The following is a 57,671-nucleotide window of genomic DNA, read 5'->3' on the forward strand; positions in this document are numbered from 1 at the left end:
CCCCGGCCCCGCCCCGGCGGGGGGGGTCCCCCGGGCCCACCCCGCCCCCGCCCCCCACCCCCGGGGGGGGGCGGGGCCGGGGGTGGCGTGGGACCGTGGCGGTGTGTCCACTCCCTCCGGGAAGCCGCACCCGGCCGTGGCCGAGGTGCGTCGGGCCGTGCGGTCCGCGCTCGGCGGACGGGCCGCGCACGCCGGACACACCACACCCACCGGACGGGCCACGGTGCCGGTGCTGGTCGCCTGCTCCGGCGGCGCCGACTCCCTCGCCCTCGCCGCGGCCGCGCTGTCGGTGTGCCCTGAGGTGCACGTGGCGGTCGTCGACCACGGCCTCCAGGACGGCTCCGCGGCCCGCGCCGCCGCCACCGCCGAGTTGCTGACCGGGCTCGGGGCGACCGCCGCCGCCCACCGCGTCGAGGTCTCCGGCCCGGGCGGGATCGAGGCCGCGGCCCGGCGCGCACGCTACGCCGCCCTGCGCACCGCGCGCCCGCACCCGCAGTCTCCGGTGCTGCTCGGCCACACCCTCGACGACCAGGCCGAGACGGTGCTGCTCGGGCTGGGCCGGGGGTCGGGGCCGCGGTCGATCCACGGCATGCGCACCTGGGACGATCCCTGGCTGCGGCCGCTGCTGCGGACCCGCCGGGCCACCACCCGCGCCGCGTGCACGGCGCTGGGCCTGCCCGTCTGGGACGACCCGCACAACACCGAGCCCCGATTCACCCGTGTGCGACTGCGCCACGAGGTGCTGCCGCTGCTGGAGGACGTGCTCGGCGGGGGGGTGGCACCCGCGCTGGCCCGCACGGCAGCGCAGCTGCACGAGGACGGTGAGGCCCTCGACACGCTCGCGGCGGACGTGCTCGCCCGGGCCGTCACCGACGACGGGCTGCTGCTCGACGCACTCGCACCCGCACCGGCCGCCCTGCGCAGGCGGGTGCTGCGTTCCTGGATGCACGGGGCGTCGGTCACCGGTCTCACCGACGCCCACCTGCGTGCCGCCGACGAGCTCGCCGCGCGGGGGCCCGATCGAACGGGTGTCGCCGTACCCGGTGGGTTGGAGCTGGTCCGCGCGCGTGGCAGGCTCAGCCTGCGCCCCAGCCGATTCCCCCACATCCAGGAGGACGCCCGCCGTGTACGACGGTGACATCGCATCCACGCTGGTCACCGAGCAGGCCATCCGCGAGAAGACCGCGGAGCTGGCCGAGCTCATCGGCAGGGACTACGCGGAGGTCTGCGCGGACCAGCTCAAGGGTGCCTCCAATGCAGGCGGACACGGCGATCTGCTGCTCATCGGGGTGCTCAAGGGCGCCGTGATGTTCATGACGGATCTGGCGCGCGCCCTGCCGCTGCCCGTCCAGCTCGAGTTCATGGCGGTCAGCTCCTACGGCTCGTCGACGTCGTCCTCGGGCGTGGTCCGGATCCTCAAGGACCTCGACCGCGACATCGCGAACCGCCACGTGCTCATCGTCGAGGACATCATCGACTCCGGGCTCACCCTGTCCTGGCTGCTCAAGAACCTGGAGTCCCGGGGCCCGGCCTCGCTGCAGGTGTGCACGCTGCTGCGCAAGCCCGACGCGGTGAAGGTCGAGGTCCCGGTGCGGTACGTGGGCTTCGACATCCCCAACGAGTTCGTCGTCGGCTACGGACTCGACTACGCCGAGCGCTACCGCGACCTGCCCTACATCGGCACGCTCGACCCGTCGGTCTACGCCTGAGCGCTCGTGGGTGGCGGCGTCAGCCGCCGATCGGCGGGCCCGCCGGCGTGGGCAGGGTGGCGGCGGGCGAGGCGGTGAACGCCTCGGTGCCCGGCACCAGCTCGATCTCGCCGAGACCACCGTTGGCGTTGGCGTAGGCCAGCGCCATCGCCAGGTCGCTCAGCCCGTTGCTCAGCGGCAGCGGCGCGAGGTTCAGCGTGGAGAGCAGGCCGATCGCCTCGCCGTCGGCGTCGAGGTAGGCGCTGCCCGAGTCGCCGGGCACACCCGGGGTGAGGGTGTAGACCTCGTGGCCGAAGCCGCCGCCGACGTCGCCCGCGCTGACGCCGACCTTCGGGCTGAGCTCGGAGATGCCCAGCCGCAGCGGCGAGTTGCCGTAGCTGTAGACCTGCTCGCCGGCCGGCACTCCGTCGGAGTCGACGCCGGTCGGACCGCCGAAGAACGGAACGGTCGGGTTGACGTCCGCGACGTCCTCGGGCGCGATCTCGACGAGGGCGAAATCGTTGAACTGGCAGACGTCCAGGTCGGTCTCGCCGTTCTCCTGCATCGCGACCCACGAGCTGTACGCGAGCGTGCCCGTGCGCTGGGTGCCGTCGGCGGCCTGGATCGCCACCTCGGTGCCCAGCGGGCCGGTACCCGAGTCGCAGCCGTTGGTCTCCGTGGCCTCGCCGGTACCCGCGCAGTGCGCGGCCTGCCCGATGAAGGTGCGGCCGCCCGCGGTGAAGACGAAGTTGGTGGTGCACGCGCCGCCGCCGACGGTCTCGGTGACCACACCGGGACGGATCGCCGCGGTGTCCGCCGGGGCGAAGTCGGCGGGGTCGGACTGCGCGGCCGGCAGGACCAGAACGGGTGCGGCGGTGGCGGTCGGGGCGACCACCACACCGACGACGACCACCCCGGCGGCAGCGGCGGCCGCCGCGATCCGGGGCCTACCCGTACCGAGCCCGATGTGTCCGAGCCTCATGTGCACTGCCCCCGTCGCCGCCGATGATCGCGGAAGGTCAACGAGCGGGACCACTACCTGGATACCCCCCGTTGTGGTGATGTCCGTGGGGGGAACACCGACCGCGTCCCGCTCGTTGAGCGTGACGTAACCGAACCGGTGGTACGCCCGTCGCCCGCAGCGACGCAGTCCGGGCCCACGACCGCTACCCTGGACGGATCGGGGGCCGGTCGCGCCGCGGCAGGTCGCCGCCGGTGTGCTCGAAAGCCGGGATCGTCGCACCAGAGAGGGTGAAGGCCGCCACAGGCCGAAGCTGCATGGACCGCAAGCGCCTGCTCCGCAACCCGTTGATCTGGATCCTCGTCGCGGTCCTGGTCTACTTCTCCTTCAGCCTGCTCTTCGACGACACCCGCGGCTACACCCGGGTCGACACGTCGGTGGCGCTCGCGCAGATCCAGTCCGGCAACGTCACCGAGGCGCTGGTCGAGGACCGCGAGCAGCGCCTGCGGCTCACCCTCGACCAGCCGGTCGAGGGCAGCACCGAGATCCTCACGCAGTACCCCCAGCAGACCAGCGACCGGATCGTGCAGGCCCTGCAGGACGCCCCCGACAGCCCGCCGTTCGACGTGGCCGTGCGCCAGGACTCGTTCCTGACCACGATGCTGATCTACCTGATCCCGCTGGGCCTGGTGCTGCTCGTCCTGTTCTGGATGATGAACAACGCCCAGGGCGGCGGCAACCGGGTGATGTCGTTCGGCAAGTCGAAGGCCAAGCAGCTCAACAAGGACATGCCCAAGACCACCTTCTCCGACGTCGCGGGCGCCGATGAGGCCGTCGAGGAGCTGTACGAGATCAAGGACTTCCTGCAGAGCCCGCAGCGCTACCAGGCGCTGGGCGCGAAGATCCCGAAGGGTGTGCTGCTCTACGGCCCGCCCGGCACCGGCAAGACGCTGCTGGCCCGCGCGGTCGCAGGCGAGGCGGGCGTGCCGTTCTACACGATCTCCGGCTCCGACTTCGTCGAGATGTTCGTCGGTGTCGGCGCGTCCCGGGTCCGCGACCTGTTCGAGCAGGCCAAGCAGAACAGCCCGTGCATCATCTTCGTCGACGAGATCGACGCGGTCGGCCGCCAGCGCGGCGCCGGACTCGGCGGCGGCCACGACGAACGCGAGCAGACCCTCAACCAGCTGCTCGTCGAGATGGACGGCTTCGACGCCCGCGGCGGCATCATCCTCATCGCCGCCACCAACCGCCCGGACATCCTCGATCCCGCCCTGCTGCGGCCGGGCCGCTTCGACCGGCAGATCCCGGTGAGCGCCCCCGACATGGCGGGACGGCGCTCCATCCTGCAGGTGCACTCGAAGGGCAAGCCGTTCGCGCCCGACGTCGACTTCGAGGCGCTGGCCAAGCGCACCGTCGGCATGTCCGGCGCCGACCTGGCCAACGTCATCAACGAGGCCGCGCTGCTCACCGCCCGCGAGAACGCCACCCTGATCAACGGGGCGGCGCTGGAGGAGTCGGTCGACCGCGTCGTCGGCGGCCCCCGCCGCAAGGGGAAGATCATCTCCGAGCAGGAGAAGAAGATCACCGCCTACCACGAGGGCGGGCACGCGCTCGCCGCGTGGGCCATGCCCGACCTGGAGCCGGTGTACAAGCTCACCATCCTGCCGCGCGGGCGCACCGGTGGGCACGCCCTCGTCGTCCCCGAGGACGACAAGGGGCTGATGACGCGCTCGGAGATGATCGGACGCCTGGTGTTCGCGATGGGGGGCCGCTCGGCCGAGGAGCTCGTGTTCCACGAGCCCACCACCGGGGCGTCCTCCGACATCGACCAGGCCACCAAGATCGCGCGCGCGATGGTCACCGAGTACGGCATGAGCGCCCGCCTGGGCGCCGTCCGCTACGGCCAGGAGCAGGGTGACCCGTTCCTGGGCCGCTCGATGGGCAACAAGGCCGACTACTCCCTCGAGGTCGCCCACGAGATCGACGAGGAGGTGCGCAAGCTCATCGAGGCCGCGCACACCGAGGCGTGGGACATCCTCAACACCTACCGCGACGTCCTCGACGAGCTGGTGTTCGAGCTCCTGGAGAAGGAGACGCTCACCCGCAAGGACCTGGAACGGATCTTCGACCGGGTGCAGAAGCGGCCGCGGATCACCGCGTTCAACGACTTCGGCGGACGCACCCCGTCGGACAAGCCGCCGATCCAGACGCCGGGCGAGCTGGCCAAGGAGCGCGGCGAGCCGTGGCCGCCGTCGCCACCCGAGCCCACCCCCCGCGAGCCGACGCCGGTCGGGTCCTACCCCGGGGGCGCGGTCCCGGTCCCCACGCCCGGGCCACAGGCCGGCTACCCCGGCGCCGTCCCGGCCCAACCCACCTGGGGCGTGCCGGCGCCGCAGGGGCAGCCGAACTCGGTCCCGCACAACTACGGGGCACCGCCCGGCTGGCGTCCGGCCACCACACCGTCGGGCCAGACCTGGCCGCCCGCCGGGCAGTGGCAGCCCCCGCAGCAGCCCCCGCCGCAGCCGTGGACCCAGCCCGCGCCGTCGCCCACCGGGAACGGGAACGGGAACGGTCACCACACGCCGCCCGCCGAGCAGCCGGGCGACGGTGACGACCCGGGCGGGTCACGCTGAGCACCGGAGTCCCCGAAGGTCTCACGGCCGGGGTGGCGCTGACCGACGGCCGCCCCACCATGGACCGTGCCCGGGCCGAGGCCGCGATCCGCGAGCTGCTGCTCGCCGTGGGCGAGGACCCCGACCGGGAGGGCCTGCGCGAGACCCCGGCCCGGGTGGCCCGCGCCTACGAGGAGATCTTCGCCGGGCTCTACACCGAGCCGGACTCGGCGCTGGACAAGACGTTCGACGAGTCGCACCGGGAGCTGATCCTGGTGAAGGACATCCCGATGTTCTCCACCTGCGAGCACCACCTCGTCCCGTTCCACGGGATGGCCCACGTCGGGTACATCCCGGGGGCGGACGGTCGGGTCACCGGGCTGTCGAAGATCGCACGGGTGGTCGACCTGTACGCGCGGCGACCGCAGGTGCAGGAGCGGCTCACCGGGCAGGTCGCCGACGCGCTGGTGCGCAAGCTCGAACCGCGCGGCGTCATCGTCGTGATGGAGGCCGAGCACCTGTGCATGGGGATGCGCGGCATCCGCAAGCCGGGGTCGCGCACGATGACCTCGGCCGTGCGCGGGCTGTTCCAGACCTCGCCGTCGTCGCGCGCCGAGGCCTACTCGCTCATCCGGAGCGGATGATGGTGGTGCTGCCCCGGCCCGGGCGGTGCGCGGTGCTCGGCGTCCTCAACGTCACCCCCGACTCGTTCTCCGACGGCGGGCGCTACGTCGATCTCGGCCACGCCGTCGCCCACGGCGTGGCGATGCGGGACGCCGGCGCCGACCTGGTCGACGTGGGCGGCGAGTCCACCCGCCCGGGAGCGGGGCGCGTCGACGCGGACGTGGAGGCCGGGCGCGTGCTCCCGGTGGTCCGCGAGCTCGTGAGCGAGGGGGTGCGGGTCAGCATCGACACCACCCGCGCCGCCGTCGCCGAGGCGGCGGTGGACGTGGGTGCATCCGTCGTCAACGACGTGTCGGGCGGGCTGGCCGACCGGCGCATGGCCGCGGTGGTCGCCGCGGCGCGGGTGCCGTGGATCCTCATGCACTGGCGTGGGCACAGCGACCGGATGAACGAGCTGGCTTCCTACGAGGACGTGATCGGTGAGGTGCGGGCCGAGCTGGTGGCCCGGGCCGACGCGGCCGTGCTCGCCGGGGTCGATCCCGGACTGCTGGTGCTCGACCCGGGGCTCGGGTTCGCCAAGACCGCGGCGCACAACTGGGCGCTGCTGCGCAGGCTCGACGTGCTGGTCGCGCTCGGCTTCCCGGTGCTGGTGGGGGCGTCGCGCAAGCGGTTCCTCGGCGAGCTGCTGGCCGACGCCGACGGCATTCCACGGCCGCTGCCCGCCCGCGACGGCGCCACGGCCGCGGTCACCGCGCTGGCCGCGCACGCCGGGGCCTGGGGCGTGCGGGTCCACGACGTCGAGTCGAGCATGGACGCGGTGGCGGTCGCGGCGGCCTGGCAGCTCGGCGCCTCCCGCGCCCGATCGGGCCCACCGCGCCCATGACCCGCCGGTCGCACACACCTGGGGTGGGCCGCACCCCGGGCCGGAGCGGTGTGCGGGCCCCGCCTCCGGTGTGCGAGCACCTCGGGAGGTGACATGACGGATCGGATCGAGCTGCGGGGGCTGCGGGTGCGCGGGCACCACGGCGTGTTGGCGCACGAGCGCCGCGACGGGCAGGACTTCGTCGTCGACATCACGGTGTGGATGGACCTGGCGCCCGCCGCCGCCTCCGACGACCTCGCCGACACGCTGCACTACGGCGAGCTCGCCGAACGGGCGGCCGCCATCGTCGCCGGCGAGCCGTGCGACCTGATCGAGACGGTGGCCGGGCGGATCGCCAACGACGTCATGACCGACGCCCGGTGCCACGCCGTGGAGGTGGTGCTGCACAAGCCGCAGGCGCCGATCCCGCTGGAGTTCGCCGACGTCGCGGTGGTGGCGAGGCGCTCCCGCAAGGACACCCGCGGCCGGATCGTGCCCGCATGACCTCCCGCGAGTCGGGCCCTGCGGGCGCGCGAGTCGGGGTGCCCGTGCGCACGAGTCGGGCCCTGCGTGCGCGCGAGTCGGGGTGCCCGTGCGCGCGAGTCGGGCCCTGCGTGCGGGTGCGCCGGGTCGGCGTGAGGAGTCATCGATGACGCGCGCCGTGCTGTCGCTGGGCTCCAACCTCGGCGACCGGCTCGCGCACCTGCGCGCCGCCGTCACCGGGTTCGCCGACGTGCTGGTGGCCGTGTCCCCGGTGTACGAGACGGCGCCGTGGGGCGGGGTGGAGCAGGACGACTTCCTCAACGCCGTGATCGTCGTCGACGACGCGGGCGCCGACGCGTGGGCGTGGCTGCGGCGCGGGCAGGCGCTGGAGGACGCGTCGGGGCGGGTGCGGGAGGTGCGCTGGGGGCCGCGGACGCTCGACGTCGACGTCGTGACGGTGACCGGCGACGACGGACCCGTCCACAGCGACCATCCCGACCTGCAGCTGCCACACCCGGGCACGCCGGCGCGGGCCACCGTGCTGCGTCCGTGGCTCGACGTCGACCCCGCGGCGGTGCTCCCCGGGCACGGGCCGGTCGCCGACCTGCTCGCCGGGCTCGGACCCGACGCCGAGACCGGCATGCGGCCGGGGCCGGAGCTGTGATCACCGCGACCCGGCCGCGGGACCTGCTGGTCGCCGGGCTGGTGACCGCGGTCGTCGTGCACCTGCTGGTCCGCCTGACCTACGGCGGGCTCCCGGCGATCCCGGCCCCGGCGGGTGTCACCCTGGGCGTCCTCGGGCTGGCCGAGGCCGTCACCGGCTCGCTGCTGCGCGCCCGCATCAGGCGCAGGCCGGGGACCACTCCGGTCGAGCCGCTGGTCGCGGCGCGGGCCGTGCTCGTCGCGAAGGCGTCCTCGCTGTCGGGGGCCATCGTCGCAGGGGCCTGGCTCGGGTTGCTGGCGTACGTGCTGCCCCGCAGCACGGACATCGTGGCGGCGGCGGAGGACTCGGTCGGCGCCGCCGTCGGACTGGTCTGCGCCCTGGGGCTGGTGGCCGGTGCGCTGTGGCTGGAACGCTGCTGTCGCGCCCCCGACGACGCGGAGTCCGACAGCGCACGGTGATCCACCGCGGCCCGTAGGGTGTGGCGGCATGGCGCAGCTCACGGGTGGATGGGGGGCGCCGGCGCCGCTGCCGACGCCGGGCCGGCAACGCCGGTGGGTGCTCGGGCCGGTCGTCGGGCTGGTGGCGCTGGCGATCTGCGGGCTGATCGTGCTCGGCCTGGTCGGGGGCACCGTCGGGGCGGGCGGAGTGATCGTCGGCGCGCTGTGCGCGCTGCTGCCGGTCGGCCCGGTGGTGGCCACGTTCCTGTGGATCGACCGCTGGGAGCCCGAGCCACCTCGGTTGCTGCTGTTCGCGTTCCTGTGGGGCGCCTGTTTCGCGACGCTGACCGCGCTGCTCATCAACTCCGGTGCCGCGCTGGCCATCGAGCAGGTGATGACCGGCGCGGGGGACGTCTACGGCGCGGTCGTGGTGGCCCCGATCGTCGAGGAGGCGGTGAAGGGCGCGTTCCTCGTCGGCCTGCTGGTCTTCCGCTACCGCGAGTTCGACGGCGTGATCGACGGCATCGTCTACGCCGGTCTGGTCGCCGCCGGGTTCGCGTTCACCGAGAACATCCTCTACATCGGGCGCGCCTTCGCCGAGGACGCGATGGGGCAGGGCGGTGCCGTGCTGGGCGTGCTGCTCGTGCGCGGGGTGCTCTCCCCGTTCGCGCACCCGCTGTTCACCGCGATGATCGGGATCGGTGCCGGGATCGCCGCGACGTCGCGCAGCACGGGGGTGCGGGTGGTCGCCGTCGCCGTCGGGTACCTGCTGGCCGTCGCGCTGCACGCGCTGTGGAACGGCTCGGCCACGCTGCTCGGCGGCACGGCGTTCCTCGGTGTCTACGCGTTCGTGATGGTGCCGCTGTTCCTGGCCATGGCCGGCGTCGTCGTGTGGCAGCGGCGCCGTGAGCAGCGCACCGTGGCCGACCAGCTCCCGCTGTTCGCACAGGCCGGGTGGATCGCGCCGAGCGAGATCAGCCTGCTGTCCAGCCTGGCCGGGAGGCGCGGCTGGCAGGCCGCGGTCCGCAGGCGGTCCGGGCGGGCCACCGCGCGGGCCGTGGTCGAGTACCAGGCGGCGGTCACCGAGCTCGCCTTCCTGCGGGCGCGGATCGCCCGCGGCACCGTGGGTTCGTCGGCGCCGCTGTGGCACGACCAGGCGCTGGCGGCGCTCGTCCGGGCCCGGGTGGCCGCCGTCGGCCATCCCGAGGCGCTGACCGTCGCGATGCAGCATCGCGGCCCGCAGAACTGGACCCCGCCTCCGCCCGGTCCGCCGCCGGTGACCGCACACGGTCCGCAGTCGTGGCCGCCGCCGCCCGGCCCCCATGGGGGCCGGGGTCCGTCCGGGGTCCCCCCGCGCCCGCCGCGGCCCGGCCCGCCGCACTGATGGCGAATGTGCTTCGTTCCTGCAAATGTTTCAGGCGACGCCGGACCTTGCACTCTGGCAACGTTTTCACCCGTTCGGCCCGAAATTCGGTGCGCGCGGCCCCATTCCTGGCCCGCGATCACCTGAACAGCACCGGTGGCGCCACGCAGGGGCCTGACCACAGGCTTGCGACTCGTCTTTCCGAGTGTTCTACCCGGTGAAAATGCTCACGAGAACAGACCAGCGCAATTGAGACCTTGGTCATTCATCTCGCAGTGATCTGTTCGTAATCTCGACGGCGGCCTCGCGAGACCACCGCTCACCCGGAGCGGAGGGCGCGGGGTCACCGTCTGGACGGACGGGAACGGCGCCACCGCGCACGACCGGCGGCCACGCGACCGCGATCCCCGTTCGACCGCCGCGCGCTCCCCTGCTCGCGATCGCCGTCCGACGGTGCTCACCTCGAGGACCCCATCCGTGCCGATCCACCCCGTGTCGAACCCCGCGCCGACCAGCACGTCGCCGGCCCCCTCGACGCAGCCCCACCTGCGCGCCTACGCCACCCGTGCCGCGGTCGTGGCCACCACCGCCGCGGCTGCCGCACTGCTGACCGTGCTGCCGGCGACCGGCGCCGCCGCCGCTCCCGCGACGTCGGCCGCTGCGGCCGCCTCGCTGCAGGCGGCGCCCGTCGTCCGCACGCCGGTCGCGCCGGTGGCCGCCGCCGCCCCCACCGCCGCCCTCAGCGCCCGCACCACCGCGGTGCGGTTGGCCCTGAGCAAGATCGGCTCCCCGTACCGCTGGGGCGGCACCGGGCCGTCGTCGTTCGACTGCTCCGGCCTGGTCACGTGGGCCTTCGCCCAGGCCGGCGTCGACGTGCCCCGTACCTCGCGCGCCCAGTCGCGGGCCGGGACGCCGGTGTCGCGGGCCGACCTGCAGCCCGGCGACCTGGTGTTCTTCTACTCCCCGGTCCGCCACGTCGGCATCTACATCGGCAACGGGCAGATGGTCCACTCCAGCCGGGCCGGCAAGCCGGTCGCGATCGCATCGCTCGACGGGCGCCCGTTCCACTCGGCCCGCCGCGTCTGAATCGACCCCGGGCGTCGACGTGGGGCATGATCCGCACATGAAGCCCGTCGCCCTCGTCACCGGAGCGTCCCGGGGCATCGGTGCCGCGGTCGCGCGCGCACTCGCCCCGGGGCACGACCTCCTGCTGGGAGGACGCGATGCGGCCGCGCTCTCCGCACTGGCCGCGGAGCTGCCCGGTTCGCGTCCGTGGCCGGTGGAGCTCACCGACGGCGCGGCGCTGGCCGAGGCCACCGCCGGGATCGACCGGCTCGACGTGCTGGTGCACTCCGCAGGCACCGGGTTGCTCGGGACCGTGGCCGACACCCCGGCCTCGGTGTGGCGACAGCAGTTCGAGGTCAACGTCGTCGCCGTCGCCGAGCTGACCCGGCTGCTGCTACCGGCCCTTCGGGCGGCCCGAGGCCGGGTCGTGCTGCTCAACTCCGGTGCCGGGCTCGCCGCCCGACCCGGGTGGGCGTCCTACGCGGCCAGCAAGTTCGCACTGCGCGCGTTCGCGGACGCGTTGCGCGCCGAGGAGGCGGACTCGGGGGTGCGTGTCACGTCGGTGCACCCCGGGCGCGTCGACACCGACATGCAGCGCGCCGTCGTCGAGCACGAGGGCGGCACGTACGACCCCTCCGCGTTCCTGCGTCCGGAGTCGGTGGCGGGTGCGGTCCTGCTGGCGGTGACGGCTCCCGCGGACGCGGCGCTGACCGAGCTGGTCCTGCGCCCGACCGGCGCCTGAGCCCGTTCAGCGCCTGAGTCCGTTCAGCGCCTGAGTCCGTTCAGCGGATGTGCTGCTGACAGTTGTCACCATCCGCCGTGCGATCGATGCGCGGACCCCTCGGGCGCGCCTACCCTGGGCTCCGTGAGCGGGGACATCGAACACCGGGGCGGCCACGGCTACATGCGCGCGTCGGACGCCGACCGCAACGCCGTGGCGCAGCGGCTGCAGGCCGCCGTCGACGAGGGCCGCCTCGACCTCTCCGACTACGACGAGCGGCTCCAGCATGCCTACGCGGCACGCACCTACGCCGAACTCGAGCGCGTCACCGCCGACCTGCCCGCTCCCGTGCCCGACCGGAAGGTGGTGGCCAAGGAGAAGGCCGCGGTGGAACGCGCGCAGTGGTGGGACGAGTGGCGTTCGTGGCTGGGCGGCGCCATCATCATGATCGGGATCTGGGGCGCGACGTCGCTCGCGTCGGGCCAGTTCAACGCGTTCTGGCCGGCGATCCCGCTCGGCATCTGGGCCGCGGTCCTGCTCGCCTCCGCCGTGGGCGGCACGTCGCGTCGCCCCGACTGACGCCCACGACGGGTACGGTCGCACCATGCTCGATCCGGAGGCCGTGGATCTCGACGGGCTCTGCGCCGCCCTCGACGACCACACACCGGGAGTCACCTGGTGGCTCGATCCCGACACCGGCGAGATCCGGTCCCACCTCGCCGATGTCGGCGGTCCGCGGCCCACGGGAAGGCGGATCCGCCGGACCGAGTCGCACGAGAGCTATCAGGACATGGCGCAGTTCGTGGCCGCCGTGCACCACCGCCGGGCCGCCGACCTGCTCGATCGCGCGATCAGCGGCCGTGGCGCGTTCCGCCGCTTCAAGGACACGCTGGTCGAGTTCCCGGACCTGCGCGACCAGTGGTTCCGCTACCGCGACGCCCGGGCACGCAGACGGGCACTGCGCTGGCTCGCCGACGAGGGCCTGGTGGACCGCGCCGTCGCCGAACGGCTTGCGGCCGCCCACCCCGACCCGACCGCGGGCGAGGAGGACCTCCCGGCCGCGGTCGCGGTCGACCTGGGCATGCTCTACGGCGACCGGCTCCGGCAGGTGCTCGTGTTCGGTTCCTGGGTGCGCGGTGACGGTCCGGGGGAGTTCGACCTGCAGCTGATCGTGGTGCTCGACGAGCTGCGGTCGATCTGGGAGGAGCTGCACCGGATGGACGACGTGCTGTGGCGGCACACCGAGCGCTCCGGGTTGGCGGTCACCGCGGTCCCGGTGGACGCCACCCAGCTGCGCTCGCCCGGCACCCCGATGCTGGCCCGTGCCGTGGCCGAGGCCCGGGTGGTCGCATGACCCCGGACCCACGTATCGGGGTCCCGCGCGCCCGCGAGGAACTGTTCGCCGCCCACCTGCTCGCGACCACCGGGTTCGCCGCCCAGACGGTCGCGCTCGCGTTCCGGGCGGCGCTCGCCGCCGCCGAGTCGGTCCTGCTCGAGCTGGGGCGACCACCGGAGCCCGAGCCGGGCGCGGTCGTGGCGGCGTTCGTCCGGCACGTGGTGCTCGAACGCGGGCTGGATCCCGACACCGGGCGGCTGCTGCGCTCGCTGTACAACCGGGCCGAGCTCGCCCACGCCGACGGCGCCGTGCCGCCGGGGGAGGGCCCGGCCGCGATCAGCGACGCCACCACGGTGGTGGACGTCGTCGACGAGTGGCTCAAGCACTCCGACTACGTGGCCATCGCCCGCGGGGAGGGCACCCCGACCCGCCCCCGCCCGCCTCGACGCCGGCGCTGACGCGACGACCCGTCCGCAGTCCGCCCCCGGCGTGCGGTAGCCCGGCCCGTCGCGGGCACATTGGCCGGCCCGCCCCTCGTCGCGGTGCCGGAGCCGTTGGTGCCTCCTCCCGTGATCGGCGGGATGGAACCGGGGGACGTGTCCCGCCCGCCTGTCGGTTCCGAGCCGGCGGGCGCCGGGGGCCGGGGGCCGCCCGGCGGTGCACCGCGCTCACCGGTGCCGCGCGTGGCGCCCGACCCGTGATGTGCCGCGCCGGAACCGGTGAGCGGGCCCGGCCGTCAGCGGACCACGTTCACCAGGCGGCCCGGCACCACGATCACCTTGCGGGGGGCCGCGCCGTCCAGCGCGGCCACCACCTTCGGATCGGCCAGTGCCGCCGCCTCGACGTCGCCGGCCGAGGCGTCCGCCGGGACCGTGACGCGCGAGCGGACCTTGCCGTTGACCTGGATCGGGTACTCCACCGTGTCCGCCACCAGGTACCGCTCGTCCGCCACCGGGAACGGGGCGTAGGCCAGCGAGTCACCGTGGCCCAGGCGCGACCACAGCTCCTCCGCGATGTGCGGGGTCAGCGGGGCCATCATCAGCACCAGCTGCTCTGCCACCGACCGCGGTACGGGGGCGCCGCGCTTCGTCAGGTGGTTGTTGAGCTCGATCAGCTTGGCCGCTGCCGTGTTGTAGTGCAGGGCCCGGTAGTCGACGTGCACCCCGGCGATCGCCCGGTGCAGCGCGCGCAGCGTCTCGACGTCGGGCTCGTCGTCGGTGACGCGCACGGCCCCGGTCTGCTCGTCGACCAGGTTGCGCCAGACCCGCTGCAGGAACCGCTGCGAGCCGACGACGTCGCGGGTGGACCACGGGCGTGACACGTCCATCGGGCCGGTCGACATCTCGTACAGCCGGAAGGTGTCGGCGCCGTAGCGCTCGCACATCTCGTCGGGCGTCACGACGTTGCGCAGCGACTTGCCCATCTTCCCGTACTCGCGCTGCACCGGCTCGCCGTTCCACGTGAAACCACCGTCGGGCGACTCCACGACCTCCTCGGCCGGGACGTAGGTGCCGCGGGCGTCGGTGTAGGCGAACGCCTGGATGTAGCCCTGGTTGAACAGCCTGCGGAACGGCTCCTCGGAGCTCAGGTGCCCCAGGTCGTAGAGCACCTTGTGCCAGAAGCGGGCGTACAGCAGGTGCAGCACGGCGTGCTCGACGCCGCCGACGTACAGGTCGACGCCGCCCGGGTCCCCCGGTGTCGCCGGGTCCGGGCCCAGCCAGTACCGCTCGACCTCCGGGTCGACGAAGCGCTCGTGGTTGTCCGGGTCCAGGTAGCGCAGGTGGTACCAGCAGGACCCGGCCCACTGCGGCATCGTGTTCGTCTCGCGCCGGTAGGACGCCGCGCCGCCTCCCAGGTCCAGCTCGGCGATGACCCAGTCCTCGTTGCGTGACAGCGGCGGCTCCGGCTCGGTGTCGGCCGCGTCGGGGGCGTAGGTCTTGGGCGAGTAGTCGTCGATCTCGGGCAGCTCGACAGGCAGCTCGGAGTCGGGCAGCCCGACCGGCAGGCCGTCGGCGTCCCACACCACGGGGAACGGCTCGCCCCAGTAGCGCTGGCGGGAGAACAGCCAGTCGCGCAGCTTGTACTGGGTGACCGCCTCGCCGTCGCCGCGGGCGACCAGCCAGTCGGTGATCGCGCGCTTGGCCTCGGCGACGCCCAGCCCGTCCAGGCTGATCTCCTCGTTGGCCGAGTTGACGGCCGGGCCGTCCCCGGTGAAGGCCTCACCGTCCCACTCGCCCGGGTCGACCGTGCGGACGATCGGCAGCCCGAACGCGGTGGCGAAGTCCCAGTCACGCTGGTCCTGACCGGGCACCGCCATGATCGCGCCGGTGCCGTACCCCATCAGGACGTAGTCGGCGACGAACACCGGGATCCGCTCGCCGTTGACCGGGTTGACCGCGTGCGCGCCGGTGAAGACGCCGGTCTTGTCCCGGTTCTCCTGGCGGTCCAGGTCGGTCTTGCGACCGGCCCGGAACCGGTAGTCCTCGACGGCCAGCGCCGGCGTGCCCGCGCCCCCGGTCCAGCGCTCGTCGGTGCCCTCGGGCCACTCCAGCGGCGTCAGGCTCGTCACCAGCGGGTGCTCGGGGGCCAGCACCATGTACGTCGCGCCGAACAGGGTGTCGGGGCGGGTCGTGAAGACCTCGATGTCGGCGGGCGCGCCGGTGCCGGTGGCCGTGCCGAACCGGACGACCGCGCCCTCGGAACGGCCGATCCAGTTGCGCTGCATCGCCTTGACCGAGTCGGGCCAGTCCAGGCGGTCCAGGTCGGCGACCAGGCGGTCGGAGTACGCGGTGATCCGCATCATCCACTGCTTCAGGCTGCGCCGGAACACCGGGAAGTTGCCGCGCTCGCTGCGGCCGTCGGCGGTGACCTCCTCGTTGGCCAGCACCGTGCCCAGACCGGGGCACCAGTTCACCGGCGCCTCGGAGATGTAGGCCAGGCGGTGGCCGTCGATCACCCTGCGCTGCTCGACGCGGGACAACTCGTCCCACGGACCGCGGGTGCCGGCGGCGTACTCGGCCTCCAGCTCCGCGATCGGGCGGGCCTTGCGCTGCTCGGGGTCGTACCAGGCGTTGTAGATCTGCAGGAAGATCCACTGCGTCCAGCGGTAGAACTCGACGTCGGTGGTGGCCACCGAGCGGCGGTCGTCGTGGGCCAGGCCCAGCTGGCGCAGCTGCTCCTTGTAACGACGGATGTTGGCCTCGGTGGTGGTGCGCGGGTGCGTGCCCGTCTGCACCGCGTACTGCTCGGCGGGCAGGCCGAAGGAGTCGAAACCCATCGTGTGCAGCACCGTGCGGCCGTTCATCCGCAGGTAACGGCCGAGCACGTCGGTGCCGATGAAGCCCAGCGGATGCCCGACGTGCAGGCCCGACCCGGACGGGTACGGGAACATGTCCATCAGGTAGACCTTCGCCCCGGCGTCGGGTCCCGGGCGGCTGGGCGTCTGGAACGTGCCCTCGCGCTCCCAGCGGTCCTGCCAACGGCGCTCGATCTCGGTGGCCAGCGCGGCACCGTAGCGGAAGGGCGGCGCATCCGCGACGGGGTCGACGGCGGTGCTGGTGTCGGTGCTCATGTCCATCCCGATGGGTTCGTGGCGGGGCCCGGAAAGCACGAAACCCCTCCGCCACGAGGCGTGAGGGGTTGCCGCGCCGGGGTCGGTCAGACCGGCGCGGCGCCGAGAAGAAGTCGTCGGGCCACGTCACCAGGGTAGACCCGGGGCCGGTCGGGGTGCGATCGGGTTGACCTACCCTGGTCACCGTGCCCCTCGTGCCGCGCCTGATCCTCGGTTCCCTGCTGGCGCTGGCCGGGCTGTTGCTGCTGGCGGTGGCCGTGCTCGGGGCGCGGGGGCGCCTGCCGCGCAACCGCTGGGCGGGGGTGCGCACCGTCGAGACGCTGCGCTCCGACGCCGCCTTCCTGCTCGCCAACCGGGTGGCCGCGGCGCCGATCGGGGCGGCGGGCGCCGTCGCCGTCGCAGGTGGGCTCGTCACGCTCGCCGGACCGTCCGGGGCCGTGTCGGTCGCCGTGGTGGCGGTGGCGGTGGCGGGTACCGCGGTGCTCGGCGCGTTCGGCGGAATGATGGGTCAGCGGGCGGCGGCGACGGTGCCGGACCCGGTGGTGCCGTCGGCCTGCGCCGGAACCTGTGCGGGATGCGATCTGGTGGCGGGATGCGGCGACGGCGCCGGCGCCGACCCGGCGGGAGCCGAACGCAAGGCCGCCGAGCAGCCGTCCCGCGACGCCGGCCGAGCATGACGGGACGGCGCGTCGCAGACCCTTCGGGCCCTCGCACATGCTGCAGCCCGTGCGACGGACGACGGCCTCTGCGACGACGGTACGGATTCACCAGCCCCAGGATCCCTCGCCGCCCTTGAACGGTCCGACCACCTCCGGGGTCACCCAGCCGCCGTAGAAGCCGCCGGGCTGCGGCTCGACGCGCACCCCGTCGAGCGTGATCTCGTCGAACGGCCCGGCGTAGACGGCCACCCGGTCGTGCAGGTCCGGATAGCGCCGATCCGGCTCCGGGTACCACCAGCCCACCTCGCGCAGCGGAGCCGCGCCGCGTACCCCCACGTCGACGTAGCGCGCGACGCCCTTCCACTCGCAGAACGTGGTCCTCTCCACCGGCGTCAGGTACGTCCCGAACGCGGAGCGCGGCAGGTAGAACGTGGGTGGATGGCTGGTCTCCAGCACGCGGACCAGGTCGGTCGTGTCGGCGACGACCACGCCGCCGTGGCGCAGCACCGCGCGGCGCCGGTCGCGCTCGGCGCGAGGTGGGCGCGGGTAGTCCCAGACGGACTCCTGGCCGGGACCTGCGGGTTCGGGGCGGGGGCGGGGCATGGCCCCATCCTGGCGCGGCCGAGCGCCCGGCGCGCGCCGGTCCGGGTGCCGAGGCGACCGCGGGCCGGTGCTCGGCACCCCCGGCGGCGCGGCTCAGTTCAGCTTCACGTCGTCGGGGAACGTGGCCAGCAACGCGACCGGCATGCCCTGGCGCCGCAGCACCCGGGCCCACAGCTCCGGGCCGTTGCCCGCGACCACGTCGTCGGGCAGGGCCGGCACCACGATCCAGTCACCGCGGGCGATCTCACCGGCGAGCTGGCGCGCGTCCCAGCCGGAGTAGCCGGCGAACACCCGCAGCCCGCGCAGCCGAGGAGCGAGGTCGGCGGGGTCGCCGTCGAGGTCGACGAGCGCCACCGGACCGCGTACCGAGATCAGCCCGTCGACGCCCTCGGGGTCCTGGCCGGTGCGCAGCGCGGCAAGGCACAGGGCCGTCTCGGTCTCGACCGGCCCGCCGACGAACACCGCGGACGGCCGCGACGACAGCGGCGCCCACATCGGTAACACATCCTGCACCGGCACCTCGCTGGGACGGTTGAGGACCACGCCGAGGCTGCCCTGCGGGCGGTGCTCGATCATGTAGACGACCGTGCGCCGGAAGTTCGGGTCGGTGAGTCCCGGGGCGGCAACGAGCAACGCACCGGGGGCCACTCCGGACCGATCCGGCGCGGGACTGTCGACCACGGCCCCATCGTTGCACCTCCGCTGCACGCGTAGCCTTCCCCCGTGCCGACGCCGCCCGAGCCCGGTCCGCGCGAGGGCGGCACCGCCGATCCCGGCGTCCGGCTGGGGGTAGCCCGGCTCGCCAGGACGCCTGGCTACCGCAGGCTGCTGGGTGTCCGGTTCGCCGCGCAGTGGGGCGACGGGATGTTCCAGGCCGCGCTCGGCGGGGCGGTGCTGTTCAACCCGGAACGGCAGGCGGACCCGCTGGCCGTCGCCGCCGGTCTCGCGGTGCTGCTGCTGCCGTACTCGATCATCGGGCCGTTCGCCGGTGCGCTGCTGGACCGGTGGGACCGCCGCCGGGTGCTGCTGTTCGCCAACCTGCTGCGCGCCGGGCTCGTCGCCGTCGTCGCGGCGGCGGTGTACGCGGGGGTGGCCGGGCCGCCGCTGTTCGTCGCGGCGCTGGCGGTGGCCGGGGTGAGCCGGTTCCTGCTGGCCGGACTGTCGACGGCGCTGCCGCACGTCGTGCCGCGACGGCACCTCGTCGAGGCCAACACGCTCGCGGTCACCGCCGGTGCCGCGCTGGCGGCGCTGGGCGGGGCGAGCGCGATCGGGCTGCGGGAGCTACTGGGCGCGGGGGACGCCGGATCGGCCGGGGTCACGCTCGCGGCGGGGATCGGCTCGCTGCTCTCGGCACTGCTCGCCGCCGGCTTCCGGGCGCACCGGCTCGGACCGGACGGCGCCGACGAGCGCCCCGCGGTACGGGCGGTCGCGCGCGGCTTCGCCGACGGGGCCCGGGCCACGGCGGCGGCCCCGACGGTGGCCGCGTCCTTCCTGGCGCTCGCCGCGCACCGTCTCGCGTTCGGCGTCACCACGCTCGTGACGCTGCTGCTGTTCCGCTACACCTTCACCGACCAGGGCGTGCTGCGCGCCGGGTTCGCGGGCCTGGGGGAGGCGGTGGTGCTGGCCGCGGCCGGGCTGGGCACCGCCGCGCTGGCGACGCCGTGGCTGGTGCGGCGGATCGGCCGCGCGCGCACGGTGCGGATCGCGCTCGCCGTCGCCGCCCTCACCCAGCTCGGTCTGGCCGCGCTGCTGAGCCTGCCCGCGGTGATGGTGGCCGCGTTCGTGATCGGGCTGGCCGGGCAGGTGGTGAAGCTGTGCACCGACGCCGCCGTACAGGGTGAGGCGGGCGACGGGGTGCTGGGCCGGGTGTTCGCGCTCTACGACATCGTGTTCAACGTCGGCTACGTGTTGGCCGTGGCCGCCGCGGCGTTCCTCAGCCCCCCCGACGGCGACGCCCCGGGGCTGCTGGCGGCGGCCGCGGCGCTCTACGTGCTGGGCCTGCTGGGCCACGACCAGCAACTGCGCCGCCGGACCCCTCGCCCCTCGTTGCAGTAAGGCCACCTTCACGCAACGAGATTGCGTGAAGGTGGCCTTGCTGCAATCCGGGCGGGCTCAGTCGCCGCTCTGCGCCGCCCAGCGCAGCAGCTCGGCCTCCGCCTCCTCGCGGGTCAGGGGACCCTGCTCCATGCGCACGGCCAGGAGGTGCTTGTAGGCCCTCCCCACCTGTGGGCCCGCGGGGATGCCGAGGATCTCCATGATCGCGTTGCCGTCGAGGTCGGGGCGGATGGAGTCGAGCTCCTCCTGCTTGCGCAGCTCCGCGATCCGCTCCTCCAGGCCGTCGTAGCTGCGCTGCAGGGCGGCGGCGCGGCGGCGGTTGCGGGTGGTGCAGTCGCTGCGCACGAGTCGGTGCAGCCGATCCAGCAGCGGGCCGGCGTCGGTGACGTAGCGGCGCACCGCGGAGTCGGTCCACGTCCCGCCCGAGTAGCCGTGGAAGCGCAGGTGCAGGAACACCAGCTGCGACACCTCGTCGATCACCGACTTCGGGTAGCGCAGCTCGCGCAGCCGCCTCCGCGTCATCTTCGCGCCGACGACCTCGTGGTGGTGGAAGCTGACGCGCCCGTCGGGCTCCTTGCGCCGGGTGTCGGGCTTGCCGATGTCGTGCAGCAGCGCGGCGAGGCGCAGCACGAGGTCGGGACCGTCGGTCTCGCGCTCGATGGCCTGCTCCATGACGACCAGCGAGTGCACGTAGACGTCCTTGTGCTGCATGTGCTCGTCGACGGCCAGCCGCATCGCCGGCACCTCGGGGAGCACGTGCCCGGCCACGCCGGTGTCGACCATCAGCTCGATCGCCCGCCGCGGGTGCGCGCCGAGGATCAGCTTCGACAGCTCGGCCTGCACCCGCTCGCGGGTGATCCGCGACAGCTCGCCGGCCATCGCCGTCATCGCCTCGACGACGCGCGGGGCCGGGGTGAGCCCGAGCTGGGAGACGAACCGGGCGGCGCGCAGCATCCGCAGCGGGTCGTCGGCGAAGGACTCCTCGGGCGTGGCCGGCGTGTCGAGGACGCCGGCGTGCAGCGCCGCGAGCCCACCGTGCGGGTCGACGAAGGTGCGGCCGGGCGCAGGCTCGCCGGAGCCCGCATCGACTCCGCCGGTGAGCTCCACCGCCATCGCGTTGACGGTGAAGTCGCGGCGCACGAGGTCGTCGGAGATCGTCTCGCCGAAGGCGACCACCGGGTTGCGGGTGACGCGGTCGTAGCTGTCGGCGCGGAACGTCGTGATCTCGACGGTGGTGCCGTGGCGGCGCGCGCCGACGGTGCCGAACGCGATCCCGGTGTCCCACACCGCGTCGGCCCAGCCGCTGAGGGCGGCGAGCACAGCCTCCGGGCGGGCGTCGGTGGTGAAGTCCAGATCGCTGACCCCACGGCCCAGCAGCGCGTCGCGCACGCTGCCGCCCACGAGGTAGAGCCGGTGCCCGGCCGCGGCGAACCGCGCGGCCAGATCGTCTGCCACCGGCGGGATCGGCACGAGTTCCACGAGCGCATTGTGCTGGGCGTGCACGAGATCGGAGGCGGAGGCGGTGGGCACGACGGGTCAGTCTAGTGTCCGCCGGAGCCGGGTCGTCGGACGGCCGCTCACGGCGGCCGGCGGACCGGGGGGCGCGACGCGGGTGCACAGCCCGCGCGTCCGGGGTGTGATCTCGGCCGTCTCGTTACCATCGGGCCATGTCCACATCGCGCGGTCGCGCCGGGGGGCGCCGCGCGGGTGGCTCCCCGGACCGCAGGAGACGGCTCCGCACCGTCGACGAGACCTCCGCGGGCGGCCTGGTCGTCGACCACGCCTCGGGCACCGCGGCCGTCATCGGACGGCTCGACCGGCGCGGCCGGCTGCTGTGGTCGCTACCGAAGGGCCACATCGAGGCCGGCGAGACCGCGGAACAGGCGGCGGTGCGCGAGGTCGAGGAGGAGACCGGCATCATCGGCGCCGTGGTCGCACCGCTGGGCACGATCGACTTCTGGTTCGTCGCCGAGGACCGCCGCGTCCACAAGACGGTGCACCATTTCCTGCTGCGCGCGCTGGGCGGCGAGCTGTCCGACTCCGACGTCGAGGTCTCCGAGGTGGCGTGGGTGCCGCTCGCCGAGCTGGAGGCGCGGCTGGCCTACGCCGACGAGCGCCGGCTGATCCGGCGCGCCACCGAGATGCTGGAGGACTCGGCGTGACCGAGCCTGCGCGGCCACCCTCCGGCACGGCACCCGGGGGCGCGACACCCGGGGGCGCGGCCGGGGCGGGCGCCCGCGAGGCGGCGGAGTGAAGCCGGTCGCGGCCCTGGTCGCGATCGTCGTGCTGCTGTTCACGGGCCCGCTCACCGGTGCGGCCCTCGGGCAGCCCTCCCACCAGCCCACCGGGGACGCCACCGGCCCGCTGAGCCTCGTCCTCGACGAGCTCGCCCCCCGCGTCGTCACCGCGGACGGGCCCGTCGTCCTGACGGTGACCGGCACCCTCACCAACACCGGCGACACACCCGTCGGCGAGATCGGCGTCCGGCTGCAGCGTGGGCAACCACTGACCACCGAGGGCGCGGTCCGTGACGCACTGGCCGGTGACGCCCCGACCGACGCGATCGTGCCGCAGTTCCAGGAGCTGCCCGACGTGCTCGGCGTCGGCGAGCAGGTGCCGATCCGGTTGACGGTGTCGCTGCGCGGCGCACCGGAGACCGGCCTGGCCCTCTCCGCCCCGGGGGTGTACGAGCTGCTGGTCAACGTGAACGGCGTGCCCGACGGCGGCGACCGGGCGCGGCTCGCGGCGGTGCGCACGATGCTCCCGGTGATCGGCCTGCCACCGGGACCGGACGGTTCGGATGCCGTACCGGACACCGCAGCTCCCGGGCTCGGGGCCGCCCCGGTGACGCTGCTGTACCCCGTCGTCGACCAACCGCGGCGGCTGTCCACGGTGCCGGGGGAGACCACCCTGCTCACCGACGACACCCTCGCCGACTCGCTGGCACCCGACGGGCGGCTCGGTGGGCTCGTCGCCGCGCTGTCGGAGTCCGCGCCGGTCGGGTCGGCCGTGCGCGACGCGACCTGCGTCGTGGTGGATCCCGACCTGGTGCAGACCGCGTCCGCGATGGGCGCGGGCTACCAGGTGCTCGACGCCGGTGGCGGACGCGTTCCGGGCCGGGGCGCGGACGTGGCGTCGGCCTGGCTGGCCTCCTTCGCCGCCGCGGCCCGCGGCGGTTGCGTGCTCGCGCTGCCCTTCGCCGACACCGACGTCGTGGCCCTGACCAGGGGCGGGCTCGGCGACATCGCCGTCGACGCCGTCACCCGCGGCCGGGAGATCGTCGCCGAACTCCTCGGCACCCCGGTGCTGCCGAGCACGGCCTGGCCTGCCGACGGGCTCGTCGACGAGCCGACGCTGGGCACGCTCGCCGACGCGGGGGTCCGCTCGGTCGTGCTGTCCGCCGACGGACTCGACCGGCCCGCCGGCGCCGATCCGGCCGGGGTCGTGCCGATCGCCGGCGGGCCGGCCACGGTCGGGGTGATCGCCGATCCATTGCTCACCCTCGCGGCGGGGGGCACGGTCGCGGAACGGGTCGTCGCGGAGACGTCCGGCGCGGCGGCGGGCGCGCGCACGGCGGGCGGCGCGCTGGCCACCCAGGACCTGCTGGGCGCGCTCGCGTTCCGGGTCACGCGCGACGTCCCGGACACCGGGCCGGTGGTGGTGGCCCCGCCGCACCGCTGGGCCGCGGACGGGCCCGCGGCCCGCGCGCTGCTCGACGGGATCGACCGGCTGGTCGCCGCCGGACTGGTCGGCCCCCGGTCCCTCGGGGACGTCGTCACTGGGGGGGCTCCGGCCGACGTCGACGCCGCGGCGCTGGTCTACCCGCTCAGCGCCGGGGCCCGGGAGATCCCGGGCACCACGGTCGCCTCGATCGGGGAGGTGCTCGACGGGATCGCCGACCTCGCCTCGTCGGTCGTCGACGACGACCTCGGCGTCGACCCGGACGACGTGTTCGATCCCCTGCTGACGGGAGCCGTCCGACCGGCGTCCACGGCGTGGCGGGGAGCGCCGCAGCAGTCCGCGGCGAGCGCCGTCGCCGGGGCGGAGCGCCTGGCCGACATCCGCGGCACCGTCACGGTCCTGGAACCCCCGAGCCCCTTCTCGTTGGCCACGTCGGACTCGCCGCTGCTGCTCACGGTGTCCAACGGCCTGCCCGTGACGATGAGCGTGCGCGTCGAGCTGGCCAGCACGGCGGGACTGCGCGTGGCACCGATCCCGATCGTGGAGGTACCGCCGCTGGGCAGGCGCCAGATCCAGGCGAGTGCCGAGGTGCTGCGATCGGGCGTGTTCACGGTGGACGCCGCCGTGCTCACCCGCGACGGCGGCCGGCTCGGACCACCCAGCCGGTTGGAGGTCCGGTCCACCGTCTACGGCACCATCACACTGTGGCTGACGGGGACCGCGGCGGTGCTGCTCGTAGTGCTGGCGGGCCGTCGGATCCTTCGCAGGATCCGCACGGAGCCCGACCGGCACCCGGCGAGCGCGCCACGCCCGGGGGTTCCGGAGTCGATCCCGGACACGGCCCCGACGCCGCGGATCCCCCTGCCGGACGGGAGCGGCCCGTCGAGCGGACCGACCCGGGCTGGCCCCCCCACTGGCCGGAACCGACCCGTGCCGTCGGAGCCACGGATCGCGGGCGGCCCCCCGGTGCGGTACCCGCTCCCGGTGCCGCCGGGTCGCCGCCCGCCGGCCGGCCCGGCGTACCGGGCCGTCCCCGGCACGGCGCACCCCCCGCCCGGCGCCCGCACCCCGGGCCCCCGCCCGCCCGTCCGGCCACCGGGCCAGGAACCGGGGCCCCGGTAACCCCCCCGCGGGGCCCGGCGGACCCGAACCCGCCTCGTGATCCCCGAACCGGTCGCCCCGTGGCCCCCCCGCAGGGTGGCCGCCCGCTGCCACCGCGCCGGCCGGTGCCGCCGGGCCAGGGCCCGCCCGCACCCGCGCCGGGCGCCCCGTCGGGTCCGCCCGTCCCACCACCGCCGCCCGGCCGGGGGGATGTGCCGCCGACCGGGCCCCGGCTCCCCCCACCTCCCCGTCCGCCCGCAGGCCTGCCCGGACATCCCGACCATCGGCCGCCCGCCCATCCCCCGTTCGACCAGCGCGGGCCCCGCCCCGGCGGCCCGATCGGGCCCCGCCCGGGATCGCCGGGGCCTCCGCCGCACCCACAGGGCCCCCGCCGACCCGCTGCGGGGCCGACCCGGCCGCGCTCCGATGCCGCGGTACCCCCGCCCTGGTCCGACTCCCGGCGCCCGGGCGGTGCGACGTCGCGCCCGGCGCCCGCGACCCGCCGCTCGTACGAGCCGCCACCGGGCGCGGACGACGCCACCCAGATCTTCTCGCCGGTCGTCGACGCCGAACCCGCACGGCCGTCGCTGGGCCGCTCGAGCAGCCGGATCGCGCTGGCCAGCCTGGTCAGCCGCCTGACCGGTTTCCTGCGGCAGATCGCGATCGTCGCCGTCCTGTCGATCGGCGCGGTCAGCGACTCCTACACGGTGGCGAACACCCTCCCGGTGATCGTCTACCAGCTGCTCATCGGCGGGGTGCTGAGCAGCGTCCTGGTCCCCGTACTGGTGCGCGCCCAGGTGGAGGACGACGACGAGGGCGAGGCGTACACCCGCCGCCTGCTCACCCTCGCCGGGCTGGCGCTGCTCGTGGCCACCGTGCTGGCGGTGCTCGCCGCGCCGCTGCTCAGCGCCCTCTACACCAGCGGCGCTGGCGAGGGGGCGACCCCGGAGCTGACCACCGCGTTCCTGTACCTGCTGCTGCCCCAGATCTTCTTCTTCGGCATCGGGGCCCTGTTCGGGGCGATCCTCAACAGCCGTGGCGTGTTCGGACCGTTCGCCTGGGCGCCGGTGCTCAACAACGTGGTGGTGCTGGTCGTGCTCGGCGTGTTCACGCTGGTGCCGGGGGAGATCAGCGTCGACCCGGTGCGGATGGGCGAGCCGAAGCTGCTGGTGCTCGGCATCGGGGTCACGATGGGGATCGTCGTGCAGGCACTCGTGCTGATCCCCGCGCTACGCCGCCTCGGGGTCCGCTACCGGCCGGTCTGGGGCATCGACGCCCGGCTGAAGGAGACCGTCGGGCTCGCCGCGTGGGTGCTGCTCTACGTCGCGATCGGCCAGCTCGGGTACCTCGTCATGACCCGGGTGACCTACTCCGCGGCTCCCGGGTCCCTCACCGCGTACTCGAACACCTGGCTGCTGCTCCAGGTGCCATACGGCATCCTCGGGGTGTCGCTGTTGACCGCCCTGATGCCACGGATGAGCCGCGCCGCGGCCGAGGGCCGTCCCGATGACGTCGTCTCCGACCTGTCGCTGGGGGCCCGGCTCTCGGCCGTGTTCCTGATCCCGATCTCGGCACTGATCACCGTGTTCGGCACGCCGGTGGCGCTCGCGCTGTTCGGGCTGCGGTCGGGCAACATCGAGGGCGCACAGGTGATCGGCACCGCGCTCACCGTATCGGCCTTCGGGCTGCTGCCCTACGCGATCACGATGCTGCAGCTGCGGGTGTTCTACGCCATGTCCGACAGCCGCACGCCCACCCTGCTGCAGACCGCCACCATCGGCTTCCAGATCCCGGTGTTCCTGGCGCTCGGGGCGCTGCTGCCGCCCGAGAGCGTCGTACTGGGGCTGGCGGCGGCCAACGGGGTGTCGTACGTGTTCGCCGCGGTGCTCGGCCAGATCGTGCTGCGGCGACGGCTCGGCACGCTGCCCACCTCCGACGCGCTCGGAACCATGGCGTCCACCACGGTGGCCGCGCTGCTCGGCACGTTCGTGGCGTTCGGCGCCACCACCCTCCTGCCGATCCCGGACAGCTGGCCTCCGGCGGCGGGTGCCTGGGTCACCCTGGTCTTCGCGCTCATCGTCGCCGCACCCGCCGTGCTGCTGGCGATGCGGCTGCTGCGGGTGCGCGAGGTCGACCCTCTGGTCGACCGGATCGTGCGGCTCGCCGGGCGGCGGATTCCTGGGCGCCGCCCCCGCCGCTGACGTAGGCTGGCCGACGGGGATCGGGGAACAGGTTCCTCCTGGGGGAGGTGCGCGGTGAGCGAGCTGGCGAGCCGTCCCTCCCTGCCCGCAGCCGATCTCGACCCGGCGACCGAGCTGGTCCCGGCCCAGTCCAGCACGACCGAGCGGCAGGCCGCCGTCGCCCCCGGGGCCCTGATCAGCGGCCGGTACCGCCTCCGAATCCGCGTCGGCGCCGATCTCGCCGCAGGCGCGGAGTTCTGGTGCGCCGAGGACACCGTCCTGCGTCGCGATGTGGCCGTCACCCTCCTGCGCCTGCTGGCCCGCGAGCAGGGTGCCATCGGCGGTGACGAGGACCCCACCGGGTCCAGCCGGGCCGGCGAGATGATCGTGCGGGCGCTGCGTTCGGGTTCGTTCGACCATCCCGGGTGCGCCCGGCTGCTCGACGTGCTGGCCCCGGACGCCACCGGCCTGCCCGACGATGTCCTCGGCGCGGCGGTCACCGAATGGGTCAACGGCCGCAGCCTCGCCGAGGCCGTCGCCGGAGGAATGATCAAACCGCTGGCCGCGGCACGCGCCGTCGCCCCGCTCGCCGGAGCCGCGGCCGAGGCGCACCGGCACGGCTTCGTGCTCGGCTGCGACCACCCTGCGCGCGTCCGGATCACCCCCGACGGGCGGGCCCGGCTCTGCTTCGCGCTGCCCCGCCCCGACCTGCGGCCCGCCGACGACGTCCGCGGCCTCGGCGCAGTCCTGTTCGCCCTGCTCACGACCCGCTGGCCGCTCTCGGGTGCCGACGCCGCCCGCGCCGGCCTGGCCGTCGCCGACCGCACCTCAGCCGGTGCCCTGGACCCACCGTCGGCACTTCGGCCGGGCGTGCCGATGGAGCTGGACGCCGTGGTGAACGGCACGCTCGGCCCGGCGAACGCCCCCGGGCACGTGCACACGGCCGCGGCCGTGCTCCAGGTGCTCGACGACGTCGTCGCGGAGGACGACCGGATCGCCCTGTTCCCGCCCGATCACGACGGGGTGCCGTCCGCGCCGGACGACGTCTGGCAGGACGCCGACCGGGTCACCGCCGACCCGGATCCACGGCGCCGGCGCAACCTGCGGATCGGGATCGGCGCGCTCGCCGTGGCCGTTCTGGTGGTGCTCGGGTACGTCGGGGTCCAGCTCACGTCGATGTTCTCCGACCCGTCCGGACCGGCGATCATCGTCGCCGCGCCGCCGGGGGGCGGCGAGGAGCCTCCGCCCGAGGACGGGGCACCCGCGGTCGGGGGCGCGGCCGGGATCGCCGCCGTCCGCGTCGTCGACGAAGCCGGTGACCGCGACAACGCCAACCGGGTCACCCGCGTCATCGACGGCGACCCGTCGTCGGCGTGGAACACCGTCACCTACTACCAGCAGTTCCCCGCGCTCAAGCCGGGCATCGGAATCATGGCGTCCTTCGCGTCGGCCGTGCAGCTCGCCGAGCTCACCGTCACCTCCACCAGCCCCGGTACCCGGGTCGAGGTGCGCTCCGCGCCGTCGGCGGACGCCGGGGTGGACGGCACCGAGCTGATCACCGAAGCCACCCTCGCCGAGGGAGCCACCACGATCCCGCTCGACGGCAGCCAGCCCGTGGAGCACGTGCTGATCTGGATCGTCGAGCTGAGCGGCGGCGGCGACGCCTTCTCCTCGGACATCGGCGAGATCGAGTTCCGACGCGCGGGCTGAGCCGGTCCTGCCCAGCCGTCCCCCACAGGATTTCTCGAACGCCCACGGACGGGCCGGGTACCGGCCTACCCTCCCGCCGTGCTCCCGCCCCGGACCGACGCCGAGCTGCTCTCGGCGCACCGGGCCGGGGACGCTACGGCCTTCGCCGAGCTGGTCGGGCGGCACGCCGATCGGATGTGGGGGGTGGCCGTGCGCACCCTGGGTGATGCCGACGACGCCGCGGACGCGGTGCAGGAGGCGCTGCTGGCCGCCCACCGCGCCGCCCACCGGTTCCGGGGCGACTCGTCGGTGCGCACCTGGCTGCACCGGATCCTCGTCAACGCCTGCATCGACCGGATCCGTCACGAGCGCGCCCGACCCGCGGCCGCGCCCTGGCCCCGGGGTGACGTCCCGGGCCGTCGGGACGTGGCCGGGGAGCTCGACACTCGGCTGGCCGTCGAGGACGCCCTCGCCGAGCTCCCCGCCCACCAGCGGGTGGCGATCGTGCTCGTCGACGTGCAGGGTTTCGGCATGCACGAGGTGGCGCAGATCCTCGATCTCCCCGTCGGCACGGTGAAGAGCCGCTGCGCCCGCGGCCGCACCCGGCTCGCCGGGCTGCTCGGCCACCTGCGGGAGGAGGGATGGTGACGCCCCTGGGCTCGGCCGGCATCGGGCACCCCACCGCCGGGCGCCCCACCGCCGGGCACCGGCGACCGGTGGAGGTTCCGGAGCAGGTGCGGGCGGCACCGCCGCACACCCGCGGGGGGCGGACGTGACCGGGCCGGATCCCGCGCTGCTCGCGGACCTCGACGCCGGCCTGCTGGACCCGGCCCGCGCCGAGGAGGTCCGGACGGCGGCGCTCGCCGACCCCCGGGCCGCAGCCGTGCTCGACGCGCTGCGCGCGGCCCGCGCCGACCTGGCCGCGCTCCCGGCCCCACCCGTGCCGCCTGCGGTCCGCCTGCGCTGGCAGGCCGCCCTGGCCGTCGAGGCAGGCGTGCACGGCTCCCCGGGCGGCGCGGCCGCATCGGGTCGACCCGTATCCGGCACCACGCCCGCCGCCGGGGCCACTCGTCCGGCGAGCGGTTCCGCGGCGACCGGCCCCGCTGCCACCGCATCCGGTCCGGCCGCCCCGAATGGGTCGGCAGCGGGCGACGCAGCCTCCCCACGCCCCGCCGCGGCCGGCCCGGCCACCCGCGCCCCCGGTAGTCCGGTGTCCGACCTCACGGCCGGACCGGTCGGGCCGCACGCCGCCCACCCGATATCCGGTCGCGCCGGGACCGGTGCCGTGCCACCCCGTCAGGGCTCGGCGGCCCACCCCGGCAGGCCGACACACCAGCCTCCGCGGGGGCAGTCAACGCCGGGGCCCGACCGTCCCCGCGTTCCGCGATCGCTGCGCCGCCGGGCGACCGTCACGGCACTCGTGGCGGCGGCCGCGCTGGTCGTCGGCACGGTCGTCGCCACGGCCGGTGGCCGGGGGAGCGCGGTGGACGTGACGCGGGTGGAGCTGGCGACCGTCGCCCGGTCCACGATCGGCGTGTCCGAGCTGGGCGTCTACACCGACCCGGCGCGCCGGGCCGACTGCCTCGGCACCGCCGGCCACCCCGGAGCGTCGGTCCTGGGCGGCCGGCCGGTCCGGCTCGACGGATCCCCGGGCGTGCTGATGGTGCTCACGACGGGAGTTCTCGGCCGGTTCCGCGTGCTCGTCGTCGACGACACCTGCCGCACCCTGGCCGATGACGTCGTCGGCCGCTGAGCCGGAACCGAGGTCACACCGCGGGCCGGTTCAGCGCGGAATGACCGACCCTGGGATCGTGTTGTACGCGTCGTAGCGCCGATGACACAGAACAGGACGGGGTAGCAGTGACCACCGACGAGGTGCACGAGCTGATCATCATCGGCTCCGGACCGGCCGGCTACACGGCCGCGGTGTACGCGGCCCGCGCCCAGCTGGCCCCGCTGGTGTTCGAGGGCACCCAGTTCGGGGGCGCGCTGATGACCACCACCGAGGTGGAGAACTACCCCGGCTTCACCGACGGCATCATGGGCCCCGAACTCATGGAGCAGATGCGGGGCCAGGCCACCCGCTTCGGCGCCGACCTGCGCGCCGAGGACGTCGAGAAGGTCTCGCTGTCCGGCGAGGTCAAGACGGTCGAGGCGAACGGCGTCACCTACCGCGCCAAGGCGGTCATCCTCGCGATGGGCGCCGCCGCGCGCTACCTCGACGTGCCCGGCGAGCAGGAGCTGCTCGGCCGGGGCGTCAGCTCGTGCGCCACCTGTGACGGTTTCTTCTTCCGCGACCACGACATCACCGTGGTCGGCGGGGGCGACTCGGCGATGGAGGAGGCCACGTTCCTGACGCGGTTCGCGAAGTCGGTCACGATCGTGCACCGCCGCGAGGAGTTCCGCGCGTCGCGGATCATGCTCGAGCGCGCCCGGAACGACCCGAAGATGCGCTGGGCGCTCAACGCCGAGGTCGTCGCGGTGCAGGGCGAGGGCAGCGTCACGGGGCTGACGCTGCGCGACACCGTCACCGGTGAGGAGCGCACGCTCCCGGCCACCGCGATGTTCGTCGCGATCGGGCACGACCCCCGCAGTGAGCTCGTGAAGGGCCAGCTGGAGCTCGACGACGCCGGCTACGTCAAGGTGGCCGCGCCGAGCACGTACACCGCGATCCCGGGCGTGTTCGCCTGCGGCGATCTGGTCGACCACACCTACCGGCAGGCCGTCACCGCTGCCGGGTCGGGCTGTGCCGCCGCGATCGACGCCGAGCGCTGGCTCGCCGAGGGCGCGGTCACCACCGAGATGGCGGGCGGTGGCTACGGCCGGGCGTCCGAGCAGGTCGCCGCAGCCACCCACGGATAGCCATCCACCCGAACCACGTGAAGGAGAACGACATGGGCAACAACACCGTGGACGTCACCGACGCCACCTTCGACGCCGACGTCCTGAAGAGCAGCAAGACCGTCGTCGTCGACTTCTGGGCCACCTGGTGCGGCCCGTGCAAGATGGTCGCGCCGGTGCTCGACGAGATCGCGGGGGAGAACGCCGAGAAGCTCACCGTGGCCAAGCTCGACATCGACGCCAACCCGGAGACCGCGCGCAACTTCCAGGTGATGTCGATCCCGACGATGATCGTGTTCCAGGACGGCAAGCCCGTGAAGCAGATCGTCGGTGCCAAGCCGAAGGCCGCGCTGCTGTCCGACCTGGCCGACTACCTGGGCTGATCCCACCGCTCGGACCCGACGTGCCCCGCTCCGCTCCGGAACGGGGCACGTCCTTTTATCACGACTCGGACACGCCGGTGGGCGGGCCGCTGTCGGATGCCGTACGGACGGCAAGGCACAATGGGCACCCGTCCGCCCGACCGGGTGGTGTCGGCGACACCGAGCGAGGAGTGCATGCAGCTGCTGCGCCGAGGTGACAGTGGTCGGGCCGTGGTCGAGATCCGGACCGCGCTGCGACAGTTCGGGCTGCTGCCACCGACCACACCCGGAATCGCCGAGGACCACTTCGACGACGTCGTGGAGGAGGCCGTCCGCGCGTTCCAGCAGCGGCGCGGACTCATCACCGACGGGATCGTGGGCACGGCCACCCGCAGGGCGATGAGCGAGGCCAGGTGGACACTCGGTGACCGCATGCTCGCATTGATGATCTCCGCGCCGATGAGCGGCGACGACGTCACGATGCTGCAGGAGCGGCTGCTCGAGCTCGGCTTCGATCCCGGACGCCCGGGCGGTGTGTTCGACGAGCGCACGGAAGCCGCGCTGCGCAGGTTCCAGCGCGAGTACGGTCTCGTCGCCGACGGCATGTGCGGGCCGGCCACGCTGCGCTCGTTGCGGCAGCTGGGCCGCAAGGTCACCGGTGGCCGGCCCCACCTGCTGCGGGAGCAGGAGCTGCTACGCCAGGCGGGGCCGCGGATGCGTGGCAAGCGGATCGTCATCGATCCGGGCCATGGCGGCCTCGACCGCGGCGTGTCCGTCAACGGCATCCACGAGTGCGACCTCATGTGGGATCTCGCCCGGCGGGTCGTCGGCCGGATGTCGGCCACGGGCATGGAGGCCATGCTGTCGCGGCGGGAGGACACCAATCCGCCCGAGGCCGAGCGCGCCGCGTTCGCCAACGACGCCGGCGCCGACCTCGTGCTGTCCCTGCACACCGACGCCAACCGCAGCATGCACGCCCAGGGCCTGGCCACGTTCCACTTCGGCAACGGTTCCGGATCCACGTCCACGGTCGGCGAGGCCCTCGCCGGGCTGATCCAGCGCGAACTGCTCACCCGCACGGCGATGGTCGACTGCCGGACGCAGTCCCGCACCTGGGAGCTGCTGCGGCTGACCCGCATGCCGGCCGTGCGCGTCGAGGTCGGGTACCTCACCAACATGGGCGACAAGCGCAAGCTCCTCGACCCCGGCTTCCGCGACGTCGTGGCCGAGGGCGTGCTCGTCGCCGTCAAGCGCCTGTACCTGCTCGGTCAGGACGACCAGCCGACCGGCACGTTCACCTTCTCCGACGTTCTCGCACGAGAACTGGAGCGAGGCGGGGCGCAGGCGATCTGAGATCATGTCCCCGGCCCCTCACCTGGGGATACTCCCGAGAGTTCGGGAGGAACGATCTCAGGGCGCCCTCAGATCGCCGCTGCGTGCCGATCAGGATCCGGCAGGAACACGGTGCTCGACCGGTGCCGCGCCCTGCATCGGAATGGTGATCGAGCCGAGCAGTTGCTCGAGCGCTGCCTCGACGTCTTCCTTCCACGTCATCGCGGACCGCAGCTCCATCCGCAACCGCGGTGTGCGGGGATGCGGGCGCACCGTCTTGAACCCGACGCTGCGGAGGAAATCGACCGGGATGACACAACCGGGTTCGGTGCCGGGCCGGGCGTCACCGAACGCCTCGATGGCCTTGACCCCGCGACGGGTGAGGTCACGGACGACGGCCTGGGCGAGCATCCGTCCCAAACCCTCCCCGGCGAACTCGGGCATGATCTGCATCGTCGTGAGGAGCACCGCGTCGGCGCTGACCGGTCCGGTGGGCATCTCGGCGGACCGGGGTACGGCCGAGGGCGGAGCGTAGATCACGTAGCCCGCCGGGGTGCCGTTGACGTGGACGATGCGCCCGCACGACCCCCACTCGAGCAGGATCTCCGATACCCAGGCTTCCTTCTCCAGCTCCACCGAGCCGAAATCGACGGCCTGCTCACCGAGGGTCTCGGACAGCTCCCAGAAGACACATCGGCGACACCTTTTGGGAAGGTCGTCCAGATTGTCCAGTGTGATGGGAGCAACGTGCCAGGACACGACAAACCTCCGGCAGGCCCCGCCGCCGCCCGGTGCGCCGACCGTTCCGACGATAGATCGATCCAGCCCGACGCGGTACCCCGCGTGCTGCGACCGGCGTCTCACCGACGACGAAGGGCCGAGGGATAGCCCGACCGGGTGGTGACCGGCCTGCCTCGGACCGCTGTGCCGCGGTCGAATCGCCGGCGCGGTGTGACCAGCGGGCCTGCCCGCGCACCGGTCCGGGGCCGCGGCCGGAAGTTACACTCGATCGGATCCCGCCACCCTGGAGGACCCGTGTCCGATCCGCTGCCCATCCCGCTCACGTCCGACGTCCCGGTCGAGCGGTTCGCAGCACGCACGGCGGGAATGACGGCCTCGGAGATCCGGGCACTGTTCGCGGTCGCCAGCCGGCCCGAGGTCGTCTCGCTCGCCGGCGGGATGCCGAACATCGCCGCGCTCCCGCTCGACGCGCTGTCGGTCGAGGTCGCCGACCTGGTCGCCCGCGACGGACAGGTCGCGCTGCAGTACGGCTCGGCCCAGGGCGTGCCCGCGCTGCGGGAGCAGATCTGCGAGGTGATGGCGCTCGAGGGCATCGACGCCGAGCCCGACGACGTCGTGGTGACCGTCGGCTCGCAGATGGCGCTCGATCTCGTCACCCGCATCTACTGCGACCCCGGCGACGTGGTGATCGCCGAGGGGCCGTCCTACGTCGGCGCGCTGGGCAGCTTCGCCGCCTACCAGGCTCGCGTCGTCCACGTCGCGATGGACGAGCACGGCCTGGTCCCGGAGCTCCTCCGATCGGCGTTGCACACCCTGGCGCAGCGGGCGATCACCCCGAAGTTCCTCTACACGATCCCCAACTTCCACAACCCGGCCGGTGTCACCCTCGCCGTGGAGCGGCGATCCGAGGTGCTCGCGATCTGCGCCGAGTTCGGCGTGGCGGTCGTGGAGGACAACCCCTACGGGCTCCTCGGCTTCAGCGGCACGATCTATCCGGCGCTGCGCTCCCTCGACCGCGACGTCGTGTATCTCGGCTCGTTCTCCAAGACCTTCGCCTCCGGCCTCCGGGTCGGGTGGGCGCTGGTGCCGCCCCAGGTGCGCGACCGGCTCGTGCTGGCCGCCGAGTCCGCCACCCTCTGCCCGCCGTCGTTCAACCAGCTCCTCGTCTCGCGCTACCTCGCCGCGCACGACTGGCGCAGCCAGGTCAAGACCTACACCGAGGCCTACCGCGACCGTCGCGACGCGATGCTCCGCGCACTGGAGGCCTACCTGCCCGAGGGCTGCACCTGGAACGTGCCCGACGGCGGCTTCTACGTCTGGCTGACCGTCCCGGAGGGTGTCGACACGAAGGCGATGTTGCCGCGCGCCGTCACCGCACGGGTGGCGTACGCGTCCGGTACCGGCTTCTACGCCGACGGTTTCGGGAGCCGGCAGTTGCGGCTCTCCTACTGCTACCCCACACCGGAGCGCATCACCGAGGGCGTGCGTCGTCTCGCCGCGGTATTGGAGGCCGAGCTCGACGTGATGCGGACCTTCGGCACCCCCGCTCGACTCCCGGCCACCCCGCCTGTGGCACGCAACGGCCCGCAGGCGCCTTCACCGCACACGCCGTAGTCAGCAGGCGGCCTGGTTTCACGTGAAACCGACGACCCTGCCCGGCGGGGGTCCGGCAGCGATGTTCCACGTGAGACAACGCTGAGATCCGTGCTCGCCACGAGGTGGCCGTGTTTCACGTGAAACCGTCCGGGTCCCCCTCGACCGCGCACGTCCGGGGGGTGGTATCGGGGCCGCCGGATGGGGAGGGCACGGAACCGGCCGAAGACGACGTGCGGACAGCTCGCTCACCCTCGCCGCCGCGACGCTGACACCGTCACCGGAGTCCTGGGTTCGCGCACCGGGGGCGCCGTGGCGCCGGCACGGCCACGCCGATGACCATCGGGATCGACGTGCAGCCCTCCCGGACCGGCCGCGCATCGCCGCCCGGCGCGGAGCGACCCCGGCGCCGTGGCGCAGAATGCCGCAGTGACGTCGACAGCACCGACCCCGTTGACCGTGGCCGTCCTTGCCGGTGGCCTCTCGCACGAGCGTGAGGTGTCACTGCGATCAGGCCGCCGCCTCGCCACCGCACTGCGCTCGACCGGGCTGGCGGTCGTCGAGTGGGACGCCGATTCGCGACTGCTGACCCGTCTGCGTACCGAGCGCCCGGATGCCGTCGTCATCGCGCTGCACGGGGGTGAGGGGGAGAACGGATCGGTGCAGTCGGTACTGGACCTGCTCGACATTCCCTTCGTCGGCACCGCCGCATCGGCGTGCCGACGGGCATGGGACAAGCCCACGGTGAAGGCGGAACTCCAACGCGCCGGCCTGAGCACTCCCGAGTGGGTCGCGCTCCCGCACACGACGTTCCGCGAGTTCGGGGCACAGGCCGTGCTGGATGCGATGGTGGTGCGACTCGGACTGCCGCTGATGGTGAAACCGGACCAGGGCGGTTCCGCTCTGGGCGCGCAGATGGTGGCGACGGCCGCCGATCTCCCCGGGGCGATGGTCAGCTGTCTGGCCTACGCCGACACGGTCCTCGCCGAGCGCTACGTGACCGGTACGGAGGTGGCGATCTCCGTCGTCGACGAGGGGGAGGGGCCGCGGGCGCTCCCGCCGGTCGAGGTGGTCGCCGCCGGTGGGATCTATGACTACACGGCGCGGTACACGCCCGGAGCCACCTCCTTCCACTGCCCGGCCCGGCTCGACGCCCCGACGGTCGCCGCTCTCGAGAAGGCCGCGCTGCGCAGCCACGAGCTCCTGGGCCTGCGTGACGTGTCCCGGACCGACGCCGTCGTCGACATCGACGGGCGGGTCCAGATCCTGGAGGTCAACGTGTCTCCGGGGCTGACCGAGACCTCGCTCCTGCCGACCGCGGTCGCGGCGGCCGGGATCGACCTGGGCACCCTCTATGCCTCGCTCGTGCACCGCGCGGTGCAACGCGGGCGCTGACCGCCTGCCCTTGTTCCTCAGGCGGGTGGCGGAGCCATCAGTCCGGCGATGCGCTCGAGATCCTCGACGGATCCGAACTCCACCACGATCCGCCCCTTGCGCTGGCCGAGCTCGACCTTCACCCGCGTCTCGAAGGTGTCCGAGAGGCGCTCTGCGAGGTCCTGCAGCCCGGGGGCCTGCATCGGTTTGCGCCGGGCGGGTTTCGCCGCCGGCTTCTCCTGGCGGGCCAGGACCACGGCCTCCTCGGTGGCTCGCACCGACATGCCCTCGGCCACGATCCTGGTGGCCAACTCCTCCTGCGCGCCGGCGTCCTCCAGGCCGAGGAGGGCCCGCGCGTGCCCGGCGGACAGCACCCCGGCGGCGACCCGGCGCTGCACCGGCACGGGAAGCCGCAGCAGGCGGATCGTGTTCGTGACGACCGGACGGCTGCGCCCGATCCGATCCGCCAGCTCGGTGTGCGTGACGCCGAACTCGGCGAGCAGCTGCTCGTAGGCCGCGGCCTCCTCCAGCGGGTTGAGCTGGACGCGATGGATGTTCTCCAGGAGCGCGTCCCGCAGCATCACATCGTCGCCCGCGCTGCGCACGATCGCCGGGATCCGCTCCAGCCCGACCCGCTGCGTCGCCCGCCAGCGCCGTTCGCCCATGATCAGCTGGTAGGAGCCGGCGGAGGTCTCCCGCACGACCACCGGCTGCAGCAGTCCGAACTCGCGGATGGAGTGCTCCAGCTCGGCGAGCGACTCCTCGTCGAAGTGGGTTCGCGGTTGCTGCGGGTTCGGGTTGATCGCCGCCACGTCGATCTCGCGGTACTCGGCACCCTCGACCGCACCGGGGGCGGCTGACGACGGCTCCGGATCGGCCGCCCAACCCGCCGGGCGGGTGCCGGCCCGCCGCAACGAGATGTCGATCGCAGCGGGGCCGGTGATGATCGGACTCGACGGTCCGGTGGGGATCAGCGCGGCCAGTCCCCGACCGAGGCCACCCTTGCGCTCCGGGACCTTGCGATCGGGGACCTTTCGATCGGGCACCCTGCGATCGGACACCGCGGTCACCGCCCGTCGATCCGGATGCGGCCGCTCGCGCCGCGGTCGGCGATCTCGCGCGCCGCGTCGACGTAGCTCATCGCCCCACGGGATCCGGGGTCGTAGGCCAGCACCGTCTGGCTGTAGCCCGGCGCCTCGGACACCTTGACGCTGCGCGGGATCACCGTTCGCAGCGCGGTCGGCCCGAAGTGGCTCCGGACCTCGCTCGTGACCTGGTCGGCGAGCTTGGTGCGACCGTCGTACATCGTCAGCAGGATCGTGGACACATGCAGGTCCGTGTTGAGGTGGGAGCGCACGAGATCGATGTTGCTGAGCAGCTGCCCCAGCCCCTCCAGTGCGTAGTACTCACACTGGATCGGGATCAGGACCTCGTCCGCGGCGACCAGGGCGTTGACGGTGAGCAGGCCGAGCGAGGGCGGGCAGTCGATGAAGACGTAGTCGACGTCGAGGGCGTCGAGGGACTCGGGGGAGAGGGCCTGCTTCAGCCGCCCCTCACGCGCCACCATGCTGACGAGCTCGATCTCGGCGCCGGCCAGGTCGATGGTGGCGGGGACGCAGAGGAGATTGGGGGATGCACTGCTGGCCACGGCCGCGTCGGCCAGGTCGATCTCTCCGAGCAGTGCCTCGTACACCGACGGCGTGCCGAGCCGGTGCTCGACGCCGAGCGCGGTGGACGCGTTCCCCTGCGGGTCGAGGTCGATGACCAGCACCCGCACGCTGTGCATCGCCAGTGCCGCGGCGAGGTTGACCGTGCTGGTGGTCTTGCCGACGCCGCCCTTCTGGTTGGCGACCGTCAGTACCCGGCGGTGGACCGGCCTCGGCATGCCGTGACGATCCGGGTGCAGTACCCGAGCCGCGCGTTCGGCCTCCTCCGCGATCGGGGTCCACTCCGGCGTTTCACGTGAAACAAACTGCTCCGTCACGACACCTCCTCGCCGGCGCTCGTCGTCGACCTGCTCGACGGTGCTGCGCTGGATGGTGAGTTCGTAGCCTCGGTCCCGCCCCACGACCCCTCCTCGGCGATCATCGTACGTTCCGCCGTACCGGTCGTCCGGCACCTCGCACGCGTTCCACCACGACGACGGTGGTGAGTGGATCGACCGCCCCGGCCCCGCACTGCTCGATCCTCGGATCACCGCCGCCCAGCTTACGAACCGCCGCCGCATCGCGGGCGATTTCGGCCGAAGCGCCCGCACCTTTCACGGCGAGCAGACTTCCACCCGTACGGAGCACCGGAAGCGCCCACCCCGCCAGCCGGGCCAGCGGTGCGACGGCACGGGCGGTCACCACGTCGGCACCCTCCCATCGCCGCCGCACGGCGGTCTCCTCGACCCGGCCCCGATCCACCGCGATGGACAGCCCGAGATCGGCGACGACCTCGTCCAACCACTCCACCCGCCGGGCCAGCGGCTCGACGAGGGCGACCTGGAGATCGGGCCGGGCCAGCGCCAACGGTATCCCGGGGAGCCCGGCACCCGAACCCACGTCCACCAGTCGGGCGCTGTCCGGCACCAGTTCGGCGACGACCGCACAGTTCAGGACGTGTCGCTCCCACACCCGCGGCGCCTCACGCGGACCGATCAGCCCACGCTCCACCCCGGTGGTGACGAGGTGCTCGACGTACCGCTCCGCGAGCGGGAGCCGATCGCCGAACAGCCGCTCCGCCGCGCCGTCACCCATTCCGGAAGACGACGACCTGCCGCCGCGGCTCCTCGCCCTCGCTCTCGCTGGACACGCCCTTCACGCGGGTGACGGCATCGTGCACGACCTTGCGCTCGAACGGCGTCATCGGCCGCAGGCGGACCGACTCGCCCGACTCGAGCACGTCGTTGGCCGTGCGCGTGCCGAGCTCGGAGAGCTCGTCACGCCGGGCCTGGCGCCAGCCCGCGATGTCGAGCATCAGCCTGCTGCGGTTGCCCGACTCCTGCTGCACCGCGAGCCGGGTGAGTTCCTGCAGCGCCTCCAGCACGGCGCCACGGTCGCCGACCAGCTTCTTCAGGTCCTCGCCGCCGTCGATGCTGACGATCGCCCGGCCGGCCTCGACGTCGAGATCGATGTCGCCGTCGAAGTCGAGCACGTCGAGCAGACGCTCCAGGTAGTCGCCTGCGATGTCGCCCTCACGGACGAGCTGGTCCTCTGCGGTGATCGCCGGGGCGGCGTCCGCCGCCTGGGTGGTGCCGTCCTGCGCAGTCTTGGGCACGGATGCGTCTCCTCTCCGAGATGGCCGGCGACGCCCGGGGGTCCGGGACGCCGCCGCAGCGACCGCCGACGCGGAGGCGGTCGCGAGTGGTCGGTGGGTCAGCGGCGCTTGCGGCCACGCCGCGCCGGGGGCCGGGAGCCGCCGCCGCGCCGGACCGGCGCACCGCCGGCGACCTTGTCGCCCTGCGCGGGGGCGCCACCGTTGGTGGCAGCCGCACCCGTGCTGCCGGAGCCGTTGCTGGTCGTGCCGTTGTTGGTCGTGCCGTTGCTCGACGGGCCGGCCTTGCCGTTCGGCGACGCGCCGTTCGAGGTGCTCTGGGCACCGCCCTTGCCCTTGCGGAGCACCGGCTTCGCACCGGGGGTCTTCGCGGCCGGGTCCGGCGCCGTGGTCTCCGGCCGGACCGGCTTCTGGCCGGGCCGGGGAGCGAGCGCCTGGCGGCTGGCCGTCGCCTGATCGCGCTTCGCGGTCTCCTCGACGTCGATGCGCTTGTAGACGACGTACTGCTGGCCGAGCGTCCACAGGTTGTTCGCGACCCAGTACAGGAGCACGGCCAGCGGAAGGAACGGCGCACCGACGACGACGCCGATCGGGAAGACGTAGAGCATCAGCTTGTTCATGATCGCGGTCTGCGGGTTCTCGCCCTGCGCCGCGGTCTGGCGGGCGACCGAGTGACGCGCCGTGATGTGGGTGAAGATGCCCGCCGCGATCATGAGCGGGATCATCACGATCAGCATCTGGGTCAGCGACGTACCGTCGGCACGCAGGACTTCGTCGCCCTGCAGTGGCCAGGCCCCCAGCTTCGCGCCGAAGAAGTCGGCGGCGATGAAGGAGCGGACCTCCTCCTGGCCGAAGAAGTAGTTCTGCGTGCGGATCGAGCCGTCGGCGTTGAAGTAGCTGAAGTTGCGCAGCACCTGGAACAGGCCGATGAACACCGGTACCTGCACCAGCACCGGGAGGCAGCCGGCCAGCGGATTGACGCCGTGCTCCTTCTGGAGCTTCTGCATCTCCTCGGCCTGCTTCTGCCGGTCGTTCGCGTACTTCTTGCGCAGCTTCGCGATCTCGGGTTGGAACTCCTGCATCTTGCGCATCGACCGCACCTGGCTGACGAACGGCTTGTACAGGATCGCGCGCAGGGTGAAGACGAGGAAGAGCACCGACAGCGCCCACGCGATCCCGTTGTCCGGGCCAAGCAGGAATCCGAAGACCTTGTGCCAGGCCCAGAGGATGAAGGAGACCGGGTAGTAGATGAAGTTCAGCACGGCGCCTGCTCCTCGTGGTGGTTCGAGGCCGGACGGGCCGGAACCGGGTCGATACCGCCAGGGTGCCACGGCGCGCACTTGAGCAGGCGCCGGAGCGTGAGCCAGGTGCCGCGCAGTGCTCCGTGGGCCTGCAGCGCCTCGACGGCGTAGCTGCTGCAGGTGGGGTAGAAGCGGCACACCGGGGGGAACGCGGGGGAGACGTAGGTCTGGTAGCCGCGCAGCAGGGCGATCAGCGGACGGGCGGCGCGCGAGGCCGTCATCGGACACCGCCGGGGACCTTGCGCAGCGCGCCACGCAGACCGGCGTCGAGATCGATACCGAGTTCGGCCGACGTGGCCGTGGCCGCGGGGGGCAGCGCGCGGACCACCACCCGGGCTCCGGCCGGGAGCCCGGTCATCCGGGACGCCAGGAGGTGCCGGAGTCGGCGGGCCACCCGATGGCGGACCACAGCACCTCCGACGGCCTTGCTCACGACGAGGCCCGCTCGGGGACCCGCGTCGGCGTCTGTACTCGGTCCCATGATCTGCAGATGTACGACCATCCGGTGCCGTCCGCCCCGGCTGCCCCGTCGGATGACGGACGCGAACTCGTCCGACCTCGTCAACCGCGAGCCGGCCGGGAGCACCGGCAGGGCCGGATCAGGCCGAGAGCCGCTCGCGGCCCTTGCCACGGCGGGCGGCGAGGATCGCGCGGCCGGCCCGGGTGCGCATACGCAGCCGGAAACCGTGCGTACGCGCGCGGCGGCGGTTGTTCGGCTGGAAGGTGCGCTTGCTCACGGTCGGCTCTCCTGCTCGACGGCGCGGGGTCCCCCGGGGATCCGGAGGACACGACCCGCCGTCCACTGTTGTGTCGGGAACGATGGTGCTGCAGACGCTGCGCAACATGCAGCACTTCTGCAGGCCAGGGTACGCAGCCGGTTCGAGGAGGGTCAAACCGCCCCGGGCCCGTCCGCATCACCCACATGCACGTCGCGCCGATCAGCCGTCTTGTGACAGCCGGGCTGTGTTGTTAGCGTGCCCCCTCACAGTTCGATCCGGGGGGATCGGTCGCACCGCATCGGGGACCTCGGGCCCGCGGGAGCTCACTCCTGCCGGCCCGCGTACCGTCCTGCGCACAGGTGTGGACAAGTCTGGGGATGACGCTCCCGCCAGGCAGGCACGCGTCGCGATCGAGAACCGGAAGGGGGCCCGGTGGGCGATCAGCCAGGCGACCTCGGGCAGGTCTGGAACCGGGTCATCGCCGATCTGTCCGGCGCGGCGGGAGGCCCCAACGCCACCCAGGCCCTCTCCTCCCAGCAGCGCGCCTTCCTCCGCCTCACCCGGCCCCTCGGCCTCATCGACGGCACGGCCCTGCTCGCCGCACCGAGCGAGTTCGCCAAGAACGCGATCGAGCGGGTGCTACGGCAGCCGATCAGCGACGCGCTCGGACGGCATCTCGGCGTCACGGTGAACCTCGCGGTAGTCGTGGACGCGTCCGCGGCCTCCGGGGGTACCGAGGTCCCCGACCCGCCCGGCCGCGCGTCGAACGGAGCCGCCCACCGCGACCGCGGTCACCTCGACCGGCCGGACCCCGAGTCCCACCCCGACGGCAGCACCGGGGCCCTCCCGCACGCCGAGGCCCCGCCCGACGGCACGGCACCCGCGTCCCCCGGCGACGCCCCGTTCACCACCGACACCCGCCTGGCCGACACCCGCCTGGCCGACACCCGCCCGGCCGACTCGCACCAGTCCGACTCGCACCACTCCGACTCCCGTCACTCCGACGGGCGGATGCCCGACGGGCGGATGGGCGAGGGCCGCGCCGACGTGTGGCCGACCTACTCGGTCGCCCCCGCCGGCGAGCAGGTGGTGACACCACGCTCCCAGTCGCGACTCAACGAGAAGTACATCTTCGACACCTTCGTCATCGGGGCGTCCAACCGGTTCAGCCACGCGGCGGCCGTCGCCGTGGCCGAGCAGCCGGCACGGGCGTACAACCCGCTGTTCATCTGGGGCGACTCCGGGCTGGGCAAGACGCACCTGCTGCACGCCGTCGGCCACTACGCGCAGCGGCTGTTCCCCGGCATGCGCGTGCGCTACGTGAGCACCGAGGAGTTCACCAACGACTTCATCAACTCGCTGCGCGACGACCGCAAGGTGGCCTTCCAGCGCCGCTACCGCGACGTCGACGTGCTGCTGGTGGACGACATCCAGTTCCTGGAGGGCAAGGAGGGCACCCAGGAGGAGTTCTTCCACACCTTCAACACCCTGCACAACGCGAACAAGCAGATCGTCGTGTCCTCCGACCGGCCGCCCAAGCGCCTGGAGACCCTCGAGGACCGGATGCGCACCCGGTTCGAGTGGGGCCTGATCACCGACATCCAGCCGCCCGAGCTGGAGACCCGCATCGCGATCCTGCGGAAGAAGGCCGCGCAGGACCGCCTGGCCGTGCCCGACGACGTGCTGGAGTTCATCGCCGAGCGCATCGAGCGCAACATCCGCGAGCTGGAGGGCGCGCTGATCCGGGTCACGGCGTTCGCGTCACTGAACCGCCAGCCCGTGGACACCCAGCTCGCCGAGATCGTGCTGCGCGACCTCATCCCCGACTCCGGGGCCTCGGAGATCACCGCGTCGACGATCATGGGTGTCACCGCGGAGTTCTTCGGGGTCACGATGGACGAGTTGTGCGGGCCGGGGAAGACCAAGGCGCTGGCGCAGTCGCGGCAGATCGCGATGTACCTGTGCCGCGAGCTCACCGACCTGTCCCTGCCGCGCATCGGGCAGACCTTCGGCGGCCGCGACCACACCACCGTCATGCACGCCGACAAGAAGATCCGCAACGAGATCGCCCAGCGTCGCAAGACCTTCGAGCAGGTGCAGGAGCTCACCGCGCGCATCAAGCAGCGCGCCCGGCACTGAGGCCCGCCCCCCGCTGCGCACCGGCCGTGTCGACGCGACCGGCCGGTCGGCACCCGCTCGCCCGGGGCATCGTGGGCTGCCCCCGCCGGCGCACCATCCCGCCGCCGCGGACACCCGCTCCACCGATCGCCGAACGCCCGCCGCGACCGTTCGGCGTCGCCGCACTCGCGCTGGGCGCCCGCCCGACGGCGACCCATGATCGTGCCGTAACCCCGGCCATCACGCAGCGTTCTGAACCATGTGCCGTGCGGGAACACTGTGAGTTCCCCGGCCTCCGCGAACGCGACTGTCGGCCCGATCCGGTAGCCCTCCGTCCTCGCGTGACCACGCTTCCACCCACATCTGGGGACAACTCTGTGGATGGACGGGCGATGACCGGTGGACGGATCGCCGTGGATCGGTGGACAACCGGTGTTCATCCCGGGGACAGCTTCGACCCGCGCGGATCCATCCACCGACCGCGCCGGCCACCCACCGGCCGTCCCGATACGGGATCCACAGCCAGCCACACCGCGCCACCAGCGACGACGGGCTCGGTCCACACAACACACAGGTGTGAGTACTACTGCTGGATATCTCTTCTTCATGAACTACAAGAAGAACAACCGTGTGGACCGGCCCGTCCGGGTACTCCCGAACGGGCCCCACGGCCGGGATGACACCCGCGTCCGGCAGGCTCTACGGTGGTCCTCCCGGCGCTGCGGTGTCGGGACCGGCCCCGGCGCTCCGCTCGGTCCACGCCGATGCCACCCGTCCACCGCCCGCGAGAGGTCCCCGTCATGAAGTTCCGGGTCGAACGCGACGTCCTGGCCGATGCGGCCGCCTGGGTGGCGCGCAGCCTGCCGGCCCGCCCGCCGGTGCCCGTGCTCGGTGGCGTGCTGATCGAGGCGACGTCCGGGGCCGAGGGGGACCGGCTCACGGTGTCGGGTTTCGACTACGAGACCTCCGCACGGGTCGAGCTGGACGCCACGATCGGCGATCCCGGACGGGTGCTGGTGTCCGGGCGGCTGCTGGCCGACATCACGCGGGCGCTGCCGTCCAAGCCGGTCGATCTCGTCGTCGACGGGTCGCGGGCCACGATCAACTGCGGCAGCAGCCGGTTCAGCCTCCCGACGATGCCGGTCGAGGACTACCCGCAGCTTCCGGCGATGCCGCAGCTCGCCGGCACGGTCGCGGGCGGTGTGCTGGCCGAGGCCGTGGCCCAGGTCGCCGTGGCCGCGGGGCGGGACGACACGCTGCCGATGCTCACCGGCATCCGCCTGGAGATCGAGGGGGCGCGGCTCACGCTCGCGGCCACCGACCGGTTCCGGCTCGCCGTCCGCGAGCTGGACTGGACCCCGGGCGAGGACCTGACCGAGACCTCGACCGCCGTGCTGATCCCGGCCAAGACGCTCTCCGACGTCGCCAAGTCGCTCGCGGGTGCGGGCACCGTGGAGATCTCGCTGTCCGCCGGCGACGGGATGCTCGGCATCACCGGAGCGGGCAGGCGGGCCACCACGCGGCTGCTCGACGCGGAGTTCCCCCGGTTCAGGCAGCTGATCCCGGCCGAACACACCAGCGCCGCGGTGATCGAGGTCGCCGGGCTCGTGGAGGCGATCAAGCGAGTCGCGCTGGTCACCGACCGGGTGGCGCAGGTGCGCATGGAGTTCGGCGACGACGGGCTGCGGCTCGCCGCCGGCGGTGACGACGTCGGCAGCGCGGAGGAGGAGCTGCCCTGCGAGCTCGACGGGGCGCCGCTCACGATCGCGTTCAACCCCGGTTACCTGCTCGACTCGCTCGGCGCGCTGCACACCGACCGCGCCCAGCTGACGTTCACCACGCCCAACCGCCCCGCCCTGGTCCGGCCCGTCCCGGCGCCGCCGGCCGACGCCGGTGACGACGCTCCCGGAAGCCCCGAACCGGTCCCCGGCTACCTGCACCTGCTGATGCCCGTCCGGCTTCCCGGCTAGCGGCCCGGCGCACGGCGACACCCGACACCCTCAGGAGAGCGACACCGTGCAACTCGGACTCATCGGTCTGGGCAAGATGGGCGGCAACATGCGCGAGCGGTTGCGCGCGGCCGGCCACGAGGTGGTCGGTTTCGACCCGCGCCCGGAGGTCACCGACGTCGACTCGCTGGCCGCGCTGGCCGCGGCGCTCGCCGCGCCGCGCGTCGTGTGGGTGATGGTCCCCTCCGGCGAGCCGACCCGCGGCACCGTGCGCGCACTGGCCGACGTGCTCTCAGCAGGCGACCTGGTGATCGACGGCGGCAACTCCCGCTACACCGACGACGCCCCCAACGCCGCCCTGCTCGACGCGAAGGGGATCGGCTACCTCGACTGCGGTGTCTCCGGCGGCATCTGGGGCAAGGACAACGGCTACGGCCTGATGGCGGGCGGATCGGCCGAGCACGTCGCGCTGGCCATGCCGATCTTCGACGCGCTGCGGCCCGAGGGTCCGCGCGAGGAGGGGTTCGCGCACGCCGGTCCCGTCGGCGCGGGCCACTTCTCGAAGATGGTCCACAACGGTATCGAGTACGGCCTGATGCAGGCCTACGCGGAGGGCTTCGAGCTGCTGTCCGCGGCCGAGCTCGTCACCGACGTGCCCGCCGTGCTGCAGGCGTGGTCGCGCGGCACCGTGGTGCGCTCGTGGCTGCTCGACCTGCTGGTGCTCGCGCTGAAGGACGACGCCTCCCTGGCCAAGCTCGACGACTACGTGGACGACTCCGGCGAGGGTCGCTGGACGATCGAGGAGGCGATCACGCATGCCGTGCCGCTCCCGGTGATCTCCGCGGCCCTGTTCGCGCGGTTCTCCTCGCGCCAGGAGTCCTCACCGGCGATGCGCGCGGTGGCGGCGCTGCGCCAGCAGTTCGGCGGGCACGCCGTGCGTGCGGCCGGACCGGCGGGAGCGCCCGGGGAGCACGCCGGACCCACCTCGGGCACCGGCTCCACGCACGGCTGACCGTGGTCAGGTCCCCTCCGGTCCCGCTCGCCGCCCGCGCCCTCCGTCGGCGGCGCGCGTCCGCGGGAGCGGCGAGCACGGGAGCCGGGTAGTGCACCTGCGACACCTGGCCGTCACCGACTTCCGGTCCTGGGAGCAGGCCGAGCTCGACCTGGAACCCGGCGCCACCGTGCTGGTCGGGCCGAACGGGGTCGGCAAGACCAACCTCGTCGAGGCCGCGGGCTACCTCGCCACGCTCGGTTCGCACCGGGTCGCCTCCGATGCCCCGCTGATCCGCCGCGGCGCCGAGCGCGCCGTCGTCCGTGGGGCGGTGGTGCACCACGGACGCGAGCTGCACGTCGAGCTGGAGATCACCGCGGGGCGGGCGAACCGCGCACGGGTGAACCGGGCGCCGGTGTCGCGCCCGCGCGACGTGCTCGGCATCCTGCGCACGGTGCTGTTCGCGCCCGAGGACCTCGCGCTGGTGCGCGGCGACCCCGGCGAGCGCCGCCGTTTCCTCGACGAGCTGCTGACCATCCGCCACCCCCGCTACGCGGGCGTCCGCTCGGACTACGACCGGGTGCTCCGGCAACGCTCCGCACTGCTCAAGACCGCGCGGGGCGGCCGGGCCGACCTCTCCACCCTCGACGTCTGGGACGGCCACCTCGCCCGCACCGGAGCCGCCCTGCTGGCCGGCCGCCTGGAACTGGTGGCGGCGATCGCCGGCCCGGCCGCGGAGGCCTTCGCCGAGGTGGCCCCGACGTCGGACCCGATCGCCCTGCGGTACCGCTCCTCCGTCGCGTTGCAGGAAGGCCACCTTCACGCAACGACACGGCATGACGGTGGCCTTCCTGCAACGAATGCGGCGGAGCTGGAGCCGCTGCTGCTCGACGAGCTCGCCCGGGTGCGGCGCCAGGAGGTGGAGCGCGGTGTCTGCCTGGTCGGGCCGCACCGTGACGATCTCGACCTGATGCTCGGACCGGGCCCGGCGAAGGGCTACGCAAGCCACGGGGAGTCCTGGGCCATCGCCCTGTCGCTGAGGCTGGCCTCCTACCGTCTGCTGTGCGCCGACGACGTCGAGCCGGTCCTGATCCTCGACGACGTCTTCGCCGAGCTCGACACCCGCCGCAGGCGCGCGCTCGCCGACGTCGCCCGGCGCGCGGAACAGGTGTTGATCACGGCCGCGGTCGACGAGGACGTACCCGAGGGTCTCGCGGGCACGCGCCTCGCGGTGAGCGGCGGATCGGTGGCGCACTCGACGCGAACCGGCTCGTCAGGGGCACGGCAGTGATCTCGCTCAGGTGTGGACAAGGTTGTGGATACTGTGGATAACTCGGCACAGGATGGTGACGAACGGCGCGCGCGACCGTCCGTCGCCCCTGGCGGACCGCCCGCCGCGCCCGGATCCCGGGCGGTTGTCCCCAGCCCTGGGGATGAGGCGACACCGACCGCCGGTCGTGGATCGGACATCGCCCGCGAGGCGCTGCGTGCCGCGCGGGAGTCCTCGGCCGAACGCAGGTCGGCCGAGCGCGCCGTGCCGGGGAAGCGACAGGCCTCGGGTCGGGGACGGCGCCGACGCTGGTCCGGCCCGGGACCCGACGACCGGGACCCGCAGCCGTTCGGGCGCGTCGTCTCGCGGGTGGCGCTGGACCGGGGCTGGTCACCCCGCCTGACCGACGCGACGGTGCTGGGTCGCTGGCCGCAGCTCGTCGGGTCGGACATCGCCGACCACTGCACGCCCGTCTCGCTGCGTGACGGCGAGCTGGTGCTGCAGGCCGAGTCGACGGCGTGGGCGACGCAGCTGCGCACGCTGCAGCGCCAGCTGCTGGTGCGCCTGGCCGGGGCCGTGGGCAAGGACGTGGTCCGCCGCATCCGGGTGGTCGGGCCGAGCGGTCCGAGCTGGCGGCACGGCCCGCGCACCGTCCGGGGCCGCGGGCCGCGCGACACCTACGGTTGAGGTTCGCGCGCATCGATGCTGACCAGCCGGAACGCGCCTGAGGCAACTCAGGGCGAGATGATGGCGCCGCTGGCGGTTCTCATCCCCCGTGCGCGCCGCCGGACTCGAACCGATGACTGTTCGGCGTTCTGTGACGCTTCTGGGCGGGTCCTAGCCGCCGTTCTGTCGGACCGCCCCGGTAGTATGGAGAGGTGTTCTCGGGGGCCTCTCTGTTGCTCCCGGCGACGAGTTCCGGCCCGATCTCCCCGCGGGCCGGCTACGCGAGCGAGGAGACAGGCGGCCCGTGCCGGAGCAGAAGAACGGTTACAGCGCATCGTCGATCACGGTTCTCGAAGGACTGGAGGCCGTCCGCAAGCGCCCCGGCATGTACATCGGGTCCACCGGTGAGCGCGGGCTGCACCACCTGATCCAGGAGGTCGTGGACAACGCGGTCGACGAGGCGATGGCCGGCTACGCCACGCGCGTCGAGGTCACGCTGCAGGACGACGGCGGGGTGCGGGTCGTCGACGACGGGCGCGGCATCCCGATCGGCATGCACCCGGTCGAGAAGAAGCCCGCCGTCGAGGTCGTCATGACCGTGCTGCACGCGGGTGGCAAGTTCGACAGCGACTCCTACGCCGTCTCCGGCGGGCTGCACGGCGTCGGCGTGTCCGTCGTCAACGCGCTGTCGGTGGCGCTCGACGTCGAGATCCACACCGAGGGCCACGTCTACCGCCAGCACTACGCGCGTTCGGTGCCCGGCCCGCTGCGCAAGGGGGAGCAGACCACGCGCAGCGGCACCTCGGTCACGTTCTGGGCCGACGGCGACATCTTCGAGACCCTCGACTACAAGATCGAGACGATCAGCCGGCGTCTGCAGGAGATGGCCTTCCTCAACAAGGGCCTCACCATGGTCCTGCGCGACGAGCGCAACGGCACCACCTCCGAGGCGGAGGAACCCGACGCCGAGGGCTACGTGGCGAAGGTGAAGGAGTTCAGCTACTGCTACCCCAACGGGCTCGAGGACTTCGTCGCGCACCTGAACAAGTCGAAGGACCCGATCCACAAGAAGCTGGTGTCCTACTCCGGCGAGGCCGACGGGCACGCGCTGGAGGTGGCGATGCAGTGGAACAACGGCTACACCGAGTCGGTCTACACGTTCGCCAACACGATCAACACCCACGAGGGCGGCACCCACGAGGAGGGCTTCCGCTCCGCGCTGACGTCCACGATCAACAAGTACGCGCGCGACAAGAAGCTGCTCAAGGACAAGGACCCGGCGCTGACCGGTGACGACATCCGCGAGGGCCTGGCCGCGATCGTGTCGGTGAAGGTCAAGGAGCCCCAGTTCGAGGGGCAGACCAAGACCAAGCTCGGCAACACCGAGGTCAAGTCGTTCGTGCAGCGCGTGAGCAACGAGTGGATCTCCGACTGGCTCGAGCGCAACCCCACCGAGGCCCGGGTCATCCTCAACAAGGCGGTGCAGTCGGCGCAGGCCCGCGCGGCGGCGCGCAAGGCCCGCGAGCTGGTGCGCCGCAAGAGCGCCACCGACATCGGCGGCCTGCCGGGTAAGCTCGCCGACTGCCGCTCCACCGACCCGGTCAGGTCCGAGGTCTACATCGTCGAGGGCGACTCGGCGGGCGGCTCGGCCAAGTCCGGCCGCGACTCGATGTTCCAGGCGATCCTGCCGATCCGCGGGAAGATCATCAATGTCGAGAAGGCGCGGATCGACCGGGTCCTCAAGAACACCGAGGTCCAGGCGATCATCACCGCGCTGGGCACCGGCATCCACGACGAGTTCGACCTCGCCAAGCTGCGCTACCACAAGGTCGTGCTGATGGCCGACGCCGACGTCGACGGCCAGCACATCCGCACCCTGCTGCTCACGCTGCTGTTCCGCTTCATGCGCCCGCTCGTCGAGCACGGGCACGTCTTCCTCGCCCAGCCGCCGCTCTACAAGATCAAGTGGGGTGGCCGGGGAGCGGAGCCGGAGTTCGCCTACTCCGACCGCGAGCTGCAGGGCCTGCTCGAGGCCGGCCGCGAGGCGGGCAAGAAGGTGCCCAAGGACGAGGGCATCCAGCGCTACAAGGGCCTCGGCGAGATGAACGCCAAGGAGCTGTGGGAGACCACGATGGACCCGGCTCACCGGGTCCTGCTGCGGGTCACCCTCGACGACGCCGCCACCGCCGACGAGCTGTTCTCGGTACTGATGGGCGAGGACGTCGAGTCGCGCCGGTCGTTCATCACCCGCAACGCCAAGGACGTGCGCTTCTTGGACGTCTAGTCCGAGAACCGCGGAAGGAACGACAGTGACAGACACCTTGGACCCCACGCTGCCCCCGGCCTCCGGTGGAGGCGACCGCATGGAGCCGGTCGACATCCAGCAGGAGATGCAGCGCTCCTACATCGACTACGCGATGAGCGTGATCGTCGGTCGGGCGCTGCCGCTGGTCGAGGACGGCCTCAAGCCGGTGCACCGACGCGTCCTGTACTCGATGGGGGAGAACGGCTTCCGCCCCGACCGCAGCTACGTCAAGTGCGCGCGCGTCGTCGGCGAGGTGATGGGCAACTACCACCCGCACGGCGACTCGTCGATCTACGACGCGCTCGTGCGGCTGGCCCAGCCCTGGTCGATGCGCTATCCGCTGATCGACGGGCAGGGCAACTTCGGCTCGCGCGGCAACGACCCGGCCGCGGCCATGCGGTACTGCGTCACCGGCGACACGGCGGTCGCCACACCCGACGGTGACGTCCGGATCGACGCGTTCGTGCCCGGCCAGGTCCCGGACTCGACCGTCGAGGTCGATCTCAAGGTGATCGGCCTGCACGGCGTGCCGGTCCGGGCCACGGCGGTGCACCACTCGGGCACACACGAGGTGCTGGCCGTCCGCGCCGGCGGCCGCGAGCTGCGCTGCACGGCCAACCACCCGCTGCTCACCAACGCGACGGTGGCCGGGCTCCCGACCCTGCTGTGGAAGCTCGCCGAGGAACTCGTCCCCGGCGACGTGATCGCGTCCACCGGCTCGCAGACACCTTCCGAGGCTCACACACAGGGCGGAACCTGTGTGCCGACCCCGCAGCCTGTGTGCGAGCCGGTGGATCCGGCGCGATTGGTGCCCGATTCGCCCGGCGTCGATGCGTTCTCGTGGGTGCGTGTCGACTCCGTCGTTCCGGCGGGGTCGGAAGCTGTGTACAGCTTGCGGGTCGACACCGTCGACCACGCCTTCGTCACCGACGGGTTCGTCAGCCACAACACGGAGTGCCGCCTCTCGCCCCTGGCGATGGCGATGCTGCAGGACATCGAGGAAGACACCGTCGGGTTCTCCGACAACTACGACGGCAAGAGCCAGGAGCCCGACGTCCTGCCGTCGCGGGTGCCCAACCTGCTGATCAACGGCAGTTCCGGCATCGCGGTCGGCATGGCCACCAACATCCCGCCGCACAACCTGCGCGAGGTCGGTGCCGGCGTGGTGTGGGCACTGGACAACTGGGACGCCTCCGAGGAGGACACCCTCACCGCGCTGATGGGCCACATCAAGGGCCCCGACTTCCCGACGGCCGGCCTGATCGTCGGTCGCGACGGCATCGAGTCGGCCTACCGCACCGGCCGCGGCTCGGTCCGGATGCGCGCGGTGGTCGAGGTCGAGGAGGACGCCAAGGGGCGCACCATCCTCGTCTGCACCGAGCTGCCCTACCAGGTCAACCCGGACAACCTGATCGAGTCGATCGCCACCCAGCACCGCGACGGCAAGCTGGCCGGCATCGCCGAGATCAACGACGAGAGCTCCGACCGTATCGGCATGCGGATCGTCATCACGCTCAAGCGGGACGCCGTCGCCAAGGTCGTGCTCAACAATCTCTACAAGCACACCCAGCTGCAGTACGCGTTCGGCGTCAACATGCTCTCGATCGTCGACGGTGTGCCGCGCACCCTGCGCCTGGACCAGATGGTGCGGCACTACATCCGGCACCAGATCGAGGTCATCGTCCGGCGCACCCGCTACCGGCTGCGCAAGGCCGAGGAGCGGGCCCACATCCTGCGCGGCTACGTCAAGGCCCTCGACGCGCTCGACGAGGTCATCGCCCTGATCCGGGCGTCGCAGACCGTCGAGATCGCGCGGGCCGGGTTGATCGAGCTGCTCGACGTCGACGAGCTACAGGCGCAGGCCATCCTGGACCTGCAGCTGCGGCGGCTCGCGGCACTGGAGCGCCAGAAGATCATCGACGAGCTGGCCGAGATCGAGCGCACCATCGCCGACCTGCAGGACATCCTCGACCGCCCCGAGCGGCAGCGGCAGATCGTGCGCGACGAGCTCACCGAGATCGTCGAGAAGCACGGCGACGAGCGGCGCACGGACATCGTGGCCGACGACGGCGACGTCACCAACGAGGACCTCATCGCGGTCGAGGACATCGTCGTCACGATCACACAGACCGGGTACGCGAAGCGCACCAAGACCGACCTGTACCGGGCGCAGAAGCGCGGCGGCAAGGGCGTGCAGGGTGCAGCGCTCAAGCAGGACGACATCGTCGCCCACTTCTTCGTGTGCTCCACGCACGACTGGATGCTCTTCTTCACGACCAAGGGCCGGGTCTACCGGCTCAAGGGCTACGAGCTGCCCGAGGCCAACCGCAGCGCGCGCGGCCAGCACGTGGCCAACCTGCTGGCGCTGCAGCCCGACGAGCACATCGCCCAGGTCATGCAGATCAAGCACTACGAGGTCGCGCCCTACCTGGTGCTCGCCACGCGCACCGGCCTGGTGAAGAAGTCCAGGCTCACCGACTTCGACTCGCCGCGCACGGGCGGTCTGATCGGCATCAACCTGCGCGAGGACGACGAGCTCGTCGGCGCGGTGCTGTGCTCCGCCGCCGACGACCTGCTCCTGGTGTCGGCGGAGGGCCAGTCGATCCGGTTCACCGCGAGCGACGAGGTGCTGCGCCCGATGGGCCGCGCCACGTCCGGGGTGCTGGGGATGCGGTTCAACGCCGGCGATCGGCTGCTGTCGCTCGCCGTCGTCCAGGACGGCACGTTCGTGCTGGTCGCCACGGCCGGCGGGTACGCCAAGCGCACCCCGATCGAGGACTACCCGGTGCAGGGCCGCGGCGGCAAGGGCGTGCTGACCCTTCAGTACGACCGCAGGCGTGGCACCCTGGTGGGCGCGCTCATCGTCGGGATCGACGACGAGCTGTACGCGATCACCTCGACCGGAGGGGTGATCCGGACGTCGGCCCGCGAGGTGCGCAAGGCGGGGCGGCAGACGAAGGGGGTCCGCCTCATGAACCTCGGCGACAGCGCCACGCTGCTGGCCGTGGCCCGTAATGCCGAGGACGACGCCGACAACCCCGACCTCACCGGCGGGACGGGCTGATCCCCGTGCACCGCCCATCCCGCGCGCGGGCCGGGGGGATCGCCGCCAGAGGAGTGGATGTGACCGACGAGACGATGACGCCGGAGGAGCAGCCGGACCGTCGCACCACGGTGGCGACGGACGAGCAGGCTGCTGCGGCCGGCCAGGCGGCCACCGAGGGGAACCCGGCGTCCGGTGGCCAGGTTCCTCCGGGTCCGGCTCCGGCGGGTTCCGCGGCGAGCGGTCCGGCCCACGCGGCTGCGGCCGACGGGTCCGGCCCATCCAACGGGTCCGGTCCGGCAGGTGAGTCGTCCGACGCCGCACCTGCCGCACCTGCCGCACCTGCTCCGTCACCCACCCCGCGGTCCGAGGACGAGTCGCCGCCGGCCCCCGGGGGCCGTGCAGCTGCGGGCCTGCCCGACGCGCCGACGGCGCAGATGCGGGTCTCGTCCGGAGCGTCGGCCGAGCAGACGTTCCGGCCCGTGTCCCGCTCCGACGGCCCGTCGCCCGCGCCCGGGCCGGTCCCCGGACCGGGACCCGACGCCGCCACCCCGCCGCCGTGGCGGCGTATCCCGGGCCGGGACACCTCCCAGGACCGTCGTCCCGGTCCCGCTCAGCAGGTCGGCGGAGCTCTCGGGGACGGTCCCACGGCGTTCCTGCAACCGCCCGTGCTGTCGCGGTCCACCGCGGAGCCGGGCTCGGAGACCGGTGGCTGGTCGCCGGTGCGCACCACCCGCAACCGCCCGCCGCGCCAGGCCGCGCTGCAGTTGCGCCGGCTCGACCCGTGGTCGGTGCTCAAGCTGGCTCTGGTGCTGGCGGTGGTGCTGTTCTTCGTGTGGCTGGTGGCGGTGGGGGTCATCTTCGGTGTCCTCGATGGGGTCGGGGTCTGGGACCGCCTCAACGGCACCTACGCCGACCTGGTGTCCGGACAGGCCCAGACCGGGACGGCGCCGCTCATCAGCGCGGGTCGTGTGTTCGGGCTCGCGGCCGTCATCGGTGCGGTCAACAGCCTGCTGTTCGCAGTGGCCGTCACCATCGCGGCGTTCGTCTACAACGTGTCGGCGGATCTCGTGGGCGGTATCGAGGTCACCCTGTCCGAGCGCGACTGAGCCCGCCCTCGCAGGAGGTATCCGGTTGCGGGCGCTCGGAGACGCTGGGGTAGCCTCGTGTCCGCCGCAGGGGCCTATAGCTCAGTTGGTTAGAGCGCGTCGCTGATAACGACGAGGTCGGTGGTTCAAATCCACCTAGGCCCACTCCTCGACCCGCCGGCCCACACCACAGGACGTGATCCTCGATGAAGAAGTTGCTCACGGTCGTCGTCGCACTCGCCGCCGGCGCGGTGGTCTTCTCGAAGATCCGTGGTGCCCGTGCGGAGAGCGACCTCTGGCACGAGGCCACCAACCGCTGAGCCCGGCCCCGCCCCGCTCCTGCTGAGCGGGTACCGTCCTGCTCGACACGGGGACGTAGCTCAATTGGCAGAGCACCGCCTTTGCAAGGCGGGGGTTAGGGGTTCGATTCCCCTCGTCTCCACCAGCCTGATCCAGCAACAAGAGCTATCTGCCGGACGTCGTTCTCGATCGACACCAGCCACGAACAATGACGACCGTGAGGCCGGGGCCTGGAGCAAAGTGGGCCACAGCGTGCGCAGGTGGTTCCCGCAGGGCGGTGCGGGTACGCCGGGTACATGGTGATGTTGCGGCGGACCACGCCGGACGAGGAGCGCCGGACCGTGCTGGCGGCCGGTCGTGCCGTGACCCTGCGCGCCGTGCGTCCCGAGGACGCCGCGCTCCTCGTGGAGGGCTTCGAGCGGCTGAGCGCGGAGTCGCGGTTGCGCCGGTTCCACTCCCCGCTGCCCGGGCTCGCGCCCGGGCAGGTGGAGTTCCTGACCCGGGTGGACCATCACGACCACGAGGCCATCGTCGCCACCATCGGTGGTCTCGGCGCGGAGACGGGCGTCGGCGTCGCGCGGTACGTCCGTTCCCGGACCGACCCCGACGAGGCCGACGTGGCGGTGACCGTGTCCGACGAGTGGCAGGGCCGCGGCCTGGGCGCGGCCCTGCTGCGGCGGCTCGGCGAGCGCGCCGTCGACGAGGGGGTCACCCGCTTCACCGCCGACGTGCTGGCCGTCAACTCGGCCATGCTGCGGTTGCTGCGGGTCCTCGGACCCACCACCGCCGAACGTGCGGGACCGGAGGTGTGCGTCACGGTCGAGCTGACACCCGGGCAGCCGGGCCCGGCTGCCCCGTCCTCGTCGGGGTCGGACGGCGGGGGGTCTGTCGGGAGGACCGGACACCGCAGGCGCCACCGCGGCCGCGTCGAGGAGCGGCCGGCGGCGGGGGAGGGTCCGACCTGGACCCGCTCCGCCCGCCCGACGCCCTGGTAGGCGGAGGCGCCGCCCGGGCGAGCCCACCGCTCGAGCCGCTGCAACCACGGCGGGCAGCCCCCAGCCCGGCGCCACCACGGCCGCATGGCTGACCAACCCGCCGGGTAGCGGTGACGATCCCGGCGGCCACGGCCGGCCCGGGCACGTCCTCCGGGCTGGTCTCGGGCGGGATCAGCACGATCGGGGCGCGCCCGTCGGCGTCGGCGATCCCGGTGGCCTCCTCGGAGGTGAAGACCGCTCGCCCGGTGACGCGCCCGGGCGACGCCCCCAGCCTGCACGCGACCGGCTCGCCACGGTCTACCTCCCCAGCGGCCCGGCCTACCACGCCGCGCCGATCTGGTTCCTCCAGTCGGTGCACCAGGCTGGCGGGACGGTCGTGCTGATGCCGCGCTCAGCGATGGCGACGGCGGCGCGATCTTCATCCACGAGAGCGCCGAGCTGGCTCGGCGGCTGTCCGACGCGAGTCTGATCGACCGGTACGACCTGCTCGCCTTTCCCGTGCTTCTCGGTAGCGGGAAGAGCCTGTTCGGCCGGGCGGACCGGGACAAGCACATGCTGGCGCCGCGGGAATCGGAGAGCTGCTCGAACGGGATCCTGAAGCTGGTCCACGACGTACAGCGCTGATCCAGGGCGAGGGCGATCCGGCCGCCGTCGCCCTCGCGCTGCTGTCCGACCGTCTGCCCCGCATAGCAGCTCAGCGCCCGGGCCGGATGCGGCTCGTCGAAGTAGCCGAGCGCATCACACCCGGCGGGAGGACCCGAGCAGACCGGCCCCGAGTGTGCCGACTCCCGACAGCCACAGCACGACCGCCGCCCAGTTGAGCAGACCCCACCACGGGTGCAGCGGTGCCCCGGCAGGCAACGCGAGCAATGAGTGGAGCGGGACGACGACCGCGATGGCGACGGCCAGCACCAGCAACGGGGTCGCCCAGGCGCGCCAAGCCGGGTCGGCCGCCATCCTGCGGGACAGGACCACGAAGCCGGCGACGGCCCCGACGAACACCAGCAGGAAGTGGGGCGGGGCCGGGCCGGTCACCCCGGCCAGTACGGGACCGACGGCACTGACCCCCA

The 57,671-nt window shown here is 73.2% G+C and carries 51 protein-coding genes, 2 tRNA genes and 2 pseudogenes (1 of these 55 running past the window's edge); 40 read left to right on the forward strand and 15 right to left on the reverse strand.

Annotated features, from left to right (window positions below):
* Window positions 1-103: 103 nt before the first annotated feature.
* Both tilS and hpt read left to right on the forward strand, forming a co-directional pair.
* Entirely contained in the window at window positions 104-1,138 is a 1,035-nt protein-coding gene (gene tilS, locus Q1K26_RS15595; RefSeq protein ID WP_300012677.1) for a tRNA lysidine(34) synthetase TilS, read from the forward strand.
* Entirely contained in the window at window positions 1,125-1,709 is a 585-nt protein-coding gene (hpt, locus tag Q1K26_RS15600) for a hypoxanthine phosphoribosyltransferase (RefSeq protein ID WP_300012680.1), read from the forward strand. The genes tilS and hpt overlap by 14 nt, the downstream gene beginning before the upstream one ends.
* 19 nt (window positions 1,710-1,728) lie before the next feature.
* On the opposite strand, the gene Q1K26_RS15605 is transcribed toward hpt, so the two are convergent.
* Window positions 1,729-2,670 carry a serine protease gene (locus Q1K26_RS15605; protein ID WP_300012683.1) on the reverse strand — a complete coding sequence of 314 codons (942 nt, stop codon included), beginning with the start codon at window positions 2,668-2,670 and terminating at the stop codon, window positions 1,729-1,731.
* A gap of 296 nt (window positions 2,671-2,966) precedes the next feature.
* Between Q1K26_RS15605 and ftsH the strand changes: the two genes are divergently transcribed.
* The 12 genes and pseudogenes from ftsH to Q1K26_RS15665 all read left to right on the forward strand — a co-directional run bounded on the left by ftsH (window position 2,967) and on the right by Q1K26_RS15665 (window position 13,274).
* Window positions 2,967-5,282, forward strand: a complete 2,316-nt coding sequence (gene ftsH, locus Q1K26_RS15610; protein WP_300012686.1) for an ATP-dependent zinc metalloprotease FtsH — start codon at window positions 2,967-2,969, stop codon at window positions 5,280-5,282.
* Window positions 5,283-5,341: 59 nt separating this feature from the next.
* Window positions 5,342-5,905 carry a GTP cyclohydrolase I FolE gene (folE, locus tag Q1K26_RS15615; RefSeq protein ID WP_300012889.1) on the forward strand — a complete coding sequence of 188 codons (564 nt, stop codon included), beginning with the start codon at window positions 5,342-5,344 and terminating at the stop codon, window positions 5,903-5,905.
* Entirely contained in the window at window positions 5,902-6,768 is an 867-nt protein-coding gene (gene folP / locus Q1K26_RS15620) for a dihydropteroate synthase (protein ID WP_300012689.1), read from the forward strand. The genes folE and folP overlap by 4 nt, the downstream gene beginning before the upstream one ends.
* Before the next feature lie 93 nt (window positions 6,769-6,861).
* Window positions 6,862-7,251: a dihydroneopterin aldolase gene (folB, locus tag Q1K26_RS15625; RefSeq protein ID WP_300012692.1), complete on the forward strand. Its 390-nt coding sequence runs from the start codon at window positions 6,862-6,864 to the stop codon at window positions 7,249-7,251.
* Between the two features lie 145 nt (window positions 7,252-7,396).
* Window positions 7,397-7,894 carry a 2-amino-4-hydroxy-6-hydroxymethyldihydropteridine diphosphokinase gene (folK, locus tag Q1K26_RS15630; RefSeq protein WP_300012695.1) on the forward strand — a complete coding sequence of 166 codons (498 nt, stop codon included), beginning with the start codon at window positions 7,397-7,399 and terminating at the stop codon, window positions 7,892-7,894.
* Entirely contained in the window at window positions 7,891-8,352 is a 462-nt protein-coding gene (locus Q1K26_RS15635; protein ID WP_363320481.1) for a DUF3180 domain-containing protein, read from the forward strand. Before folK ends, Q1K26_RS15635 begins: the two co-directional genes overlap by 4 nt.
* Window positions 8,353-8,380: 28 nt before the next feature.
* On the forward strand, window positions 8,381-9,715 hold the full coding sequence (locus tag Q1K26_RS15640) for a PrsW family intramembrane metalloprotease (RefSeq protein ID WP_300012697.1): 1,335 nt from the start codon (window positions 8,381-8,383) through the stop codon (window positions 9,713-9,715).
* A gap of 735 nt (window positions 9,716-10,450) precedes the next feature.
* A pseudogene (locus tag Q1K26_RS15645) lies at window positions 10,451-10,780 on the forward strand (NlpC/P60 family protein); the annotation flags it as partial.
* Window positions 10,781-10,817: 37 nt separating this feature from the next.
* Window positions 10,818-11,501, forward strand: coding sequence for an SDR family oxidoreductase (locus Q1K26_RS15650; protein ID WP_300012700.1), 684 nt, complete (start codon window positions 10,818-10,820; stop codon window positions 11,499-11,501).
* 123 nt (window positions 11,502-11,624) lie between these two features.
* A complete protein-coding gene (locus Q1K26_RS15655; RefSeq protein ID WP_300012703.1) occupies window positions 11,625-12,059 on the forward strand; it encodes a DUF1707 domain-containing protein in 435 nt (144 codons plus the stop codon).
* Between the two features lie 25 nt (window positions 12,060-12,084).
* A complete protein-coding gene (locus tag Q1K26_RS15660; protein WP_300012708.1) occupies window positions 12,085-12,834 on the forward strand; it encodes a UPF0158 family protein in 750 nt (249 codons plus the stop codon).
* On the forward strand, window positions 12,831-13,274 hold the full coding sequence (locus tag Q1K26_RS15665) for a hypothetical protein (RefSeq protein ID WP_300012711.1): 444 nt from the start codon (window positions 12,831-12,833) through the stop codon (window positions 13,272-13,274). Before Q1K26_RS15660 ends, Q1K26_RS15665 begins: the two co-directional genes overlap by 4 nt.
* Window positions 13,275-13,552: 278 nt before the next feature.
* Here the strand turns inward: Q1K26_RS15665 and leuS are convergent, their stop codons facing one another.
* Window positions 13,553-16,387, reverse strand: a complete 2,835-nt coding sequence (gene leuS / locus Q1K26_RS15670) for a leucine--tRNA ligase (RefSeq protein WP_300012714.1) — start codon at window positions 16,385-16,387, stop codon at window positions 13,553-13,555.
* A 185-nt stretch (window positions 16,388-16,572) separates the two neighbouring features.
* Here leuS and Q1K26_RS15675 point away from each other — a divergent pair, with 185 nt between their 5' ends.
* On the forward strand, window positions 16,573-17,064 hold the full coding sequence (locus Q1K26_RS15675; RefSeq protein WP_300012717.1) for an SdpI family protein: 492 nt from the start codon (window positions 16,573-16,575) through the stop codon (window positions 17,062-17,064).
* A gap of 87 nt (window positions 17,065-17,151) precedes the next feature.
* Here the strand turns inward: Q1K26_RS15675 and Q1K26_RS15680 are convergent, their stop codons facing one another.
* Both Q1K26_RS15680 and Q1K26_RS15685 read right to left on the reverse strand, forming a co-directional pair.
* Complete coding sequence (locus Q1K26_RS15680; RefSeq protein ID WP_300012720.1) at window positions 17,152-17,649, reverse strand: DUF427 domain-containing protein; 498 nt, start codon at window positions 17,647-17,649, stop codon at window positions 17,152-17,154.
* 93 nt (window positions 17,650-17,742) lie between these two features.
* Window positions 17,743-18,330 (reverse strand): YqgE/AlgH family protein, encoded by a 588-nt coding sequence (locus Q1K26_RS15685; RefSeq protein ID WP_300012723.1) that lies wholly within the window; start codon window positions 18,328-18,330, stop codon window positions 17,743-17,745.
* Between the two features lie 42 nt (window positions 18,331-18,372).
* On the opposite strand from Q1K26_RS15685, the gene Q1K26_RS15690 reads away from it, so the two are divergent.
* Window positions 18,373-19,704: an MFS transporter gene (locus Q1K26_RS15690; RefSeq protein WP_300012727.1), complete on the forward strand. Its 1,332-nt coding sequence runs from the start codon at window positions 18,373-18,375 to the stop codon at window positions 19,702-19,704.
* Between the two features lie 57 nt (window positions 19,705-19,761).
* Here Q1K26_RS15690 and Q1K26_RS15695 read toward each other — a convergent pair whose 3' ends face one another.
* On the reverse strand, window positions 19,762-21,234 hold the full coding sequence (locus Q1K26_RS15695; protein WP_300012730.1) for a CCA tRNA nucleotidyltransferase: 1,473 nt from the start codon (window positions 21,232-21,234) through the stop codon (window positions 19,762-19,764).
* A 137-nt stretch (window positions 21,235-21,371) separates the two neighbouring features.
* Here Q1K26_RS15695 and Q1K26_RS15700 point away from each other — a divergent pair, with 137 nt between their 5' ends.
* From Q1K26_RS15700 to Q1K26_RS15740, 9 genes are all read left to right on the forward strand, one after another.
* Window positions 21,372-21,866, forward strand: coding sequence for an NUDIX hydrolase (locus Q1K26_RS15700; protein WP_300012733.1), 495 nt, complete (start codon window positions 21,372-21,374; stop codon window positions 21,864-21,866).
* Between the two features lie 88 nt (window positions 21,867-21,954).
* Window positions 21,955-24,507, forward strand: a complete 2,553-nt coding sequence (locus tag Q1K26_RS15705; protein WP_300012736.1) for a DUF6049 family protein — start codon at window positions 21,955-21,957, stop codon at window positions 24,505-24,507.
* Window positions 24,508-24,698: 191 nt separating this feature from the next.
* Window positions 24,699-26,687, forward strand: a complete 1,989-nt coding sequence (gene murJ, locus Q1K26_RS15710; RefSeq protein ID WP_300012739.1) for a murein biosynthesis integral membrane protein MurJ — start codon at window positions 24,699-24,701, stop codon at window positions 26,685-26,687.
* Between the two features lie 54 nt (window positions 26,688-26,741).
* Window positions 26,742-28,376: a protein kinase family protein gene (locus tag Q1K26_RS15715; protein ID WP_300012742.1), complete on the forward strand. Its 1,635-nt coding sequence runs from the start codon at window positions 26,742-26,744 to the stop codon at window positions 28,374-28,376.
* Window positions 28,377-28,454: 78 nt separating this feature from the next.
* Window positions 28,455-29,003 carry an RNA polymerase sigma factor SigM gene (sigM, locus tag Q1K26_RS15720; protein ID WP_300012745.1) on the forward strand — a complete coding sequence of 183 codons (549 nt, stop codon included), beginning with the start codon at window positions 28,455-28,457 and terminating at the stop codon, window positions 29,001-29,003.
* Between the two features lie 124 nt (window positions 29,004-29,127).
* A complete protein-coding gene (locus Q1K26_RS15725; RefSeq protein ID WP_300012747.1) occupies window positions 29,128-30,108 on the forward strand; it encodes a hypothetical protein in 981 nt (326 codons plus the stop codon).
* A 107-nt stretch (window positions 30,109-30,215) separates the two neighbouring features.
* Entirely contained in the window at window positions 30,216-31,217 is a 1,002-nt protein-coding gene (gene trxB, locus Q1K26_RS15730) for a thioredoxin-disulfide reductase (RefSeq protein ID WP_300012750.1), read from the forward strand.
* A gap of 32 nt (window positions 31,218-31,249) precedes the next feature.
* Window positions 31,250-31,579 (forward strand): thioredoxin, encoded by a 330-nt coding sequence (gene trxA / locus Q1K26_RS15735; RefSeq protein WP_300012895.1) that lies wholly within the window; start codon window positions 31,250-31,252, stop codon window positions 31,577-31,579.
* Window positions 31,580-31,753: 174 nt separating this feature from the next.
* A complete protein-coding gene (locus tag Q1K26_RS15740; RefSeq protein ID WP_300012899.1) occupies window positions 31,754-32,911 on the forward strand; it encodes an N-acetylmuramoyl-L-alanine amidase in 1,158 nt (385 codons plus the stop codon).
* A 90-nt stretch (window positions 32,912-33,001) separates the two neighbouring features.
* Here the strand turns inward: Q1K26_RS15740 and Q1K26_RS15745 are convergent, their stop codons facing one another.
* The gene (locus tag Q1K26_RS15745; protein ID WP_300012753.1) at window positions 33,002-33,649 is read right to left on the reverse strand and encodes a GNAT family N-acetyltransferase; all 648 of its coding nucleotides are present in this window, start codon (window positions 33,647-33,649) and stop codon (window positions 33,002-33,004) included.
* A 276-nt stretch (window positions 33,650-33,925) separates the two neighbouring features.
* On the opposite strand from Q1K26_RS15745, the gene Q1K26_RS15750 reads away from it, so the two are divergent.
* Together Q1K26_RS15750 and Q1K26_RS15755 are read left to right on the forward strand one after the other, a co-directional pair.
* Entirely contained in the window at window positions 33,926-35,245 is a 1,320-nt protein-coding gene (locus Q1K26_RS15750) for a PLP-dependent aminotransferase family protein (protein ID WP_300012756.1), read from the forward strand.
* Between the two features lie 408 nt (window positions 35,246-35,653).
* A complete protein-coding gene (locus tag Q1K26_RS15755) occupies window positions 35,654-36,619 on the forward strand; it encodes a D-alanine--D-alanine ligase (RefSeq protein ID WP_300012759.1) in 966 nt (321 codons plus the stop codon).
* A gap of 17 nt (window positions 36,620-36,636) precedes the next feature.
* Here Q1K26_RS15755 and Q1K26_RS15760 read toward each other — a convergent pair whose 3' ends face one another.
* The 8 genes from Q1K26_RS15760 to rpmH all read right to left on the reverse strand — a co-directional run bounded on the left by Q1K26_RS15760 (window position 36,637) and on the right by rpmH (window position 41,894).
* On the reverse strand, window positions 36,637-37,644 hold the full coding sequence (locus tag Q1K26_RS15760; protein WP_300012763.1) for a ParB/RepB/Spo0J family partition protein: 1,008 nt from the start codon (window positions 37,642-37,644) through the stop codon (window positions 36,637-36,639).
* A 20-nt stretch (window positions 37,645-37,664) separates the two neighbouring features.
* A complete protein-coding gene (locus Q1K26_RS15765) occupies window positions 37,665-38,582 on the reverse strand; it encodes a ParA family protein (protein ID WP_300012903.1) in 918 nt (305 codons plus the stop codon).
* A 100-nt stretch (window positions 38,583-38,682) separates the two neighbouring features.
* Window positions 38,683-39,339 (reverse strand): 16S rRNA (guanine(527)-N(7))-methyltransferase RsmG, encoded by a 657-nt coding sequence (gene rsmG, locus Q1K26_RS15770; protein ID WP_300012765.1) that lies wholly within the window; start codon window positions 39,337-39,339, stop codon window positions 38,683-38,685.
* A complete protein-coding gene (locus Q1K26_RS15775; RefSeq protein WP_300012906.1) occupies window positions 39,332-39,805 on the reverse strand; it encodes a R3H domain-containing nucleic acid-binding protein in 474 nt (157 codons plus the stop codon). The genes rsmG and Q1K26_RS15775 overlap by 8 nt, the downstream gene beginning before the upstream one ends.
* 152 nt (window positions 39,806-39,957) lie before the next feature.
* Complete coding sequence (yidC, locus tag Q1K26_RS15780) at window positions 39,958-41,118, reverse strand: membrane protein insertase YidC (RefSeq protein WP_300012768.1); 1,161 nt, start codon at window positions 41,116-41,118, stop codon at window positions 39,958-39,960.
* Complete coding sequence (gene yidD, locus Q1K26_RS15785) at window positions 41,112-41,378, reverse strand: membrane protein insertion efficiency factor YidD (protein ID WP_300012771.1); 267 nt, start codon at window positions 41,376-41,378, stop codon at window positions 41,112-41,114. The genes yidC and yidD overlap by 7 nt, the downstream gene beginning before the upstream one ends.
* Window positions 41,375-41,743 (reverse strand): ribonuclease P protein component, encoded by a 369-nt coding sequence (gene rnpA, locus Q1K26_RS15790; protein WP_300012774.1) that lies wholly within the window; start codon window positions 41,741-41,743, stop codon window positions 41,375-41,377. The genes yidD and rnpA overlap by 4 nt, the downstream gene beginning before the upstream one ends.
* Window positions 41,744-41,756: 13 nt before the next feature.
* On the reverse strand, window positions 41,757-41,894 hold the full coding sequence (gene rpmH / locus Q1K26_RS15795) for a 50S ribosomal protein L34 (protein WP_300012777.1): 138 nt from the start codon (window positions 41,892-41,894) through the stop codon (window positions 41,757-41,759).
* 414 nt (window positions 41,895-42,308) lie between these two features.
* Between rpmH and dnaA the strand changes: the two genes are divergently transcribed.
* The 13 genes and pseudogenes from dnaA to Q1K26_RS15860 all read left to right on the forward strand — a co-directional run bounded on the left by dnaA (window position 42,309) and on the right by Q1K26_RS15860 (window position 57,225).
* The gene (dnaA, locus tag Q1K26_RS15800; RefSeq protein ID WP_300012780.1) at window positions 42,309-44,015 is read left to right on the forward strand and encodes a chromosomal replication initiator protein DnaA; all 1,707 of its coding nucleotides are present in this window, start codon (window positions 42,309-42,311) and stop codon (window positions 44,013-44,015) included.
* Window positions 44,016-44,794: 779 nt separating this feature from the next.
* The gene (dnaN, locus tag Q1K26_RS15805) at window positions 44,795-45,964 is read left to right on the forward strand and encodes a DNA polymerase III subunit beta (RefSeq protein ID WP_300012783.1); all 1,170 of its coding nucleotides are present in this window, start codon (window positions 44,795-44,797) and stop codon (window positions 45,962-45,964) included.
* A gap of 40 nt (window positions 45,965-46,004) precedes the next feature.
* Window positions 46,005-46,955 (forward strand): annotated as a pseudogene (gene gnd, locus Q1K26_RS15810) (phosphogluconate dehydrogenase (NAD(+)-dependent, decarboxylating)); the annotation flags it as partial.
* Between the two features lie 91 nt (window positions 46,956-47,046).
* Window positions 47,047-48,225, forward strand: a complete 1,179-nt coding sequence (gene recF, locus Q1K26_RS15815; protein ID WP_300012786.1) for a DNA replication/repair protein RecF — start codon at window positions 47,047-47,049, stop codon at window positions 48,223-48,225.
* 243 nt (window positions 48,226-48,468) lie between these two features.
* Window positions 48,469-48,891: a DciA family protein gene (locus Q1K26_RS15820; protein WP_363320482.1), complete on the forward strand. Its 423-nt coding sequence runs from the start codon at window positions 48,469-48,471 to the stop codon at window positions 48,889-48,891.
* A gap of 283 nt (window positions 48,892-49,174) precedes the next feature.
* Entirely contained in the window at window positions 49,175-51,154 is a 1,980-nt protein-coding gene (gene gyrB / locus Q1K26_RS15825; RefSeq protein WP_300012789.1) for a DNA topoisomerase (ATP-hydrolyzing) subunit B, read from the forward strand.
* 37 nt (window positions 51,155-51,191) lie between these two features.
* A complete protein-coding gene (gene gyrA / locus Q1K26_RS15830; protein WP_300012912.1) occupies window positions 51,192-54,239 on the forward strand; it encodes a DNA gyrase subunit A in 3,048 nt (1,015 codons plus the stop codon).
* A 461-nt stretch (window positions 54,240-54,700) separates the two neighbouring features.
* Window positions 54,701-55,327, forward strand: coding sequence for a DUF3566 domain-containing protein (locus Q1K26_RS15835; RefSeq protein ID WP_300012792.1), 627 nt, complete (start codon window positions 54,701-54,703; stop codon window positions 55,325-55,327).
* A 70-nt stretch (window positions 55,328-55,397) separates the two neighbouring features.
* Window positions 55,398-55,471 (forward strand) — tRNA-Ile (locus Q1K26_RS15840).
* Window positions 55,472-55,512: 41 nt separating this feature from the next.
* Window positions 55,513-55,626 (forward strand): DLW-39 family protein, encoded by a 114-nt coding sequence (locus Q1K26_RS15845; protein WP_300012795.1) that lies wholly within the window; start codon window positions 55,513-55,515, stop codon window positions 55,624-55,626.
* Between the two features lie 49 nt (window positions 55,627-55,675).
* Window positions 55,676-55,751, forward strand: a tRNA-Ala gene (locus tag Q1K26_RS15850).
* Window positions 55,752-55,866: 115 nt separating this feature from the next.
* Entirely contained in the window at window positions 55,867-56,601 is a 735-nt protein-coding gene (locus tag Q1K26_RS15855) for a GNAT family N-acetyltransferase (RefSeq protein WP_300012798.1), read from the forward strand.
* Between the two features lie 438 nt (window positions 56,602-57,039).
* Window positions 57,040-57,225: a dihydrofolate reductase family protein gene (locus Q1K26_RS15860; RefSeq protein ID WP_300012914.1), complete on the forward strand. Its 186-nt coding sequence runs from the start codon at window positions 57,040-57,042 to the stop codon at window positions 57,223-57,225.
* A 114-nt stretch (window positions 57,226-57,339) separates the two neighbouring features.
* On the opposite strand, the gene Q1K26_RS15865 is transcribed toward Q1K26_RS15860, so the two are convergent.
* Window positions 57,340-57,671: the 3' portion of a DUF998 domain-containing protein gene (locus Q1K26_RS15865; protein ID WP_300012800.1), read on the reverse strand. The gene runs 322 nt beyond the window's last position; the window shows 332 of its 654 coding nt (coding positions 323-654); its start codon lies off the right edge, out of view; the stop codon is at window positions 57,340-57,342.

It is taken from the genome of Pseudonocardia sp., from assembly GCF_029263155.1.
Classification (GTDB): Bacteria; Actinomycetota; Actinomycetes; order Mycobacteriales; family Pseudonocardiaceae; genus Pseudonocardia.

Bases quoted from the DNA above. Each gene is read 5' to 3' on its own strand.
- Q1K26_RS15605 (WP_300012683.1), bottom strand. From the start codon at position 2,670: ATGAGGCTCGGACACATCGGGCTCGGTACGGGTAGGCCCCGGATCGCG.
- ftsH (WP_300012686.1), top strand. From the start codon at position 2,967: ATGGACCGCAAGCGCCTGCTCCGCAACCCGTTGATCTGGATCCTCGTC.
- folE (WP_300012889.1), top strand. From the start codon at position 5,342: ATGGACCGTGCCCGGGCCGAGGCCGCGATCCGCGAGCTGCTGCTCGCC.
- folP (WP_300012689.1), top strand. From the start codon at position 5,902: ATGATGGTGGTGCTGCCCCGGCCCGGGCGGTGCGCGGTGCTCGGCGTC.
- folB (WP_300012692.1), top strand. From the start codon at position 6,862: ATGACGGATCGGATCGAGCTGCGGGGGCTGCGGGTGCGCGGGCACCAC.
- folK (WP_300012695.1), top strand. From the start codon at position 7,397: ATGACGCGCGCCGTGCTGTCGCTGGGCTCCAACCTCGGCGACCGGCTC.
- Q1K26_RS15640 (WP_300012697.1), top strand. From the start codon at position 8,381: ATGGCGCAGCTCACGGGTGGATGGGGGGCGCCGGCGCCGCTGCCGACG.
- Q1K26_RS15650 (WP_300012700.1), top strand. From the start codon at position 10,818: ATGAAGCCCGTCGCCCTCGTCACCGGAGCGTCCCGGGGCATCGGTGCC.
- Q1K26_RS15660 (WP_300012708.1), top strand. From the start codon at position 12,085: ATGCTCGATCCGGAGGCCGTGGATCTCGACGGGCTCTGCGCCGCCCTC.
- Q1K26_RS15665 (WP_300012711.1), top strand. From the start codon at position 12,831: ATGACCCCGGACCCACGTATCGGGGTCCCGCGCGCCCGCGAGGAACTG.
- leuS (WP_300012714.1), bottom strand. From the start codon at position 16,387: ATGAGCACCGACACCAGCACCGCCGTCGACCCCGTCGCGGATGCGCCG.
- Q1K26_RS15680 (WP_300012720.1), bottom strand. From the start codon at position 17,649: ATGCCCCGCCCCCGCCCCGAACCCGCAGGTCCCGGCCAGGAGTCCGTC.
- Q1K26_RS15700 (WP_300012733.1), top strand. From the start codon at position 21,372: ATGTCCACATCGCGCGGTCGCGCCGGGGGGCGCCGCGCGGGTGGCTCC.
- trxA (WP_300012895.1), top strand. From the start codon at position 31,250: ATGGGCAACAACACCGTGGACGTCACCGACGCCACCTTCGACGCCGAC.
- Q1K26_RS15740 (WP_300012899.1), top strand. From the start codon at position 31,754: ATGCAGCTGCTGCGCCGAGGTGACAGTGGTCGGGCCGTGGTCGAGATC.
- rsmG (WP_300012765.1), bottom strand. From the start codon at position 39,339: ATGGGTGACGGCGCGGCGGAGCGGCTGTTCGGCGATCGGCTCCCGCTC.
- yidD (WP_300012771.1), bottom strand. From the start codon at position 41,378: ATGACGGCCTCGCGCGCCGCCCGTCCGCTGATCGCCCTGCTGCGCGGC.
- dnaN (WP_300012783.1), top strand. From the start codon at position 44,795: ATGAAGTTCCGGGTCGAACGCGACGTCCTGGCCGATGCGGCCGCCTGG.
- Q1K26_RS15845 (WP_300012795.1), top strand. From the start codon at position 55,513: ATGAAGAAGTTGCTCACGGTCGTCGTCGCACTCGCCGCCGGCGCGGTG.